Consider the following 51,067-nt stretch of genomic DNA (forward strand, 5'->3'; position numbering starts at 1 on the left):
GCCGCCGTAGCCGGTCCCATGCCGAAGCTCCGCTTCTTTCCGACCGGCGGCATCCGCCAGGACATCGCGGCGGACTACCTCGGCCTCCCCAACGTGGCCTGCATCGGCGGGTCCTGGATCGCATCAAACGCGGATCTTCGCGCCGGAGCCTGGGCCTCGGTCGAAGCACGGCTCGCCGAAGCGGCACGCTTGGCCAGCCGTCATTGAACACTGCCAATCAATCAGGAGGGTAACGATGTCATTGAGGGGCTCTATTGCAGGGGCGGCTCTTCTTGTGATGGGCGCGCCAGGGGCTGCGTCAGCGCAGGAAACCTTGAACCTGTACTGCAGCGTTCAGGTCGAGTGGTGCCAGGCTGTCGCGAACACCTTCAGCCGCACGACCGGCGTCCGGGTCAACATGACCCAGAAGGGGTCCGGAGAGACGCTGGCCCAGATCCGCGCCGAGGCGCAGAACCCGCGTGGCGACGTGTGGTTCGGCGGCACCGGCGATCCCCACCTGGTGATGGCCGAGGAAGGCCTCTCGGAAGAATACAAGTCGCCCAAGCTGGAGCAGCTGAACGCATGGGCGGTCAAGCAGGCCCAGGATTCGAAGTATCGGACCGTTGGCGTCTATGCGGGCATCCTGGGCATCGGCTTTAATCCAGAGTTGCTCAAGAAGAAGAACCTGCCTGCTCCGTCCTGCTGGGCGGACCTGACCAAGCCCGAATACAAGGGCGAGGTTCAGATGGCCAACCCTGCCTCGTCCGGCACAGCCTATGTGGCGATCGCCACCCTGGTGCAGCTCATGGGCGAGGAGCAGGCCTTCGACTTCCTGAAGAAGATGCACGCCAACGTGAACGCGTATCCGCGCTCGGGCACCGGCCCGATCAAGGCGGTGGCGCGCGGCGAAACGTCCGTGTCCGTGAGCTTCATCCATGACGCGGTCACGGAGGACCTGGCTGGCCTCCCGGCCAAGGCTGTTCCGCCGTGCGAGGGCACGGGCATGGAGGTGGGCTCCATGTCCATCGTCAAAGGCGCCCGAAACATGGAATCCGCCAAGAAGTTCTACGAATGGGCGCTGACGCCCGACGCCCAGCGTCTTGGCGCCGAGGTCGGGAAGCAGTTCCACACGCCCTCCAACAAGTCCACGCCCCTTCCTGAGCGTGCTCCGCGCTTGGATCAGGTCAAGATCATCAACTACGACTTCGCGAAGTACGGATCTTCCGCTGAACGCGGCCGGCTGATCGCCAGGTGGGAAAAGGAAGTCGGCAGCCTTCCGCGCTGACTTCTCCTGATTGACTTAGAGGGCAAACTTCTATGCTCCGGTATTGTATGTTGGCGTTGCTCGGTCTTCTCGCGGGCCTCGCCCTCCTCCCCTGGCACATGCAAGAAGCCGGAGTGTTGGCCGGCGCTTGGGTTCGAGCGTCGATGACTTCGCCGAACGCGGCGCCGGCCCTTTTCCAAGCGGCGATCTTTGGCCGGTGGTGGTTCATCCCGATCATCGCGGCGGCCTTCCTGGGCCTCGCGGTCCATGTGCTCTTCAGCGGGCGGAAACTCTCGCAGGCTTCCGCCGCCCGCGCCATGACCGCCATCGGAGCCCTGGGGTTCTTCCTCATCCTGGCCCAAGGCGCCGCCATCGGCCCGGGCGGGTGGTCCTACGCCGCCCTGTCGGACGCGTTCGGGCCGCTCGGGCAGAAGCAGTTCGGGGTCGGCGCCGGCATGGCGGTGACCACCATCGGCTTCCTCACGCTCTTCACAACCGGATTGGCCGGCCAGGGCGGCTTTCGCAGCGACCCCTTCACGGCCTTCGCGGTGGGCCTGATCGCGCTCCTGATCGTATCCTTCACGGCCTGGCCGGTGGGCAGGATGCTCGTCATGGCGCTCTCTCCGACGCCGGGACAGAACGCGATCGAGGCTCTCGCGAACCGCCTGCTGGAGCCCAAGATCTGGGGTCTCGCCTGTCTTTACAGCGGCAAGAGCTGCGGGGTGGCCTGGAACACAGTCGCCCTGGCCCTGTCCACCGCGCTCGCCGCCACCATGCTTGGCCTCTGCTTCGCATTGCTTGTGACGCGCACGAGTTTCCCGGCGAAGAAGCTGATGCGGGCGTTGACGATCCTGCCGATCATCACGCCGTCCTTCGTGATCGGCCTCGGCCTGATCCTGATCTTCGGCCGGTCCGGCATCGTGAACCAGGGAATCGAGCAGCTCTTCGGCCTTGACCTGGGCCGCTGGATCTACGGCTTCCAGGGGGTCTGGCTGGCCCAGGTGTTCTGTTTCACCCCAACGGCCTTCCTTGTCCTGATCGGCGTGGTGGAAGGCGTGTCGCCGACCCTTGAGGAGGCCGCCGGCACGCTTCGCGCCGATCGATGGACGACATTCTGGCGGGTCAGCCTGCCGCTGATGCGCCCTGGCGTGGCCAACGCCTTCCTCGTGGTCTTCGTGGAATCCATCGCGGACTTCGGAAACCCGATCCTGCTGGGTGGCTCCTTAGGCCTGCTCTCCACCGAGGTCTACTTCGCCGTCGTGGGCGCACAGGCCAACTTCTCGCAGGCCGCCGCGCTCGCGCTGCTGCTGCTGCTGCTGGCCTTCGGCGCCTTCTACCTGCAGCGCAAGATTCTGGGCCGCTATTCCTACGTGTCCATGTCCGGCAAGGGCGACGCGGGCCTCGGGCAGCCCTTGCCCGACCGCGTCCGCCGATTCGTGTATGGCGTCACCCTGCCCTGGACCGTGCTGACCGTCGGGGTCTACGGCATGGCTCTCGTCGGCGGTTTCGTGAAGGTGTGGGGCCGGGACTGGTCGCCCACGCTCAGCCATTACTCCCGCGCGTTCTCGCTCGAGTGGGGTCCCAGCGGGGTGCTGTGGTCCGGGTCGGCGTGGAACTCGTTCTTCACCACCATCCAGCTCGCGGCGATCAGCGCGCCTGTCACGGCAGCCATCGGCATCCTCACCGCCTGGCTGCTGACCCGCCAGCGCTTCGCGGGCCGCACCGCGCTTGAATTCGCGCTGATGCTGTCTTTCGCGGTGCCAGGCACTGTGCTCGGCGTGTCCTACATCCTCGCCTTCAACGTGCCGCCGCTCGAGCTGACCGGAACGGCCGTCATCCTGGTGCTGTGCTTCACCTTCCGGAACATGCCCGTGGGCGTGCGGGCCGGAATGGCGGCCATGAGCCAAATCGACAAGAGCCTGGACGAAGCCGCCATGGTGCTGCGCGCCTCCGCGGCCCGCACCATGACGAATGTCCTGCTGCCGCTTCTGCGGCCCGCAATGGTGACCGCGCTGATCTATTCCTTCGTGCGCTCCATCACGACGGTCAGCGCCGTGATCTTCCTGACCTCGGCCGAACACGAGATGGCGACGGTCTTCATCATCAACCGCGTGATCAACGGCGACTACGGGGTGGCCATCGCCTACTGCTCGGTCCTCATCGTCATGATGATGGTCGCGCTGGGCACGATCCAGCTCCTGGTCGGCCGGCGCAACCTCGGGCGACGCACGGCCGGGGCCAAGGCGCCGGCGCCCGCACACGCCTGAATTCCGGGAACGACCAACATGACCAACAGCACTCTCCAACTCGGCGCCGAGCCGATCGCGGCCCGGAAGCCGGCCGCCGAAGTCAGGCTCGAAGGCGTCGGCAAGCGCTACGGCAAGGTCACGGCCGTGAAGCCGCTCGATCTCGTGATCGAGGCGGGTTCGCTGGTCACCCTGCTGGGACCGTCCGGCTGCGGAAAGACCACGCTCCTGCGCATGATCGCAGGGCTGGAGCAGCCCACCGACGGCCGGCTGCTGATCGGCGGCCGCGACGTGACGCATCTGCCGCCCGGCGAGCGCGACGTATCCATGGTGTTCCAGTCCTATGCGCTGTTTCCGCATATGACGATCGCCCAGAACGTCGCCTTCGGGCTCATCTCCGGCGGCATGGCCAAGGACGCCGCCCTGGCGAAGGCGGACCTTGCGCTGGATCAGGTCGGCCTCCCGGGCCTGGGCGGGCGCCTCCCGTCCGAGCTCTCCGGCGGCCAGCAGCAGCGCGTCGCGGTGGCGCGCGCGCTGGTGCTCGAGCCCTCCGTGCTGCTTTTCGACGAGCCGCTCTCCAACCTCGACGCGCGCCTGCGCCGGCGCATGCGCGAGGAGATCCGGGATCTCCAGCAGCGCCTCGGGGTGACGGTGGTCTACGTCACCCACGACCAGTCGGAGGCCTTGGCCGTCGCCGACAAGATCGTGGTGATGCGCAATTCCGAGATCGCGCAGATCGGCTCGCCGCGGGAGCTGTACCAGCAGCCGGCGAACACCTTCGTGGCCTCGTTCATGGGCGAGTGCAACAACGTCAAGGCTGATCTGGCCGACGTGGCCGGGGGCCGGGGTCGCCTGACGCTCGGCTCCTCGCAGGTGCTGACGGCCGTGCCGGACGGCTTGGAGCAGGGCCAGGTGGATGTCGCGATCAGGCCCGAGGCGGTCAGGGTCCTGCCGAAGGACTCCGGGTGCCTGCAAGGGGTGGTGTCGCACGCCACCTACATGGGCAGCTGCATCGAGTACGAGATCGAAACCGACATCGGCGGGCTGTTCGTGGTGTGTGGCGACATCGCCGGCATGCGGGCGAAGGGCGACCCGGTCGGCCTCGATTTCGTGGCCTCCGGCATCGCGGTCGTCCGCCCATGAGCAGGGCGGGGCATCCGGACCTCGTCCGCAACCCGGTGCCGGCGTTCGACCTCGTCCTCTTCGGGGCGGCGGGGGACCTGGCCTGCCGCAAGCTCTTTCCCGCGCTCTACCGGCGCGACATGGAGGGCGTGCTGCCCGAGGGCAGCCGCATCCTCGCCGTTGGGCGCCGGCCCATGTCGGACGACGAGTTCCGGCAGGAACTCGCCGCCAAGCTCGGCGGCGGGGAGGAGGCGCTCCGGCGCTTTCTCGGCCGCATCCTGTACCGCTGCGCGGATTTCGAGAGTCCCGAAACCGTGGGGGCGCTGGCGCAAGACCTCACGGATCCGAGCCGGGTCAGGGCCTTCTACCTCTCGATCCCGCCCCGCTACTACGCGCCCCTGTGCCGGGCGCTGGGCGAGCAGGGCCTCGTGACGCCGCTGTCGCGGATCGTGGTCGAGAAGCCGATCGGCTCCAACCTCGCTTCGGCGCGCGCGATCATGGACGAGGTGGCGTCCGTGTTCGACGAGCGCGCGACGTACCGGATCGACCACTACCTCGGCAAGGAGACGGTGCAGAACCTGCTCGTCCTGCGGCAGGCGAACACCATCTTCGAGCGGCTCTGGTCCAACCGGGACGTCGACCACATCCAGATCACCTGCGCCGAGGAGGTGGGGCTGGAGGAGCGGGCGGGCTACTACGACTCGTCTGGCGCGCTGCGCGACATGGTGCAGAACCATGTGCTGCAGCTGCTGTGCCTCGTCGCCATGGAGCCGCCGAACAGCCTGAGCGCCGACGCGGTGCGGGACGAGAAGCTGCGCATCCTGAAGGCGCTCCAGCCCATCGAGGGGGCCGACGTCCTGGCCCGGACGGTGCGTGGCCAGTACGAGGCGGGGCTCATCCGCGGCGCGCCCGTTCTGGGCTACCAGAGCGAGTTCGGCCGCGCCAGCGAGACGGAAACCTTCGTGGCCATCCGGACCGAGCTGCGGACTTGGCGCTGGGCGGGCGTGCCAATCTTCCTTCGCACCGGCAAGCGCATGGCGGGTCGCTACTCCGAGATCGTCGTCACCTTCAAGCCGGTGCCGCACTCCATCTTCGACGGACTGGGCCCCGACGGCCGCATCGAGCCCAACAGGCTGATCATCCGGCTGCAGCCGGACGAGGGCATGCAGCTCTTCACCATGTCGAAGATCCCGGGCAGCGGCCGGCTGCGTCTGCGGCGGACCGCGCTCGACCTGCGCTTCGGCGAAGCCTTCCACGAGCCGGCGCCCGACGCCTACGAACGCCTGATCACCGACGTGCTGCGCGGCGACCAGACCCTGTTCATGCGCCGGGACGAGGTGGAGGCCGCCTGGTCTTTCGTGGACCCCATCGCGGCCGGCTGGCAGGCCCACTACCGCCTGGCCCACCGCTACCCCGCCGGCGCCAACGGCCCACCCCAGGCCTTCGGCCTCATCGCCCGGGAGGGGCGAAACTGGCACGATCTGTAGCGGCGGTCGAGAGGCGTCACAGGGTCTGCGACGCGAGCCGGGAACGGGGCGGCGCCCACCCGGTTCATGGCTTCATGAACTTGCTCATCGCCATCTTCGGATCCAAGGACGACATCTCGATCCTGCAGGAATGCGCGCGAGCCGCCCTCATCTTCGCCTACGGGCTGGCGCTCGTGCGGGTCATGGGCCGGCGCGTATTCGGGAAATGGGCGGCGCTGGACATCGTCGTCTCAATCATCGCCGGCTCCAATCTGAGCAGGGCGTTCACCGGCGGCGCGCCGCTGTTCGGGACCCTGGCGGCCACGACCGTGCTCATGCTGCTGCACTGGCTTCTCGCCCACGCGTCGGCGAGGTTCGCTTCCGTGTCGCACGTCGTCGAAGGCCGGCCGGAAACCCTTGCGGAAAACGGACGGCTTCACCCAGACAGGGCGAAAAGGCACGCCGTCTCGAAGGCGGACCTCGAGGAGGCCTTGCGGCAGTCCGGGGTCGAGCGCATCGACCAGACCCAATTGGTCACCCTGGAGCCGAGCGGCAAAATCGGTATTCTGAAGAAGCATTAACCATCCGAGCCGCTATGAAGGTTTACTTGCGCTCACGCGCCTGAATTGGGGAACGCCAACCTCTCGTTCCTGTTGTTTGGTCACTTCGAACAATGGGAGAGAACATGCGTAAGCTGCTACTGACATCCGCCGCCGCGGTCGCGCTGGCCCTGGCGGCAGGCGCCAGCCAGGCCCAGACGGGCGGCGCTGGCTCGCCCCTCCAGCCCGGCGCTTCGGGCGGCTCCTCTTCCGGCGGTTCCGCAGGGGCCCGCTCCGGCTCCGACATGGGCGGCAAGGGCGAAGCCCAGCGCGCCACCGAGTCCTCGTCGGGGGCCGCCCGCAGCAGCGAGGTCGCTCCGGCGCGCTCTGGGGCGGACGCCTCCGGCAAGGCCGCCGCGGACGAGTCGACCTCCACCCACGGCAAGGGCGCCCGTTCGGCCGAGAGCCCGTCCGCCAAGTCGGGCGCCGAGGCGCCCCGCGGGACCGCCCAGGGCGAACAGCCGCACGGCAAGGCCACCGCCGAAAGCGCGCAGGGCGGCAAGGGCGAGGCGCAGCGCCCAGCTCGAGCCGAGACCCAGCAGGCCCCGTCGAAGTCGGGCACGGCTGCGGCCGAGCCGTCGTCGAAGTCCGGCACGGCGGCGACGGAGCAGCAGGGTTCGCGCTCGCAGTCTTCCGCGTCGCAGGAGCGGCCGGGCGCCACGATTCAGTCGCGCTCCAGCGAGGCTTCGGGCAAGGCGGGCAACCTCTCCACGGGGTCGATCAACGCCGCCGCCAAGCTCTCTGGCGAGCAGCGCACCAAGGTGACCTCCACCTTTTTTGAGCACGCCAAGCCGGCCGAGCGCGTCAGCTTCAACGTGTCGGTGGGCACGACCGTCACGGACGAGGTCCACCTCTATCCGGTGCCGGAGACGATCGTCAGCATCGTTCCGCAGTATCGCGGCTATGACTACTTCGTGGTCCGCGACGAGGTGGTCATCGTTGAGCCGCGCACGAAGAAGATCGTGGAGGTGATCCACAAGTCCGGAGGCAAGGGCGCCTCGATCAATATCCGGCAGGACAAGGTCGGACTGATCAAGCGCGAGTTGAAGCCGCGCCAGACCATCCGCAAGGAGGTCACCATCGAGGAGGGCGCGGTGGTCCCGGAGGACATCGAGCTGGAGATCGTGCCGGAGACGGTGATCTCGGAAGTGCCCGAGGTGCGCACCTACCGCTACTTCCGCCAGGGTGACGAGGTGGTCCTGGTCGACCCGTCCAGCCGTCGCATCGTCGATGTGATCGAGTAAGGCGGAGAGAAGCTCGCAGCCGAGAAGGCCGCCCCTCGGGGCGGCCTTCTTTCGTCAGGATTTCGCTGACCGCTCGCGGCCCCAGGGCGGCCCGATCAGGTTCTCACCCGGGTCGCCCACCCGCGCGCCAGAGGTGCTGAAGGCCCGCCATGCCGGCGTCTGCATGTTGGTCAGCACCAGCCCGGCCGCCACGCCGATCAGGGCCGCCAGAACGATGCCCCCAACGATCGTGCGCATGAGCGTCTCCTTTCACGCAAGGCTAGGGACTGCTCGGCGCCGGCTGGCCGCCAGGCTGCTGGCTGGGCTGCTGGTCAGGTAGCTTGAGCGCGGCGAGGGCCAGGAGCGGCGCAGGCATGACGACGCCCGCACGCCGCATGCGCTGTGCGACGCTTCGGCATCCGCCGAGATCATTGTTCTGGGCCAGCGCCTTCACGTCATCGAGAGAGGCCTTCTCCTCCTTGGCCGGGGCTTGTCCGGAGGGCGCCGAGATGGGGGCGCTCATGCCGGAGGCCTGTGGGGCGTTCTGGCCCGAGGCTTCCTGGCCGGGCTCCTTCGATTTCGGCGCTTCCACGGCGACGTTGGACTGCCCGGTCGCCTGGCTCGCGGAGCCTCCCTGCGGAGGCGCCTTTGCGGCCGCCGGCTGCTTGTTCTGCTCGGAGGTCATGAAGGCGACGAGCTCGCCGCAAAGGTTCGCGGGTCCGCCGCCCGGGGCGGGTCCCGCAGGCGGCGGGCTCTGGGCGGCTGCGGCTCCGGCGAGCACCAGCGCAGGCAGGGCGACGACGAAAACACGAGACAGGGCCATCATGCGATCCTTCGCTACTCGGCGGGGGCCGGCGTGCCGGGCCGGCCGGCGCGAGGGGCGCGCTCCTCCGCCAGCACCTTCTCCGCCCAGACGCTGTGGTGCGTCCTGGCCCAATTCAGGTCGACGGAGCCGCTCTCCATGGCCTGGAACGCGCCTTCCATGCCGAGCGTGCCGATGTAGATGTGGCCGAGGATGACGGCGATCAGAAGCACGGCCGCGGTCGCGTGCACGTACTGGGCGAACTGCATGCCGTTGATGTCCAGCAGGGCGAAGGGAAACAGCATCAGCACGCCTGACACGGAAATCGCCAGGCCGAAGATCACGATTCCCCAGAACATCAGCTTCTGGCCGGCGTTGAAGCGCTCCGCCGGGGGATGCGATCCGTCCAGGAAGCCGCCGCCGGCGCGCAGCCAGGCGATGTCGACCCGGTCGGGGATGTTGTCGCGGACCCAGGCCACGATCATCACCAGCAGCCCGAGCATGAACGCCCAGGCGACGAAGTTGTGGGCGTATTTCGCCCAGTGGGACCAAGTCGCGAAGGCGTCGGCCCCAATCAGGGGCATGAGCAGCCGCTTGCCGAAGAAGTAGTTCAGGCCGGTGATGGCGAGCACCACGAAAGCGGTCGCCGTGAGCCAGTGGCCTAGCCGCTCCACGGCCGAGAAGCGCAGGACCGTGCGGCCGCCGGGGTCGCGTGGTGGCGCGGGGATGCGTCCCTTGATCAGGTAGAACGCGGCGAGACCCGCGAGCACGGCCAGGATGATGATCCCGGCCAGCCATGGCAGCACCCTTTCATGGAAGCTGCGATATTCGCGTCCTTGCGGCTGCTCCAGCGTCGCCGCCTTGCCGTCCGGGATCGTGATGCGGCCCTGGAGCTTGCCGAGAGCGTTCAGCAGGTCGCGCTCGTTCACCGACTGCGCCGTCGGGTTCGCGCCCGTCATGGGATCGGCGGCGCGTGCGGCCGGGACGAGCGCGACAGCGAGCATCGCCAGGACGGCGAGGGCCGGAAGCAACCTGCAGACGCAACGCATCGGATCACCTTTCGTGCGGTCAGACCTCGATCGTCTCGTGGTAGGCCGTGCTCCAGCCCCAGGCGCCCGACCCGTAGCCGCGCTTCTCGACGCGGGCCTTGTAGATGGCGGCGATGATGTCGCCGTCACCGGCCAGCAGGGACTTGGTGGAGCACATCTCGGCGCAGAGCGGCAGCTTGCCTTCCGCCAGACGGTTCGCGCCGTATTTCACGTACTCGGCCTCGCTTCCGTCCGGCTCGGGGCCGCCCGAGCAGAAGGTGCACTTGTCCATCTTGCCCCGAGACCCGAAATTGCCGACCCGCGGATACTGGGGCGCGCCGAAGGGGCATGCGTAAAAGCAGTATCCGCAGCCGATGCACAGGTCCTTCGAGTGAAGCACCACGTGGTCCGGCGTGGTGTAGAAGCAGTCCACCGGGCATACGGCCTGACACGGCGCGTCCGTGCAGTGCATGCAGGCCATGGAGATCGAGCGCTCGCCCGGCCGGCCGTCGTTGATGGTCACGACGCGGCGCCGGTTGATGCCCCACGGGACCTCGTGTTCGTTCTTGCAGGCCGTAACGCAGGCGTTGCATTCGATGCACCGGTCTGCGTCGCAGAGAAATTTCATACGGGCCATGCGTTTCTCCCTCAGGCCGGCCGGATCTGGCAGAGCGTCACCTTGGTCTCCTGCATGCCCGTCACAGGGTCGAAGCCGTAGGTCGTGAGCGTGTTGACGCTTTCGCCGAGCACCACCGGATCGGTCCCCGAGGGGTAGCGCGAGCGCAGGTCCTCGCCCTCCCACCAGCCGGAGAAATGGAACGGCATCCAGGCGACGCCCCGACCCACGCGGTCGGTGACGAGGGCCTTCACGCGCGTCTTGGAGGCGTTCTCGGCTCCGAACACCCAGACCCACTGGCCGTCCTTGACGCCGCGATCGGCGGCGTCGCGGGTGTTGATCTCGACGAACATGTCCTGCTGGAGTTCGGCCAGCCACGGATTGGACCGGGTTTCCTCTCCGCCGCCTTCGTATTCCACGATGCGGCCCGAGGTGAGGATCAGCGGGAAGTCCTTGGCCACGCCCCGGTCGACGGCGGACTTCTGGACCGTGAAGCCGGCGTTCACCATCCGGAACTGCCGCTCGTCCGGACGGGTCGGGTACTTGGAGACCAGTTCCGGCCGGGGCGAGTAGATCGGCTCGCGGTGGACGGGCACCGGGTCGGGCAGGTTCCACGCGATCGCGCGCGCCTTGCCGTTGCCGTAGTGCATGACGCCGTGGTCCAGGCAGACCCGCTGGATTCCCCCAGAGAGGTCCGTGGCCCAGCTGACCGTGTCGACATTGTCGCCGCCCACCCGCTGGATCACGGCGAGTTCGTCGGCCGTGAGGTCGCGGTCCCAGCCGAGCTTCTTCAGGACCGCCATCGTGACCTCGGGATAGCCGTCCGTCAGCTCCGAGCCGAGCGAGAAGGAGTCCTCGGCCAGCAAGGTCTGTCCGTTGCGCTCCGTCCCGAAGCGGGCCCGGAACGTGCTTCCTCCGTCCTTCACATGGAGGCTGGTGTTGTAGAGGATGGCGGTTCCCGGGTGCCTGATCTCGGGCTTGCCCCAACAGGGCCAGGGCAGGCCGTAGTAGTCGCCGCCGACCTCAGGGGCGTCCTTGGGCGCGCGCAGCGTCACCAGGTCGAATTTCGACTGGTTGCGCATGTGGGCCTGGAGGCGCTCAGGGGACTGGCCGCAATAGCCGGTCGACCATCCGCCCCGATTGATCTCGCGCAGCAGATCCTCCGGCGATGGGCGGTTGTTCTCGACCTTGATGTGCTTGAACATCTCGTCCGCGAAGCCGAGCTTCTTCGCCAGCAGGTACATCACCTCGTAGTCGTCCTTGGACTCGAAGGCCGGCTTGACGATCTGCTGGCCCCACTGCAGCGACCTGTTGGAGGCCGTGCGGGAGCCGTCCGTCTCCAGGGAAGTCGCGATCGGCAGGAGGTAGGTGTTCTCCTTCCGGTTCCCTATGGCCGCGAAAGTGGTCGGATGGGGGTCCATGACCACCATGAGGTCGAGCTTCTCGAGCCCCTTCAGCATCTCGGGCATGCGGGTGACAGTGTTGCCGCCATGGCCCATCACGATCATCGCCCGCAGGTTGCTGCGCTGGTCGACGTCCTGCTCGGGCTGGATGACCGCGTCGAACCATCGGGTCGAGGTGATCCCGGGCGTCTCCATGTTCTCCTTGCGGCTGCGCGCGGGGCGCCCGGCCTTGGCCGGGACCTCGTCGAAGCGGTCGCGGAGCGACTCGTAGCTCACGTCCCAGACGCGGGCCCAATGCTTCCAGGCGCCTTCCGTAAGGCCGTAGTAGAGCGGCAGGGTCGTGATATCGAGGCCGAGGTCGGTGGCGCCCTGGACGTTCGTGTGGCCGCGGAAGATGTTGGCCCCGGTCCCGGGCTTGCCGACGTTTCCCGTCGCCAGGCAGGCGATGCAGAAGGCCCGAACGTTGGCGGTGCCGACCGTGTGCTGGGTCGCGCCCATGCACCAGATGATGGTCGCGGGCTTTTCCGTCGCGAACTTCCGGGCGACCTCCTTCAACTGCTCCGGCGGGACGCCGGTGACGCGCTCGACCTCGTCCGGCGTCCACTTGTCGACTTCCTTGCGGACCTCCTCCATGCCGTAGACGCGGGTGCGGATGAATTCCTTGTCCTCCCAGCCGTTCTGGAAGACGTGCCACAGCAGACCCCAGACGAGGGGGATGTCCGTGCCCGCGCGGAAGCGGACGTAGTCCGTCGCGTGCGCCGCCGTCCGGGTGAAGCGCGGATCCATGACGATCATGTTGCCGCGATTGATCTCCTTGGAGGCGAGGAGATGCTGCATGGCCACGGGGTGCGCCTCGGCCGCGTTGCTGCCGATGAACACCATGGTCTTGGCGTTCCGGATGTCGTTGTACGAGTTGGTCTGGGCGCCGTAGCCCCAGGTGTTGGCCACGCCCGCCACGGTCGTGCTGTGGCAGATGCGGGCCTGATGGTCGACCGAGTTGGTGCCCCAGAAGGCCGCGAACTTGCGCAGCAGGTAGGACGCCTCGTTGGTGAACTTGGCCGAGCCCAGCCAATAGACCGCGTCCGCGCCAGCCTGCTGGCGGATGGAGAGGATCTTGTCGCCGATCTCGTTGATGGCGTCCTCCCAGGAGATGCGGCGCCACTCGCCCCCGGTCAGCTTCATCGGGTATTTCAGCCGCCGGTCGCTGTGCACGATCTCGCGGATCGCGGCGCCCTTGGCGCAATGGGAGCCCCGGTTGATGGGGCTGTCCCACGAGGGCTCCTGGCCAATCCACACGCCGTTCTGGACCTCCGCGGTCACGGTGCAGCCGACCGAGCAGTGCGTGCAGATGTTCTTGCGGATCTCGACGGGAGCGCCTGCGCTCGGGGGCGGACCCGCTTTCGCCTCACGGATGGTTCCGAGCGGCAGCTCGCCGAGGGAGGCCAATCCCCCGAGCACCAGAGAGCGCTGGAGGAAGCCACGCCGGTCAAGTCCGGCCGCGCCGGGTTCCTGGCTGGGCGAAGAGGCTGAACGCCGGACGCTGGACACTCGCCTGGTCAACACGGGGCGGCCTCACTTCTTGAGCGTTTCGTAGCCGTTGACGCGGTAGTAGGCCTTCACGTGGTCGGTCTCCCGATACCGGCCGCGCATCTCCGTCGGGCCGGGGTCGTAGGCCTCGGCCGGCTCGGGCGCCACCGCTGCGGCGGCCGCGCCCAGAGCGAGCGTGCCGCTGCTCAACCCTTTCAGCAGGCCCCGGCGGCTCATGCCCCGTTGCGCTTTCGCCATGGCTCAGACCTCCCCAACTGCCGGGTCCGGCGTCGCGAACCGAAATGCGGCGGCCTCGACCTGCAGGAAAACGCGACCGACGTCGGCGACGCTGCGGTAGAACCGCGCCTGTTCCGCCCGCCCGAGGTCGTCGAAGAATTGGGGCGCCCACGTCGCGATGTGGCGCTCGAACATCGTGCGCTGGACGGCGTCGCCCAGCGGGGAGCGCCGGACGAGCCGGCTCATCGCCTCGCAGAGCACGCCGATGTGGTCCTCGGGTTCGGCGCACCCGGCCTCGCGCTCCAGTCCCGCAGCCGCCAGATCCTGCCTCAGGCGGGCAAGAGGCCGTTCCTGGAGAAATCCCGTGAGGTAATAGGAGGCGTAGGGAACGAGGGTGCCTCGTCCGACGCCGACAAAGAGTTCGAAGTGCTCGCGCTCGACCTCCGTGGGCGCGCGCGACGCGGCCGCGGCGGCGAGCGCCTCGTGGGCGCGCCCGAGTTCGCTGGCGCCGCCGCCCAGGCGGGAGAGGCGCTCGAGCAGGTCGGCGTCGGGAGGGGTCAGGAGCAGGGTCGAGAGCAGCGCATACTCGCCCGCCCGCGCCGCGCCGATGGCGGCGGCTGGGTCGGTAGAGGCAACAAGACCATCCTGCGAGTTCTCTCGCATGCCAGTCTCCCCGCCCCCGAGTTCCGGCTTAACGCCGCTGCTCAACTGTTAGGCTACGCCATTAGATCGATCTTGCAAGCTCGGCGGCCGCGAACATGGTCAGGGAGGAAACCGGGGCTTAGCGCCGCCGTGGCGCGGGCGCGGCGGGGCAGGATCCGACGATTGGGCCTCCTGCTCCTCGACCGGGGCTGCGGGACCGGTTTTCGTTTCGGTTTCCGCCGGCTCGTCCGAGTTAGCGGGCGCGATCGCCGGCTGACCCCCGCCGATGGCGGACGTCTGGTCCGAGCCAAGGCCCGCAGGCGCGCAATTGGGGGCACTGTCCCCCGCCGCGCTCGCCTGCGGGATGGCGGACGCCAACCGCTCCGAGGCCTGCGCCGGGCCGAAGCCGTGCATCGAGCCAGGCTGGTTGAAATCCCAGGCGTATTCGGCCGGGCCGACATAATCGCGGATGACCGGGTCCAGGCTCCAGAGCCGCCGCAGCGCCGCCGTCTTCAGGGCCGCCGAGACCGCCGGATGCAGGAAGGCCGAGAAATCGCTCTCCGCGGTCAGGGTTTCGATGGGCGGAAGCTGCGGCGCGTCTTGCGCCTGCTCCCCAAGATCGGGTTCCGAAGGCGGCGCCGGGCTTGGAGAGGCGTACTCCTCCGGCGCATCGTCCTTGGCCGTCGCCTCGCCCCGTTTGCGCCGGGACCAGCGGGACAGGAAGGGCTCCGGACCGCGAGGAGGCCTTTCGTCGCCGGCGGTCATGCCCCCCTCCCCCGCCCCGGCTCGCCCCGATCGCGTTGGCGCTTGATGAAGGGACGCTCCACATGGTGCTGCGCGACGAAGTCCCGGACCTGCTCCGCCAACCAGACGGGCATCGGGACGGTCTCGACGACATTGCTCCCGGCCTCGGTCATGGCCTCGCCCCCGGCCGGATCGGCGGTCAGCATCATGACGCGAACACCGGGCGGATCCGGGGAGTCCCGCAGCACGGCCCATAGCAGCGGCTCGCCGGTCGCGAGGTTGTCGCGATAGGATCCGGTCTCGGCGGAATGCAACTCGATCCCGATCTCGCCGGCGAAAAAGGTCGTGCTGGCTTCGCCGCTGGCCAGGGGAGTCCAGGGCGCAGCCGCGGCCCCGGCCGGCAGCACCGCGACCGGCCTCCAGGCCACACCCCCCCAGGGGCCGCTCAATTCGCGGCGTTCCACCGCCAGAGCCACGTCAAGCACCACCATGGCCATGGGCGTCCTCCGGGCTTGCGTCGGCCAGCGGCAGGCCCGCCACCAGGTTCTGGGGCTTCATGCGCAGCACCCTGGTGTCATCCATTCCGAGGATGAGCCAGATCGGCCGGCCGGCCATCCGCGGCGCCACGCGCTCCTTGTCGTGCAGATCCAGGCGGTAGAGGCCCAGCACCTTCGCCGGGTCGGGATCGCCGCCGCGCCACACGGCGTCCCCGATAGCGGAGCCGGCTGCGTTCAGGCCGACGTACCATCGCCAGTCAGGGTCCTCGATCCGCTCGACCGGGGCGATCGTCGCCTTAAGGCCCAGCAGATGGCGGAGCCAGCCTGTCATGGCGGCCGCCAGCGCTTCCTGGCCCGGGCCGCCGGGCTCAAATCGCAACGCGAAGTCGAAGGCGTCGCTGCGCGCGAGGTAGGGGCGCTCGTCCTCCTCCGTGATCACGTCCAGCTCCGCTTCCGGGTCGTCCAGCAGCATGCGGGCCAGCGGCGACGCATTCCTGGCGGCTTCCCGGATGGACACGACTTCGTCGTCGGCCAGCAGCACGCCTCCCTCATGGAAGGCGACCCGCTGGGGGCGGAACAGGATCTCCGCCGCCCGCAGCACCAGGGGCGAGCGCTCCCTGTCTAGCGCGCCGCGCAGGACGATCTGGGCCCACTGGTCGAGAAACAGCGAAGCGGCGGGGCGGCTCTGCCGAACAGCGGCCAAATAGGCCCCCTCCACCGTGCCCGCGGTCAGGAGCAGGCTTCGGTGCGCCAGCAATATCGACCAGTTCTCGCGGGCGTCCGCGTCCTGGATGGCCTCGATCTCCTCGGGAGCGACCGGCCGTTTCGGGTCGCCGGTCAGGAGTGATCCATGGAGGGCGCGTTCGGCCAGGCAGGCCTCGGCGGGCGGCACGAGTTCGGGCCGGGCGAGATAAAGCTTCAGGAACTCGTCGGTCACCACCGCCCAGCCGGCCTCGTCAACGTCGAGCAGCTGGCGCCCACTCGAGATCCAGAAGTCAGAGCCCGCGCACGAGCAGTGGGCATGTCCCTCCGTCAGAGCCATCCGGCGAGGTCCCCTTCCAGCCATGACGGCTTTTCGAGCGCATCGGCCAATCGGCCCTCGGTCCAGCGGCCTTGAGCCGGCCCGCCGATCGCGGCCGCTGAGGCCTGACCGCCAAGCCGGGGGACATAGCGGCGCAGGGCGGCTTCCGGTCCGAGTTCGGTCCATTCGTGCAGGGCGAGCAGAAAGAAACGCGCGAAGCGGGCGACGAACGCGCCGTGGTCGCCCAACTCGACTCCGACTTCCTCAAGGGAGGCGAGCGTAGGCCTCCAACCGGGCTCCTCGGGGCCCATGCTGACGCGGCGAAGGGTCGCGCCGAACACCAGCCAGTCGGGCGGGACGTCCTCCGCGCTGGACGGTGGGCATCCCAGGCGCCCCCCGCCGACCAGAGCCCCGTCGAGCATGACGCGATCCGGCCAGGAGAATGACACCGGGGCTTCCGGTGGCGCATAGGCGGCGATGGCGTCCGCCAGCGCGTTCATGCCCGCATAGAAGCAGGTCCGCGCATGGCGCAGGGGCGCCTCGGGCTCGAGCACGACGGCCAGGTCGACGCGATCGAAGCGCCCGACCCAGAACAGGGCCCCCGCCCCGACCTCGGCCGCCGCGCCGCACGCCCGCGCGAAAGCGTCCTGGACCTCGCGCAGGACCACGGGGCGGAACACCGGGGGAAAGTCCAAGATCTCCATGCATTCCCTGCTTGGACATCCGCTGGACCACATCTTGTGATTGTGGTTCGCTTTCGTAAAGGACTTGGCGAGGCCGATCATGTCGCAGGAAGGCCGCCGCACCACCCTGGTCTGCTCCTGCGAGAAGACCATGCCGGACTACGGGCCCGCGGCTGCGAAGGCCCAACCCGAGGACCGGGTGATCACGGGCGACTGCTTCTGCGCCACGGAGCAGAATCGCGTCCGAGGCGCGTTCACGTCCGGCGCGCCGGTGGTCACCATCGGCTGCACCCAGTACGAGGGCCTGTTTCGCGATCTCGCGGCCCAGCTGGGCTATGAGGGCGAGCTGCGGTTCGCGAACATCCGCGAGACGGCCGGCTGGTCGGACCAGGCGGCGATGGCCGGCCCCAAGGCCGCGGCGTTGTTGGGGTCGGCGGGACCGTTTGAAGAGCAGCCGCAGATGGGCGTGCTCGATCCCGTCGAGTTCGCGAGCGAAGGCGTTCTCTTGATCTATGGCCGGGACGAGCGCGCGATCGAGGCGGCCGAGGCCTTGTCCGACCGGCTCGACGTGACAGTGCTGCTCACCGGCGAGCAGGACGTGACCCCGCCGCGCGCCTGGGACGTCCCCGTCGTGCGCGGGACCGTCAGGAATGCATCGGGCCACCTGGGCGCCTTCGAGCTGGTCGTCGACGGCTTCGCCGAGCCGCGGCCGTCATCGCGCGCCTCCCTTGCGTTCGGGCCGGGACGGGACGGCGCGAAATCCCGGTGCGACATCATCCTAGACCTGTCGGGGAGACAGGCGCTGTTCCCGGCGCCGGACCTTCGCGACGGCTACCTTCGCGCCGATCCCGGCGATCCGGCGCTCGTGCGCCAAGCGATTTCGGCCGCTGCGAACCTCACGGGCGAGTTCCTCAAGCCGCGCTACGTCGCGCTGACAGAAACCCTTTGCGCCCACTCGCGGTCCAGGATCACGGGCTGCTCCCGGTGCCTCGACCTTTGTCCCACAGGAGCGATCCGGCCCGCGGGCGACCACGTCGCGATCGATCCCCACGTATGCGGCGGCTGCGGCGACTGCGCGGCCGCCTGCCCCACCGGCGCGGTCGCCTACGCAGCGCCGCCGACCGACGAGGCGCTCCGGCGCGTCCGCCAGCTCATCGAGGGATTCCGGCGCGCCGGCGGGCGGGACCCGATCATCCTCTACCATCCGGACAAGGAGGGGGCCGACATCATCGACGCGCTCGCGCGCTTCGGGCGCGGCCTGCCTGCGCGCGTGCTGCCCGTTGCTGTGAGTTCGGTTCACCGCCTCGGCCTGGAGTTCTGGTGCTCTCCCCTGCTGTGGGGCGCGACCGCAGTGCGGGCCTGGTCCCGCGAGAGGCCAGCCCACGCGTTGGACGGCCTGCACGCGACCCTACGACTTGCAGAAACCTTGACCGCGGCCCTGGGCTTCGAGGAGGCGTGCGGGCTGATCGCGACCGACGACCCCGACGCCTTGCGGGAGGCCTTGGACGCGGCTCCCCAGGCGGGTGCGACGCGCATATCGGCCTTCGAGCCGGCGGCGGAAAAGCGCAGGCTGTTTGCGGCCATGCTCTATGAACTGCGCGCCGTGGCCCCCTCCCCGGTCGATGTCGTCCCACTCCCGGCGGGAGCGCCGTTCGGCGCCGTCCAGCTGGATCGGGAGGCCTGCACCCTGTGCCTGTCTTGCGTCTCGGCATGCCCCACGGCCGCCCTGGGCGACTCGGCCGAACGGCCGGCGCTGTTCTTCGCCGAGGACGCCTGCGTCCAGTGCGGGCTGTGCGCGGCGACATGCCCGGAGCGGGCGATCACCCTCGTGCCGCGCGTGAACTTCGGCGCCCAGGGGGCTCCGCGCGTTTTGCTGAAAGACGAGGAGCCGTTCTGCTGCGCCGCCTGTGGCAAGCCATTCGGCGCCCGGAGTTCGATCGAGCGCGTCGTCGCCAAGCTCGGCGACCACTGGATGTTCAGCGGCCCGAACAAGGCGCGGCTCGACGTCCTGCGGATGTGCGAGGACTGCCGGGTGCAGGCCATCGTGAGCGACGGCCTGGACCCTCACGCACCCGGCGCCCGGCCCGCCCCGCGAACAGCTGACGACTACCGCGCCGGCCCCTCGCCTCGGGATGGTGCGGAGACGCCCAGCGCAACGCCTTCCCCTCCCGCCGGAACCGGATGACGGCCGCCGGCCTGAGGACCTGCATGCAGAACGAGAACTCGTCAGGATCCGGCCGCATGCTGGCCCAGATCCCCCGCGGCGTCTGGGCGCTGGGGTTCGTGAGCATGTTCATGGACATCTCCTCGGAGATGATCCACGCGCTGCTGCCCGTCTACCTCGTGTCGGTGCTGGGGGCCACGACAGTCACGGTGGGCCTCATCGAGGGCGTCGCCGAAGCGACCGCCAGCATCACGAAGATTTTCTCGGGCGTGCTCTCGGACTGGCTCGGGCGGCGCAAGCTGCTGGCCGCGATCGGCTATGGGCTGGCGGCCTTCACGAAACCGGTCTTTCCGCTGGCGCCGACCGTCGGCTGGCTCGTGGCGGCGCGCTTCGTGGACCGGGTGGGCAAGGGAATCCGGGGCGCCCCGCGGGATGCGCTCGTGGCCGATCTCACGCCCGGCCACCTCCGCGGAGCAAGCTTCGGCCTAAGGCAGTCCCTCGACACGGTGGGGGCCTTCCTGGGCCCTCTCGCCGCCATCGGGCTCATGCTGCTGTCGGGGGATCATTACCGGCTGGTGTTCTGGATCGCCGTGGTCCCCGCCTTCATCGCGTTCGGGCTGCTGCTGCTCGGCGTGGAGGAGCCCGCCCGCCACGTGCGGGAGGGCGCCAGGGCGCCGATACGACTGCTCGACACGGCCCAACTGGGCGGCGCGTTCTGGGCCGTGACCGGCGTCGCGGCCGTGCTCACGCTTGCGCGCTTCAGCGAGGCGTTCTTGGTGCTCCGCTCGTGCGACGCGGGCCTCCCCGTCGCCTGGGTTCCCATCGTGATGGTGGCGATGAACATCGTCTACGCCCTGTCCTCCTACCCGGCAGGGGCGCTGTCGGACCGGCTCGGACGCCGCGGCGTCATGGTCGTGGGCGTCGCCTTTCTGATCGGGGCCGACCTGCTCCTGGCCATCAACGGCTCCTTCGCCGTCCTGCTGGCGGGCGTAGCGCTGTGGGGGCTGCACATGGGCTTCACGCAGGGGCTCCTCGCAACGCTGGTGGCCGACACGGCCCCTGCGCGGCTGCGCGGGACCGCCTTCGGCGTCTTCAACCTGGCTGCAGGCGTCGCCATGCTGGCGGCCAGCCTGATCGCCGGGGCGCTCTGGGATGCGTATGGCGCGCCGGCCACATTCCTTTCCGGCGCGGCCTTCACAACCTTGGCGCTGGCCGGATTGCTGGCCCTGCAGCAGCCAAAGGCTTCGACGGGAACGCCGTCGCAAACGGGTCTATGATGCATTTCTGATGGAAGACATCGCCGAGGGCGTGGCCATGCAGATGCCAAGCAACGCGGTCCTGCTGAGGATCTTTACGGGAGAGAACGACCGCTGCGGGAGCCAGCCTCTCTATGAGGCCATCGTCCTGAAGGCGCGGGAGATGCACCTGGGGGGCGCTACGGTGCTGCGCGGCCCCATGGGTTTCGGCCACTCCAGCCGACTGCACACGGCCAAGATCCTGCGATTGTCCGAAGACCTGCCGCTCGTGATCGAAATCGTCGACAGCGAGGAGAAAATCAACGCCTTTCTCCCCATCCTGGACGGGATGATGGACAGCGGCCTGGTCACGCTGGAGAAGGTGCAGGTCCTGCAATACGGAAAGCAGCGTCTTGGGCAATCCACTCCCGCCTGAACACGCCCGGTCGCCCGTCGTGAGGTCAGTCGCGTCGTCCCCTTGATCGACGTCCGCAGAGCGGCGTAACCCTTGGCTGGGCTAGGGGAGTTGGAAGAATCGCAGGCGCGTGGCGTTCCCGCCGCAGTCTGTTTCCCCCTCCCCGCCTCACGCCCACTCGCCATCGAGGATCTCATGCAGGCCTATCTCTGGATCACGCTCGGCAGCGCCTTGGGCGGACTGGCGCGCTACTGGTCGTCTGGCGTGATCGCAAACGCGTTCGGCGGGTCATTCCCGTTCGGAACCCTGTTCGTCAACATCCTCGGCTCCTTCATCATCGGCTTCACCAACACGCTGACCGGGCCAGATGGACGGTTGCTCGTGGCGTCCGAATACCGGCAATTCGTCATGGTGGGCCTGTGCGGCGGGTTCACCACCTTCTCCAGCTTCAGCCTCCAGACCCTCACGCTCGCGCAGGACGGCGAGTTGGCGCAGGCGGGAGCCAACGTCGTGGTGTCGGTGGTGACATGCCTGGCGGCCGTCTGGCTGGGGCATGTGACGGCGGCTGCGCTGAACACCTGAACGCGCGCGCCCGCGTCCCTCTTCGGAACTCTCGCTGACCAGCAAGGTTGAGGCGCGGGGGGCTCAGGAGGAAATCGGATGCGCAAACTGATCCTTGCAGCCACGTTTTCGCTGTTCGCCGCGGCGCCTTTCGCCGCCCAAGCAATGCCCATCCAGACGAATCCCGCGCCTGACAGCGGCGTCACGCTTGTCGCCGGAGGGTGTGGCCCCGGGTTCCATCGCGGACCCTGGGGAGGCTGCAGGCCGAATCGCCGGGTCTGGGGACCTGGCCCTGGCTTTCATCGCTGCGTGGTCCGGGTCCACCGGACTCCGTGGGGCGTACGCCGCGTACGCACCTGCCGCTGATCGAGGGGCCCGGCGCAAGCCGGGCTTTTCATTTGGGGGCGCCTATAGCCCTCCGGGCGGGCGCCAGTCTCCAGAGCCGTCGCCCCCCGCGACTCAAGCTCCATCATGCCCTTTCGAGGTACGCCGTTTGGCTTGCTTCTACGCCAACGGGTCCATTGCGCATCAAGCCGTTTGGCCACAAAGTCATGAGCCAAAAAACTACCGGTGGTCTGCGGGTGCCACACCGGCTTTCCAAGCGGACCATCTCGATTCCACGATGGACATACATCGTCGCGCGGATGTTCGGGGGGGCATAATCATCGCAACAAGGGCCCCAGCGAACATGAGTACTCCGCTGCTGGACCGAATTGCAGACCATGACCTGGCCGCCGGCGAACACGCCGCAGCGCCATCGCCGGCTGAAGGCAACGGACACCATCAGGCCGAAGCCACGGCCGACAAGGGCTATCCCGTCGACAGGAGCCGAGCGGAAATCGGCCTTCTCCTGGTCGGTTCGTTCCGGCTCGAGCGTGAATGCCTGGCGCAGGCCATCCAGAAGCGCTGCCCCCAGTTCAAGATCTTCGACCTGGATTTCGACCCGCTGCAGCTGGAGCAGCTCGGGGAGTGGGCGGACGTCGTGGTGTTGAGCCGGAACGGCCTGGGCAGGGCGCACGAGGACATCAGGGTCGCGCTGGACGCCTTGCGGGCCTCGACCCCGGCGCCGGCGACGATGATCATCTCGGACCTCAGCAACGAGCAGGACGCGCTTTGGGCCCTGAAATCCGGGGCTGCTGGCGTGTTCTCGATGGACGAAGGCGTGCAACTGCTCATCGCCGCCATCCAGGTGCTGCTGGCTGGCGGACGTTACGTCCCGGCGAAAGTCCTGACGCACTGGTGCGAACAGGGCGGCGCCGTTCCTCAGAGACCATAAGGCCACAGGCCTGCGAAGGGGCTTCCGACATCGCGACAGGGGGCGGACAAGGTGGAGCGACATGAAGCTATCCGAGCCGAACACTCCCGAAGGCGCCCGCGCCTACTGGTTCGCGCCGCCGTCCCGGCATGGGCCGACGCGAACCGCCCCGGTGGCCCTGGTCGTCGACGCGCGGGAGCTTGCGCGCCAGACCATGATCGAGGCCCTCAGGGACTTGCTGCCGCATGTTCAATTTCTCGAGGCCGCTTCCCTGGCTGCTCCGATGACCGGCGCCCATGCATGCGACGTGGTGATCGTCGCGGCTGAGCACGTCGCCGACCTCGACAGTCGCGATCTCCAGGAGAGCCTGGAGGCCTTCGCCAGGGCTCATCCCAGGGCCGCCCTGGTCGTGCTTCTCGAGGACGCCGTCTCGCCCCTTTCCGAGCAGCTGAGCGGCGACGTCGCGGGCTTGATGCTGGCCGACGGGTCCATCGAGATATTGGCGGCGGGGCTGCAGATCGTGCTGGCAGGCGGCTCTTTCGGGCCGGTCAGTCCGCCGCGAGCCGGTTCGGCCTCCGGGCAAGCGGCCGCGAGGGACCAAGTTCCGGACGTCGCCGGCGCCTCGACGGCCGACGCCGAACTGGTCGACGACGGATTCACCAAACGCGAAGCCGAAATCGTGCAGTTGCTGCTGCAAGGCCTCCAGAACAAGCTGATCGCCTTTGAGCTGCAGGTTTCCGAAAGCACCGTGAAGGTGCATCTGCGGAACATCATGAAGAAGCTGCACGCTTCCAATCGGACGCAGGTCGCCATGCGGGTGAACGGAGCGCGGCTCCTCGACGGGCGTCCCACGATGCGATTGCCGGAGCAGTGAGAGAAAGTTCAAGGCCGCCTCAGGACCGGCCTGATCGCCACCCCGCCGGCAGCAGCAGGTCGAGATCCTTCCAGGCCCCCACCGCGTAGTCGCGCGTGGCGAGGGCGAGGCAGGCGCCGTAGGACACCGCTCCGACCGCGCAGAGCAGCGCGAAGCGCAGCAGCACTGGCGTGTCCGCCATGAACGTTCGCAGGGGCGTCAGGACCAGGACCATGGCCAGGCCCGCCAGGACGGGAGGTCCCACCACGCGCCAGATGTTTCGCTCGGAGCACCCGAGTCCGGCGGCGAGCACGCGCACGGAAAGATAGAGCGCGGCGTGGGCGCCCATCACCTGCGCGACAACCGCTGCGGTCAGGCCGAAGAACGCTCCGGCCAGCACTGCAAGCGAGATCAGGGCCACCGCGAACGTGGACATCTTGGACAAAAGCCGCGTCTTGCCCGAAGCGAGCACGAGCGACGCGAGCAGAGCCAGGACAACGGTCGGAGCGGCCGCGAAGGCCAGCACGGTCATGACCTCGGCGCTCGGCGCCCATCGTGGACCGAACAGGAGCTGCACGAATTCAGGCGCGACCTGGCCTGCCCCGTAGTAGGCCGGCACGGCGACGACGAGGACGAGACGAAGCATCCGCAGGAACTGGGTCTCGCGCTCACGCGCCTCGAAGCGGGCCAGGGCCGAGAGCGCCACACCGGCAGCCGGCTGGAGCACGAGTTGGGAAACAGCCTCCAGCGCCCGGGAGCCGACCCTGTAGAAGGCGAGCGCCTCGAGGCCCGTGACGAAGCCGACCACGGCTTCCGGCGCGCGCTCCCCAACCTGACTCAGGACGCGGCTGGCGCTGGCGCCGCTCCAGTAGCGGCCCAGGTCCCAGGCGTGATCAGGCGAAAACTGCATTCCGGGCGACCAGCCCAACGCTCGCCAGCTGAGCAGCAGCTGCAGGGCGGAGAAGGCGACCCGCTGGGCCACCAGGGCCCAAGGCCCCCAGCCCGCCAGGGCGAGGGGCACGGCGAGCAGCCCGCTGCCGAGGGTGGCCAGGGACAGCCGCCATGCGATCGCCTGGTAGCGGAAGGAGCGCTTGAACAAGCCTTCCTGAACGCAGCGCGGCGCCTCCAGCAGCAGAATGATCGAGAGAGCCGCCAGGATGACCCCGGCCTGATGACCATAGATGCGCTCCACCACCGGCGAAGCCAGCGCCGCACACGCCAGGAAGGCGGCGAAGCCGGCTGCAAGGGCGACCCAGAACGCCGTGTTGACGTAAGCCTCATCCATGTCGCTCCGGCTGATCACCGCGTCCGTCACGGCCGCGAAGAGGGCCATGCGGACGAGTTCCATGCAGAGCGCCTCGAAGGAGACGAGCCCCAGTTCGGCCGGCTCGATCGAACGGGCGATCACGGCGAAGATACCGAAATTCGCGACCGCGATCGCCACTCCCGCGCCGGAAAGCCACAGGGCTCCCTTGAGGGTCTGTCTTCCGATCCCGGCGGCGCTCATGCGAGCGGCCGCGAGGTCGTGTGGCGGGGAAGGCGTGAGCCGGCCCCGAGGGCTCCGACGGATCGCCGCTGCGACCTCAGGCGAAGCTCCCCGAGGGGAGCTGCGCGGATGACCCGGGCCGGACGCGCTACCTCCGCGCCGAGCCAGGTCTGCGCGAGCAGGAAGGCATAAAGAATGTCTCCCTCCAGGGTCCAGAAGGGCATGGTCCCGATGTTCAGCACCAGGAACAGGGCATGGAAGGACAGCAACAGCCACCGCTGCTCGCCACGGGCGGAGGCGGCCTGGGCGGCGAAGGCGGCCACCAGCGTCATGATGCCGAGAAGTCCGAACAGCCCGAGTTCATAGAGCGTCGAAACAAAGGTGTTGTGGGCGTAGAGTTCGAACCTTTCCGCCCAGGATTCCGGGCCGAAGCCGAACAGGATCTGCACGTCGGAGCCGTGCATGTAGCTGTCGATGTATTGGCTCCAGAGGTACGGGCGCCCCGAGAACATCCGCTGCTCGTTGAAGGTGAAGAACTCGGGCCCCTGGATGAGGGCTGCACCCTTGGCGAGCGCGACACCGATGTCCGAGAAGCGCTGCTGGGCCATGACGGCCAGGAACACAGCCACGGCGATCAGGCAGGCGGCCAGCCCGCAGAGGACGACGGGCCGCTGGCGACCGGGCGTCTTCTGCAGCACGCGAGTCACAAGGTAGACGCTCCAGGGCGCGGCGGCCGCCAGCATCGCGGTGCGATAGTTCGCAAGTCCCAGACCGGCGGCGATCACCAGCAACATCAGAAGGGTGAAGCGCAGGCTCGACCAGTTCGCGTAGCTCGCGACGAAAAGAAAGGTGAGGATCAGAATCGCGAACGCCTGCTGGTGCTGGTATCCGCCCACGAAGCTGCTCACGCCTTCGTAGTTGGGCGCCTTCAGATCGAACAGGACCGAGAGCCACTGCAGCAGGATGGGGCCGGCGAAGACGAGCGCCAGGGAGCGGTAAAGCCGCGCGGCCCCCAGTTCCACCGCCGCCTTGTAGGCGGCCAGCGCAAACACCGTGACGAACAGCCATTTCAGGCCAACGTTGACGCCCCCGAACGCCCCCTGGTTGAGGATGGCGCTGACGGCGGCCAGCCAGATCATCAGGTGGATCGGCCAGAGCCGCCGGTCCAGCAGCGCGGACGCGCCGACGGTCCAGACGCCGGCGATCACGATCAGGAATGACGACATCGCGATGGGCGTCAGGCCCAACGGCGTGGGCAGGAAGGTGTATTCGTGCAGGGTCGAGATGCTGTAGCGGAGCCAGCACGCCAGGAGGAGGAAGGCGGCGTGCCGGTTCCGCAGCCGGACGGCCTCCCTCAGGGCGACCACGAACAGCGCCCCCCAGATCGGCAGGGAGATGTAGAGCGGGAACGAGGGGGAGACGAGGTTACCCAATGCGCCACCCTGGCGAGGGACGCGGGCGCCCCGGGTATGCCGCTGACCTACTCAAATCCTGACCGCCTGGATCATCCCGCTGCTCGTGACCAAGTCCTCGTCGCTCATGTGCGCGAAGCGCGGGGCGAGCCGGTCGCGGCTGATCTCGGACGGCCGGGTTTGCCGCACGGCCTGGACCACCTCAAAGCCAGCGCCCTCGGCGAGCGCGAGATGCCTTGAAAACGGCTCCCTGTTCATCCGGTTGGTGCGATGGCGCTGCAGCAGGTCCCAGACCGCGTCCGAGCATGTCCAGTGCCCGTTCCACTCGCGCGTGCGCCCCAGGCTCTTGAAGTCCAATTCGTGGGAGATCAGGCCGCCCGGCTTCGTCCAACGCGCCATGTCGGCGTAAAGGCCCGGGAGGTCCTCGACCAAATGAAACACGGTCTGCGTGAGGGTGAGATCGACGCTGGCGTCGGGAATCTCGCCGGGTCGCCACGGAGCGATGGAGCGGAAGATCGCATCCTGATCGTCCGGCGGTGCTTCCTGGCGGACGGCGCGGCGGATCTGGGCCAGGCGGGCCTCGGAGAGGTCGGGCTCCAGATCGGCCGGATAGCGGTAGCTCGCGAGCCGCGGAAACATGCCCGGGAATTCGTGGTGATCGGGGATGGACGCGCCGCGGCGGAAGAGCTCGACCAGCTCCTCCAGGATGTCCGCATTCCGATCGGCTGACGCGTAAGGACGGGCATCGAGCCCGATATAGCGGCGGGACCCGGATAGCAGCGCGGCAAGGCCGACGCCGTTGCTGTCGCCCGGCCCGATCTCGACCACGGTATCGAAGGGCCCCCCTCGGCCCTCCTTCGCCAGCAGGGCGAGGTGCCTCATCCAGACCGCATAGCAGTACCTGGCCGACGACGTGCCGCCCGTGCGGCGACCGTCGATGCCCCGCAGGCCCGGCAGACAACTCGCGACGCCAATGGCGATCGATCGGAACGTGACGGACATGGCGTCCCCACCTTTCGAACCAGTTCGACCGTGCCACGCGGTCCGCCCTGTTCAATTCACCCGAAAGACTTAGACGCAGTCGCGGGCGCGCAGGGCCGCCGCGCTGACCGAAGTGCCAGGATTTTTGGCAGGTTACGAAACAGTAAATTCGCGCATCGGAGACACATCGATGCGCATAGGCGTGCTTGGCTTGCGTGGCTTGCCGGGCGTCTCAGGGGGCATCGAGACGCACTGCGAGCATCTGATCGGTCATCTGGCGAGGCAACGCGCGGGTGACGAAATCACGGTCTTCGGCCGACGCCGATATCTGGCGGCCGAACCCGGCGCGCACCACGGCGCGCGGGTGGTCCCGCTCTGGCACGCGAAAAGCGCCAAGCTGGAGACCCTGTCCTCCTCCCTGGCGGCGCTGATCCATGCGCGCTTCGCCTTGCAGGCGGATGTCGTCCACATCCACGGCATCTGCTCGGCGCTGCTCAGCCCGCTGGCACGCCTCCTCGGAATGAGGGTCGTGGTCACGCACCATGGCTGCGACTACAAGCGCCAGAAGTGGAACCGGTTGGAGCGCAGCCTGCTTCAGGCGGGCGAATGGTGCGGGGCGACCTGGGCCGACCGCATCATCACGGTGTCGCCGACCATCGCCCGGGACCTGTCCGAACGGTATCCCCACGCTCAGGTCCGGGCCATCCCGAACGGGGCCGACCATCTGGCCGCCATCCGGGTCGAGCCGGGGTTGGCCGACGCGGTGATCCGCAAGCATGGTCTCGAGGATGGACCGTTCGCCATCTCGGTCGGGAGGCTCGATCCCGACAAGGGCTTCGACGACCTGATCGCCGCGCATGCGGAGAGCGGGTGGACCGGCAAGCTGGTGATCGTCGGGGACGACCCACGGCAGTCTCCCTACGCGTGCGGCCTGCTGGCCAAGGCCTCGCCGCGACTCGTGTTCACCGGCTTCCTGCCCGCGACGGACATCGCAGCCCTGCTCAGCCGCGCATCGCTGTTCGTGATGCCCTCGCACCAGGAGGGCTTCCCGATCGCGGCGCTCGAGGCGGCGATGGCCGGGACGCCTCTGCTGCTCAGCGACCTCCCCGCGACCCGGGACCTGGGCCTGCCGGAGCGGCACTACTTTCCGGTCGGCGACATCCAGGCGCTGGCGCGCAAATTGGGCCAGCCGCATCGCTCCTTCGCGCTGGCGGACAGAACAGGCCTGGAGAAATACAACTGGGCCGCCGTCGCGGCTGCGACCTCGGCCGTCTACGACGAAGTGATCGCCAAGACCCGGCGCCCGGCCCGGCTCCACGGCTGGCCCGCTCCAGGCCACCGCGCGCATGTCAAGACCGGCCGAGGCTAGCCGGCATCTCGCGTCCAACGGGCGCGGGCCCGATCGCCCCATGACCGTGGGGTGATCGCCCGATCGCGATCGAGGGCTGCGAGCGGCATGCCCGTGAGCGCCGCCGCAATGGCCTTGTCGGCGACTTCCGGCGCCTCCAGGCAGGCATACTGGACCTGCTGGCGCGTTGTGCGGCCCCATCGGACCACCGGGACGAAGCAGTCGACCAGGGGAGCCGCGGCCCTCGCTTCGGGAGAGGCGAGCAGCGGCGGCAAGTCGACCACCACATACCGATAGGTGTCCTTCGCGGCCCTGAGGATGGCGGCGAGTTCATCGGCCAGCGTCATGTCACGCGCGGCCTCCCGGCCGGCGATCGGGGCGAAGACGAGGTCGCCGAGCTGGTAGCAGCGCAGCCCGCGCGCGCCGCCGGATCCTGCGTCCTGCGGATCGGCTCCTGGGATGTCGAGAGAGCGGCGCAAGCCGGAATTCTCGATATTGGCGTCGATCAGCAGCGTGGAGGCGTAGCGGCTGAACGCAAAACCCAGGTTGGCCGCGACCGTGGACGCCCCGTCGCCGGGCGTCGTCGCGACGACTCCGAGGACGGCGCAATTGCCCGAGTCGAACTCCAGATCGATGGCGACCTGTATGGCTCGCGCCGCCAACGCGAAGCTCGAACCGGGGACCCGCGTCGAGAGGTCCAGGAGCCCGCTTGCCTCCGGCTCAGGCTCTGGCGGGTCCCGGTTCTCCTCCCGATGAACGTCGTCCTTGCGCGCCTCGTGCTTGCTCGGCGCTTCGACCAGGGGGAACACCGCGACCGTGCGGACGCCGAGCAGATCGGTCACCACGGCGGGGCGCTTGAGAGTCGTCTCCAGCTGTTCGCGCGCGAAGCCCAGGAACAGACCGGACCCGAGCCCGAAGATGAGCCCTCCCGCCAGGATGATGATCGCGCCAGGCCCCTGCTGGGTGGCCGGCGGGAGGGCGCGGCTCACCAGCTGGGCGTCGAGGGTGATGTAGGAGAAAAGCTGGGCGCTGTCGGCGAGGCGTTTCAGGTAGCTCTCGTAGGCGTTGCGGACCGCCTGGGCGGCGCTTTCGAGATCGATGCGCACCGCCCGGGCCTGGTCCGGGCGCGAGCGGTAGTCTTCGGCGGCCTTTTCCGCATCCCGCAACTCCATCTTGAGCTGGTTCGTGCGGTCCTGGAGCCACTCGCGGACTTTCTGCACCTGTTCCTGCTTCACTGCGAACTGGTTGCGCAGATAGGCCTCGACCAGGCGGTTGCTGAGATCCGCCGCTCGCACCGGGTCCGGGGCGGTCGCGTCGACCACGAGCAGGTTGGTCACACCCACCCGGCGCACGAGAAGCACCTTCTTGAGCCTGTCGATGATCTTCTTGCGGGTGGTGGCCGGCTCAGGTCGGCCGGAGCGGATGAGGCCAGCCGTCCAGTCGCCGATCCACTCGGCCCATCCAGGCTTGTTGAAAGCGGGGTCCTTCGCCAGATCCAGCTCGTCCACAACCGAGCCGGCCACCTGGTCGGATTTCAGGATTTCGAGCTGGCTGTCGACATTGGCGGGATCGGGAGTCGTCCCGTTGCCCTGCGGAGCGAGCAGATCGGTGTTCTTGGTGTCGATCAGTACGCTGGCGGTCGCGACGTATTTGGGCGGGCGCAGGATCGCGAATGCGGCCGCCGCGACCAGCGCCGCAAGGGTGACGTTCCGGATCAGCCTCGACTGGCGACGCACGATCCCGCGCAGATCGACCAGGTCCGGAAGCCCGGGAGCGGCGCGACGCAACTCCAGGCGCGCCTCGGGCTGTTCGGGAAGAGCACGTTGCAGCATCGGATCGATCTCCCAGCTTCTCAGCGCTCCGAACAAGCTCGGCCACCAGGCCTAGAAGGCGCCCTTCCGAACATGCGCGAATTTGACTTCGACCACGTCCCCGGGACGCAGTTCCTCACCTTCGTCGGTGACCTGCCGGCCGTCGCCGGGCTCGCCCTTGCGGTAGAGCGAGACCTCCCGGTCCCCCGCTGTCGGGTCGGTGTCGGCGATCGGGATCCGGTCGGCGATGCTGCGAAGCTTGGCGCGCGTCGTCGACAGGGCGACGATGGTTTCGCGGAGGTCATTCAGCATGGCCACCCGCCGCCTGTCCTCGAGGGCCTGGTAGCTCTTGGTCAGGTCTTCGAGCTCCTTGCGCACCGCTTCCGCCTGCACCCCGATCTGCAGGGCCCGGGTGGCCGAGACCAGGCTGAGCCGCCGAGTGTCGGTCACGCGCGAGATCGGAACCACGTTGCGACGGTAGAGATCGTTCACCCGATCCACCTCGCCCGCGTCCAGTTGCGCCGCTTCTTCCTCCGTCTTGCGCTGGCTCGCGAAGACCGTGATGCGCCGCTCGGCGTCCTTCATGGCCCGTTCGAAATGGGCGCGCTCGCGATCGTACCTGGCGTTCTGGGCCGCGGCCTCTTCCGTATCGGCGTTGACGATCTCGGCGACGAGATCCTTCGGGAGAGGCGCGCCGGAGATCCCGGGGCCCTCGGCGGGTTTGCCCAGTTCGCGGCGTAGCCGGTCCTGACGCGCCGTCAGCTTCACGTACTGAATCCACTGGGCGCTCATTTCGCCGCGCAAGGCCGCGACATCTGTCTGCGGCAACCGGGCGAGGTCGTGGAAGCGGTCGTAGCCGCCAGCGACGGCCACGGCCTGGCGGATGGTCATGCCCGGCCTGAACACCACCTGGCCCGGCTTGGCCACATCGCCCAGCACATAGACCGGGCGGTAGTCGGCCACCTCGATGACGACCTCGTCCGGGGAGATGTTGACGAGGATCTCCCGGCCGTCGCTCGCCCGATAGACGATGGGCTTGGTCTGGATCACCCGGCGCACCGCATCCCGCAACTGCCCGACGGTGAGCCCCTGCGCCTTGATCTCACCGATCGGCGGAACGACGATCTGCCCATCCGCCCCGACCGTGATGCGACGCTGCAGCGTGGGAACGCTGGCGACCGAAAACTCCAGCACGTCCCCTGGCTCGAGAAAGGTGTCCGAGGCTGCAAAGGCCGGGCCGCCTGCCACGGACAGGATAAGCCCGACGAGCATCGGAATGCATTCACTCGTCCATCTGTTCATGGCGCCATCACCATCGACCAGCGTTGAAGGATTTTGTGATAAAGATAAAAGGCGAAACTCTGGCGGTAGGAGACGATCTTATGCCCCTGTTCGCAAATGAACGAGGCCAAGGTAGCCCATCCCGTCCGCGTTTGGCTTTCATCATCAATTCGCTTACTGCCGGCGGCGCAGAGCGCGCGTTGGTAACACTTTTGGCTAGCCTTTCCAGCCGGCTTACTCCATTCGAGGTACATCTTGTCTTGCTGGATGAGGAGCCGCAGCTGCACCGCGTCCCGGGCTTCGTGACGGTTCACGTCCTGGATTGCCGCGGTTCGATTGCGACGAGCGTCATTCGGCTCCGGCGTCTCTTGCGTTCGCTCGACCCCGAACTCGCGCTCAGCTTCATCAACCGTTCCAACTACGCCAATGTCGTCGCCGCGATCGGGACGGACCGCGGTTGCGTGATCAGCCAGCGAAACCACACGTCTCGCTACTTCCCCCGGAACGCCGAGGGCATGGTCCACCGGGCGCTGGTCCGTTGGCTCTACCCCCGCGCGGACGCGGTGATCGCCGTGTCCGACGGCGTCGCGGAGGACCTCGTCGCCTGCTTCGGGGCGCCACGCGAGAGGATGTCGGTCATCCACAACGTGACCGGGCGGGAGGATATCGAGCGCGCGGCCGAGGAACCGCCCGGCGTCGACCTGCCGGCCCGCTATCTCGTCGCGATCGGCGCGCTCGTGCCCGGCAAGGGCTTCGACCTGCTGGTCCGGGCTCTGCCGCTGCTGCCAACGGCGCACGACCTCGTCATCCTCGGCGAAGGCCCCGAGCGCGAGAACCTGGCCGCCCTTGTCGCCGAGCTCGGCTTTTCGGGCAGGGTGCGGATGCCGGGGCATCTCCGCAATCCCTATCCCGTCCTGAAAGGCGCCGAGGCGCTCGTGGCCGCGTCCTACTCGGAGGGCTACCCGAACGTGCTCGTCGAGGCGCTTGCGCTGGGAAGGCCCGTTGTGTCGACCGATTGCCCGGCGGGTCCGGCCGAGATCCTGGAGGGCCACGCGAGCGAGGGCGCCCCGGCCCTGGGTCGCTACGGCGTTCTTTCCCCGATGGGCGACTTTCGCGCCCTGGCGGAAGCGATCGGCCTGGCTCTCGCCGAGCCCAACCGCGCCCGTTTTTCCGCCTTGGGGCCGGGGCGAGCGACCGAGCTCGGAGATCGGGCGACCGAGGAATATTGGCGGGTGATCGAGGCCCATTTGCGCATGAAACGGCGGAGCGCGGAACCGGCTCATGCGCTCAGCAGCGCCGAAGCGCCTGGCGGGCCAGCAGGGACCTGAGCCCGTGAGGCTTCCGCCCGGGGCAGGCGCGTGATCAGCCATTTCGTAGAGACCGGCCAGGATCAGACGGCTCAATAGGCCGCCTCGTCCCTGAGGACGAGGGTCACGGTCATGAAGAGGATCTTCAGATCCAGCACGAGGCTGAAATTGCGGATGTACCAGCAGTCGAGTTCGATCCGCCGCCGCATCTGGTCGAGGTTTCGGGTCTCGCCGCGGAAGCCGTGAACCTGCGCCCAGCCGGTGATCCCGGGCTTCACGTGCTGGCGCCAGACGTAGTCGCGGATGATCGCGCCGTACTCGTGGTCATGGGCGCAGGCGTGGGGCCTTGGGCCGACGAGAGACATCTCGCCCTTGAGCACGTTCAGGAGTTGGGGAAGTTCGTCCAGGGACGTCCTGCGCAGGATGCGGCCGATTGCGGTCACGCGGGGATCGTCAGGCGTCGCCTGGAGCACCACGGGGCCGTCTTCCTGGACGCTCATGGTGCGGAACTTCCAGATCCGGAACGGCTTGCGGCCGATGCCGTGCCTGGTCTGGCGGAAAAAGACCGGGCCTCTCGAATCCATTTTGATGAGGACGGCGATCAGCAGGAAGACCGGCGCGAACAGCAGGAGCCCGAGGGTCGCCCCGAGGATATCGATCCCGCGCTTGAGAAACCGATCCACCGGCGCGCATGGGGCGGGGCGCGCCTCGAACGCGGCGAACTCGCCGAAGCGGGTGCTGCGCCCTTCCAGCAGCGACAAACCCGATGTCGGGATGAAGCTGATCGGAGCCGGCAGGTTGGAGAGCCCGTCGATGAGGCGTGCGACGGCGGGCGCCTGGCTCAGCGGCGCCGTCACGTAGACCGCTTGGGCCTGCCAGGCGAGGCAGGCGTGCCCGAGCTTTGACGCCAGTTCCTCCCGGCGGCTTGGGTCCAGCATCTCGTCATCGACGGTCAGCGCGTGAACGGAGATCCCAAGTTGCGCCATCCGGCGCTCCACCCGTCGCGAGAGCCGCTCGTGGTGGATCACGACCACCGTCGGCTGCGAAAGACCCGCGATGCGGCCGCTTCCCGCGATGTAGAAGACGAGCAGCCGCACCATCGACAGCGCCGTCAGCCCCTGCAGGAAAAAGAGGGCCAGCATGCCCCTGGACACCGAGTCCGAAGCCTTCAGGAAGGTCACGCCGCTGCTGATGACGAGGAACGACAACGCCCAGCGGGCGGCCAGGCCGCTGAACCGCGTGGGGGATCGGTGCACGATGGCCGAGTACTGGCCGTTCAGGTTCTCGATGAGGACGTGGACCAGCGCCACCGCGAACCCGATCCAGGCGTAGGCCTCCAGGGCCCCGAGGCCGCCATAGGCGTAGTAGTCGTAGGCGGAGCCCGAAATGATCGCGGTCAGGACGATGCAAAACAGGTCGATCGCGACAAGCAAGGCCGGGTTGAATTGACGGATCAAGGCGGCCCCGCGCGAGAGCAGCGGACCCACTTCGGACGCATTCGCGCGCACCGTTGCTGTCGACATGAGCGAAGCCTCGAACTTGCCGCGCACAGCGCAGCGCATGGTCAGCGCAGGCCTTGCGTCGGCCCGTCAAGACTTGTTCCCGCCCGCGCGACGGTCAATTTGGCCGGAAAGGCGCCGCGGGCACAGACGCTGAACAACTGCACAGGCCGAGGCGTTCAGCCTTTCGGCCAGATTATGCGCCCGCGGACCCGGATCCTAATCTCGGGCATGGCGCGGCGGCGACCCACCACTCTCATCGATAGGCGTAGCCTGCTGCTTGGCCCAGGGCTGATGCTCGCGTCGCGGGTCGCCGCTGCCCCCGCCCCCGCCCGCTTCGTCGCGCCCGACGGACGCGGCGACGGCGCGTCCTGGGCCAAGGCGGCCCCGATCGGGCGGCTGAATGACCTCGTGAAGGAAGTCGGGCCGGGCGGGACCGTCTACCTGGCCGCCCACCGCGGTCCGTACACGATCGGCGAGACCTTGTGCGTGCTGTCGGCGGGAGGCGCCGCCGGCGCGCCCGTGCTCGTCATGGGGGTGGATGCGGCTATGGCGCCCAAGCCGGCGACCGTGACGGGGGCCCGCACGCGATGGCGGCTGCCCGCCGATCCCGAGCAGGTGACCCGTGTCGACCGCTGGACGGCGGGACAAAGCGCGGTGCGCCTTCTCGAGGGCGCCAACCACCTCACCTTCTCGCATCTGAGCTTCCAGCACTGCGGGCAGAGCTTCCACCTGCGCGCCAAACGCCATGATGGCATCGAGGTGCGGGACTGCGACGGCTACAACGTCCAGCGCTTCTTCGAGCACGACCCGGGAACGTCCCATGTCGGCACCCGGCTCCTGCGCATCCGCGTAACAGGCTTCTCGAAGACGGCGATCCGCATCCGCGGCGACAGCGCCAACGTCCTCCTGGAGGACATGGTGTTGAACTCAGGCCGCCAGGATGGGGACAATTTCGCCACCGGCGTCGAGTGCAACGACACGGCCCACGCCATCGTGATGCGCGATGTCACCTGCCAGAACTGCCACGACACGGGCCCGGGCGGAAAGGACGCCTTCTGGAACGCCGACGGCTTCGCCAGCGAGTACGGCAACTACGACATCCTGCGCGAGCGCTGCGTCAGCTCCGGGAACACCGACGCGGGATTCGACGACAAGGCGTCCAACCTCCGCAATGTCGAGTGCTCCGGCTTCGACAACAAGGTCAACTTCAAGCTCTGGGGCCGCGGCGTGGTGATCGAGGCCTGCCGGGCCGCCAATCCCCGCTCGCGGGGCGGCCCCGGACCCCAGATGCAGGTTTACGCGGTCGGGGCCGACCACGCGGCGAAGCTCGGCGCAGACATCCTCATGCGACGCGGCGCGATCTCGTCGAGCGATCCGGAGACGCTGACCTTCGTGGCGGAAGCCCACAACAGCGTGATCCGGATCGCGGGCCCCACGGTGGCGAAGCACGCGAAGGCTCCGCTGCAGCAGGAGATCGACGGCTCCGGCAACGCGTTCCTGTTCAGCGCCGGAGCCGCCGAGCCGCCTCGGATCCTCACTGCGCCCGAACTCGGGTGCGGCCCGGGACCGGCTGCGGTGTTGCTGAAGGCGGACCAACCCGTGACGTGGTCGCTCGCGCCGGGATCGACGGAGCAAGGCGTCCAGGTCTCGCCCGACCGCGGCGATGGCGTGCTGGTGATTTCGCCCGCCCCTGGCGCGACGCGTCGGCGCGCCGTCGTGCGGGCCACGGACGCGGAGGGGCGCGAGGCGGAGCTTGGCGTGAGCCTCGACGCGGGGCGCCCCGGGGCGCCGTTCGTCTCCATCGGCGCGCCCGATGGCTCAGGGAACGCGATCTCCCCTCCCCCGGATCTCTTCCGCCAGCGCTTCGCCGTTCAGCACGCGCCAGAGGGGGCCGCCACGCTCGCGTCGCCGCCCTGCGGGTTCGCCGACCACTACATCGAAGTGGGCGTGGCGCGCCTGCAGCCCAGGATGTCCGGCATGCTCCTGTGTCGCGTGTCGGCTGGCCTGCCCTTCCTTGGGCTCAAGGTCGCCTCCGGCGAGCTCAGGCTGTTCCTTATCCGGGAGGGTCGACTGCAGACACTGGGGCGGGCGAACGCGCGGCAGCCTGGGGGACGCCTCCGGCTGGAGGTCGTCGGCGCCAGCGCGCTGGTGACTCTTTCAGGAAAGGTGGTTTTGCGCGCTGATGCGCCTGCCGCCTCGGGCGAGGACGCGTTCCGCTCAGGCTTCCTGGTGATGCCCGGCGAGCCCCTGCCCGACTGGATCGGCGGGATCGCGTTCGGCCCCGTCTAGACGGCTTCCTGCGCCAGAGGGGCCCTCGTCCGCGCCCCGTCCATCCGCGCCGACGCGAGCCTCTGGAGCCGGCGCTGCGCCGGTCCTTCAACATAGCGGAACACCGCGTAGGCGCCCGCGATCAGACCCACGACCGTGACTCCATATGCGGTCCAAAGAGGCACGGCTGGCGCCAGGGAATTGAGCGCCATGTAGCCGATCTGCTGGTGCAGCAGATACAGGGGATAGGTGCACCCGCCCATCGCCGCCAGCATCGCCCGGGTCCGGGCGGAGCTCTTGAGCATCAGAGAAATCCACACTCCTGCGACGGCGGCCACCGAGAGCCCGCCGACAAGAAATGGATCCAGTGTGTCGCTGTAGAGCGCCCCGACCTCCCGGGCGCCCATGACGGACTGAGCCACGGCCACGGCGGTCGCCGCCCCAAGCAGGGGGAGTGAGGCGGCGATGCGCCCCGTCCTGGTCATCTCGAAGATCATGAGACCGGCGGCGAAAAAGCCGCTCTGGTCCGTGAGGAACAGCTTGCGAACAATCGGCGAGCCGAAATGCCAGTTCGCGACCGTGATCACGAGCCAGGCCGCCACAAGGATGGCGATTCGCCGGGGAAAGACCTGCGCCGCCAGGGCGAGCCCGATCCAGCCATAGAAGATCAGTTCGTAGACCAGCGACCAGTAGGCGCCGTCCACATGCGGCTGGCCCAGAATGGGCGACGCGACCGCAAGGTTCGCGGCCCATTGCGGGAGGCTGACCGAAAACCGTGGCGACCCAAGCGCGACGGTCGCCAGGGCGGTCAAGGTCATGCAGAACAGGAACGCCGGGTAGATGCGGATCAGCCGCGCCAGCCCGAAACCCACCGGCGACCGCGCGGCCGCCGATCGGGCGATGATGAAGCCGCTGATCACGAAAAACAGTTGGACGCCCAGATAGCCGTATTTCGCGACGGGCCAGACCGCTGGCCCGAGCGGGGCCTGCAGGATGTCGTGATGGGCGCCGCGGTATCCGAAGTGGAAGAGGATGACGGCCGCGACCGCAACCGCGCGCATGGCGTCCAGGCCCTCGAGCCTGCTCTGGGTCTGCATGGGGCGCCTGCTCCGTGATGGCGCAGCGTCGGCCGATGCCGCGCAAGCTGAACCGGCGGTCGCCGGCGCGCACCCTGTCCCTTTGAGGTAGGTCGTGCGCAGGAGCCCGGCCTCGGCGACCCCAAGGCGTGTTGCTAAGATCCGTGGCGAGAGGCTGGGTGGATGGCGTGACCTCCGTCAGGCATCAGGTGTTTCGGGCGGCCTTCGCGGCGCTGTCCGCCATTGGCGCGCCCCGCTGGGCTGGCCCTGCGATGCGCGGGCTGGGCGCCATCCTCATGCTCCACCATGTCCGGCCATGGGTGGAGCGCGCTTTCGCCCCTCCCCAGAACAGGCTGCTCGAGGTTACGCCCGAATGCCTGGACCAGGCTCTCACCTTGGCTGCGCAAGCCGGCTACAGGTTCGTCGGCCTCGACGAGATCCCGTCTGTTCTGGAAGCGGGGCGAACGGAGCAGCCCGTTCTGGCTCTCACGTTCGATGACGGCTATCGCGACAACCTCGAGTTCGCCCTCCCTGTGCTGCGGCGGCATCGGGCCTCGGCCACCGTATTCATCACCACCGGCTTCGCCGATCGGAGCGCCTGCCTCTGGTGGATCGATCTGGAAAACGCCGTCCGGAACGCGTCGTCCATCCGGGCGCAGGTTGGCGCAGAGACCATCACGGCGCCGGCGGCGACGCCCGTCGAAAAGGTCGCCGCCTTCGAACTGCTGTACTGGAAGCTCCGAGCGCGCCCCGAGGCGGAGCTCCGGGCTGTCATCGCCAACTTGCGCCAAGAGCATGGGGTGGACAGCCGCGGCGCCGTCGAGCGGCTGTGCCTGGATTGGGACGGCGTGCGCCAACTCGCGGAGGACCCGCTGGTCACCATCGGCGCTCATACGCTCACCCACCCGATGCTGCGCCAGCACGACACGGACTTCGCCCGGCGCGAGATGGCGGCCGCCAGAGACGCCATCCAGCGGGAGATCGGGCGGCCTGTGCGGCACATGGCCTATCCGGTCGGGGACAAACCCTCAGCAGGGCCGCGGGAATTCCGGCTTGCGCGCGAGCTGGGTTTCCGCACCGCCGTCACGACCCGGCCCGGAATGCTGTTCCCCCAGCACGGCGCCCACCTGACGGCCCTGCCCCGCGTTTCGCTCAACGGACTTTTCCAGGAGCGCGCCCAACTGGAAGCGCTGCTGTCCGGGATTCCGTTCTGGCTCTGGAATCGCGGCCGCCTGCTCAACGTGGACTAGCGGGGCGCACAGACCCCAAACCGTCCGGCGTCACGGGCGCGGCGCCCGGTCGCAGGCGCCCGGGAAAATTTGCTGCGCTGCGCTCTTGCTTTTGTGCGTCGCAGCATTATATTGACATTCGTGACGTCGACGAGACGTCGCATGCCCTCCTTGGGCGTTTCCTCCCTAGACTTGAGGCCGCCGCGTTCTCGCGAGCGGCCTTCTTTATGTCCTGACGCTNAGGCCGCCGCGTTCTCGCGAGCGGCCTTCTTTATGTCCTGACGCTGGGCTGCACCCGGCCCATCCGGTTGAGGACTTCGTGGGGAATGCCGTACGCCTTCACGACGGCCTCCCAGTGACGCAACCCGCTCAATTCACGCTGGATCATCAGCGCCCAGGCCTTGTCCGCGGCCTCGTCCAGCAGGGCCGTGCGCCGGTCGGGCTCGTCCGCGCCCTCTTCATCGAACGCGCGCAGGCGGGCGAGGGCCTGCTCGACCTGCTGGCCCATGCTCCCCAGGATTTCGGCCTTCTGCTGGGCGATCTCGTAATCCAGCACGCTGGCGCCCGTCTCGGGCCCGTGCCCGCCAAATGGGCTTTGCGGCATTCGAAGCGACATGTCCCGCCCTTGTCTCCAATGCGATCAGGGCCGGATTGAACGCCCAATCTGTCCGGAGAATGGCCCTGGCCAGACGCCAGATAAAGGGCGGCTGGCGCCACGAGGCACAGGCCCGTCGCGGGGGCGACGTCGTTTACGGTCTGTTGACGGGCGGGGGCGAAGGTCCGCTCCTCTGGTCACCAAGGAGCAACCATGTCGGACATCGGCCTTCCCGGCGCGCGCATCCGCTCGTTCATCGAGCGCGTGGAGCATCTCGATACGGAGATCCAGGAACTCAACGAGCAGAAGAAGGAGGTCTTCGCCGAAGCCAAGGGCGAGGGCTTCGACGTGAAGATCCTCAAGGAGATCCTCAAGCTGCGCAAAGAGGACCAGGACAAGCGCGATGAGCGCGACTCCCTCCTGGACGCCTACATGCGGGCGCTGGACAGCGCGCCCCCGGCCGAGATCGGCAAGGCCGCGTGAGCGATCCGGAGCTCCGGGGCGATCGCACCCGGAGCTCCCGGTCCGCGCGCAGGCATGTGTTTTGTTTGCGCCGCCTCAAGGCGGATGGGGCGCCTGGCGGGGCAGGATCCGGACCAACGAAACAGGATCCAGCCCATGCGTGTCCCCCTTCTCATTTCCACCCTGGCCCTCTGCGCGCTGAGCGGAGCGCCGGCCGTCGCTGACCCCGGCCACCATCACGGGGGAGCGTCACCTCACGCCTCGGCCGCAGGCCAGCCAGGCGACCCGCGCCAACCCTCGCGCACCGTGGAGATCGCCATGAGGGATGGCGGAGCCAGCATGGCGTTCGCGCCTTCCGCGCTGCACATCCGTCGCGGCGAGCAGGTCCGCTTCGTGGTTCGGAACGAGGGCGAAGCCGACCACGAACTCGTTCTGGGAACGCTCAAGGACAATCTCGCCCACGGGGCGGCCATGGCCATGCATCCGGACATGGCGCATCACGATGGGAACGCCTTGAGCCTCGAGCCGGGGAATTCAGGCGAACTCGTGTGGAAGTTCACCCGGCCGGGCGTCTTCGACTACTCGTGCCTGATCCCCGGCCACCGCGAGGCCGGCATGACGGGCGTCATCACCGTGGAATGATGCGAGCGGCCGGCAGGGCCGCCGCCTCAGCCCGTGAGCCGCGCGATCGCCTGCTCGAGATCGGCGATCCCGTAGGGCTTCATGAGGAGGAGCGTCCTGTCGTCCAGAACGAGTTCTTCGGAGGGTTCGAGGCCCGTGGCGACGATGATCGGCAGCTTCGGATGCAGCGTTCGCAGGGCTTCCAGGAAGGTTTCGGCCCGCACGTGATCGGCCAGCCCAAGATCGGATATCACCAGGTCCACCTTGTCGCCCCGGATCACTTCGAGCGCCTCGGGGATGGTGTCGGCCTCCAATGTCCGATGTCCAAGGTCCTGCAGGCTGTCCGAAATGCTGACCGCAATAGTCGGGTCGTCTTCGATCACCAGGATACGCATCGCAACGCACTCCCAAGCAGGACGCTCGAAGCCTAGCACGCCAAGGGGCCGAAGACATGCGTAGGCTCAGCCTTGGGCGGCCGGGAGCGAAGCCGCTGGAACCGGGCCCAACCATGGGCGTTTTTACGACGGCTGACTCGAGCGTGCCTCGTCGGCTGGCCTGATCACCCACGCCGACAGTCGACCAAAAGCGGGACGAGCCCGCCCGCCAGTCGCCCAGAAGCCCGGGACGCGCCAAGCGCCCGGGCTCTTCCGTTTGCGCGGCACGCATCCCACCCCGGCAGACCTTGCCCGTAGCGCGGGCGCACGCCCGCGATAAGCTGCGCCTCATGATCCACGTCGCGGCGCGACGCGGCTACGCGGGGGAAGACGTGATCGAGGCGGACTATGTGATCGTCGGAGCCGGCTCGGCCGGCTGCGTGCTGGCGAACCGGATCACGGAATCCGGCCGATACAGCGTCATCCTGCTGGAGGCAGGGCCGGCGGACAGGCACCCGTGGATCCACGTCCCCCTCGGCTACGGCAAGCTCTTCGTGGACCCGCGCTACAATTGGATGTTCTCAAGCGAGCCCGAGCCCGAGCTGAACGGGCGGCGCATCGCTCAGCCGCGCGGGCGGGTGCTGGGCGGATCATCCTCCATCAACGGGCTGCTCTATGTGCGCGGGCAGAAAGAGGACTTCGACCGCTGGCGGCAGGCTGGCCTGCGCGAATGGGGCTGGGACAAGGTGCTCCCCGCCTTCCGCAAGGCTGAGGACCAGGAGCGCGACGCCGACGCCTGGCATGGGGCCGGCGGACCGCTGGCTGTCTCGGACCAGCGCACGATGACGCCGCTGTGCGACGCCTTCATCGAAGCGTGCAAGCAGGCGGGCCTGCCCCGAAACGATGACTTCAACGGCGAGACCCAGGAGGGCGCAGGCTATTACCAGGTCACAGCGCGGCGCGGTTGGCGGTGGAGCACGGCGCGGGGCTACCTCCGGCCGGCGCGACGGCGCCCCAACCTGCGGGTGGTGACCGGGGCGGCGGCGACCCGGATCCTGTTTGACGGCCAGGCCGCGACCGGAGTCCGCTTTCGCAAGGACGGCGCCGAGATGGTGGCCAAGGCCGGGCGCGAGGTTCTGCTCTGCGCGGGCGCGTTCGCGTCCCCTCAGTTGCTGCAGGTGTCGGGCGTGGGCCCGGCGGAGTGGCTGCGCGACCGGCTGGGCGTTCCCCTTGTGGCGGACCTCCCGGCCGTGGGCCGGCGCCTGCAGGACCATCTCCAGGTCCGGCTTGTGCAGCGCGCGACCCGCAAGGTCACGGTCAACGACGTGGTCGGCAGTCCCGCACGCTCCGTCGCGGCCGCCCTGCAATGGGCGCTGCTGGGGCGCGGTCCCCTGACCTACAGCGCCGGGGTGGCGGGAGGCTTCTTCCGGACGGGCGTCAGCCCGGGCGAGACCCCGGACGTCCAGAGCCTGTTCATCCCGTTCAGCACGGACAAGATGGGGACCGGGCTTCACCCGTTCTCGGGCTTCACATCGAGCGTGTGCCAGCTGCGCCCGGCAAGCGCGGGGACGGTGTTGGCCCAATCGGAAGACATGGCGACCCCGCCGCTCATCCAGCCCAACTATCTCAGCGCCGAGGAGGACCGGCGCTGCATCGTGGCGGGCGTCAAGCAGTTGCGGCGGATCCTGCGCCAGCCCGCGCTGAAGCCCTGGATCGCCTCTGAACTCGAACCACCGCCGGAGATGGCCAGCGACGACGAATTCCTGGACTACATCCGAGCCACCGCCGGATCGATCTACCATCCGACGTCGACGGTGCGCATGGGGGCGCCGGACGAGCCGGACGCGGCCCTCGACGAACGACTGCGCGTCCGGGGCTGCGGCCGGCTGAGGGTGATCGACGCATCGGCGATGCCGTGGGTCCCCAGCGGCAACACTAACGCGTCGGTGATCATGCTGGCCGAGCGCGGCGCGGATTTCGTGCTGGAGGAGGCGGCGCGCTAGCCGCCGGCTATTGCTTCGGCTGGGCGTTGGGCTGCGCGCCTGATTCCGAGTTCACCTGCCCATGCAGGCTCGTCGAGCCGCCGGCGCCGCCGTTGGCGGCGGCGGGAACGTTGGACGACGCGTTCTTGCCGTCGCTGACGGCGCCTGTCTCCTGGCCGTGCATCTTCTGCTCAAGCTGCTTCGACTGGGCGGAGGCGTCGCTGCGGGCGTTGGTCCCCTGGGTCTGGCCAGCGCCCATGTTCAGGTTGCCGCTGGACTGGGCGGGCGAGGAGCCGGGGGCGGTCCCGCCTGACCATCCCGTGGACGGCTGCCCCGTGCTGGACGTGCCCATCTGCCCCTGGGCCAGGGCTGCTCCAGACGCCAGGAGCAGGGCGGAGGCGAACAGGAAGGGGATTTTCATCGCAATGTCCTCTTGGGGCTGATCCTGCGGCTAGCGCTTCGCCGACCCAACGCCACGCGACTCCTGTTGTTCCGCTCCGCCAAGCCGCCGCGCCAGGCGCCGGGGGCGGGTTTGCCGCCGGACCGAACCCAGTGGTCCCGGCCGGAACACCCCCTGCTCGCCACCCGTTTGGGAGGCGCGAGGGCATCCGCCGCCGCGGATGTTGCGCCGGCTCAGACCATGGAGAGTCGGAACGCGGGACAAGAAGGACAGGAGAAACGACCAGCCGCCCGCCGCCAATCCCGGCGGCAAGGACGCCGCCCCGGGCGGGTCGGGCCTGGCAAGCAAGGTCCAGCCCGGCGTCACGGCCCCGGGCAGGGCCTCGCCGGGCCGCACGGAAGGAAGCCTCGGCACGCGCGGCGCCTCGTCGAGCCCGAAGCGCTGACGCCACCACGGAGGGAGGAGCACGATGGCCGATTCAACGGACGGCGTTCGCCTGCAAGTCGCCAACTCGCGGCCGGAGGACGCCGGGGGCGGCGTCGCCCGCATCGGCGCCCAGGCGCTGGCCCAGCTCGGACTGCGTCACGGAGACGCCATCGAGATCGTGGGCCGGCGCCAGGGCGAGTCCGAGCAGCGGCTGCGCGACGCGTTCCAGCAGGCGCAGCAGAACGCGCCCTCCGTGATCTTCATCGACGAGATCGACTCCATCGCTCCCAAGCGCGAGGAGGTCACGGGAGAAGTGGAGCGGCGCATCGTGGCGCAACTGCTCACCTTCATGGATGGCCTCGAGCCGCGCCAGAACATGCAGGAGCAGCCCGCGCGCCGGCCGATCGGCTTCATCCCATTTCCCGCTTCGGACTAGGCGGCCGTCCCGGCGGGCCCTCACCGAAGTCTCCGTGCCATCCGCGGGGCGCGCACGACCTCGTGAATGGCTGCTGCCCCTGTTCATTTCGCCCGATCGAGCGGACGGAGGCGCGGCCGTCCCTTAACGCGCAGTTCTAGTCCGGCCTACACCGCCGGATCGCGTGCACGTCGCTTTTCATTGGTATAGCGTTCATACGTTGACTGCCGAATCTCGTGTGCTCCAGATCACATACAAACCTCCCCAAGTAGAGTAGGTTGCTGAATTGCAATCTTGGCGCCAGACCACATCGCCTCTACGCATTCTCTTCTTTTGACGAGCATCTCCTGACTACGGTTGGATGGAGGTCTCCCTATGTCGACGGTCCTGAAAACGCAGGAACATATTTCTACGCACGCACGGCTCACTCGCGAGCTGGGATACGCCGCAGCGGCCGTCGCCGTCGCGGCGGCCCTGTTCTGGGTCACCATGCTGACGTCGCCTCCCACGACCAGCGCCGCCACAGGAACGATGACGGCGGAGGACGCGCCCTGGCCCTGCCAGACCGTCGCGAACTGCCCATGAAAGCCCGCGGGGGCGCAACGCCATTGCCGGGCGTCGCTCTGGCCGTGGCGTTCTGGATGCTGACCGCGCCAGCCGCGGCCTGCGACCTCAATGGGATGGCTGGGGCCCTGGCGGACGCGGACGAGCACCAGTTCTGGGTCGAATTCTGGGAAGACAGCGACCCGGCGGAGTCCGCGCGCGAGATCGGCTACAGCATCGCCTCCCTGCGCAAGACGCTGCGCATGAGCGAGGTCGACGACTGCGACAATCGACGCCGGGCCGCGGCGCTCGGCGACAGCGCATTTCGAAGCCTGCAAAGACTCAACCGCGTGCAAACCACCCTGCAGGCCAGCCTAGGAGGTTCGCCATGATCGCACTCCCGCGCGTCGATCGGTCCAACGCGGCCGTGGCCGCCTCAGTCGCGGCGCTCGCCGGCTTCATCCTTCTCGCCTACGGGGTGGGACGCGAGACGCTGGCCAATGCGCAGACGACCTACCAGCTCGAAAAGGCGAGCAGCATCGACGAGGCCTGCTCGCAGTTGCAGCGAGCCAAGGACCCGGACTGCCAGCAGACGCTCGGAGCGCTGTTGAGCGCGCACGAGTTGGAGCTCGCAAAGCGGGACGCGGCGGACCTCCCGTGAGGGTGTGAAACCGCTCCCCGGACGCTCCGGGCGCATAACCTGCCTTTCCCTCGCGCTCGCACCGCCGCTGTCCCGGTCGGATTCCGCGGTGCGGGGCTGTGCGGGCGAAAGAAGATTGAGCGTTTTCAATGATGAGGGCCGAAACGGGCGAAGACGCGGCAGCGTTCAGAGCCTGGAGGCTCCATGAGACAGCTTGCGCTTTTGCTGGCCGCCCTGATCGCCGCGTCCTCGACAAGCTCCGGCGCAGTCTCTGGCGCGGTGCGGTTCGATCACGCCTGGGATCGCGAGGGCTCGTCGCGCTATCACGACGAGATCGAGACCGCTCGCGTATCGAGACGATGCTTCAGCGTGGCCGTCCGCGGGCACGACGAATCAGGAAAGACGGAGACCCGCAGGGGCCGAGACTGCGTCTGACCTCAAGATCGGAGGCCGCAGTCATCGATCTCCGTCCAGACGCATGAAATTAATCATTGTGGCACGAGCACTCCATCGTCGAATCCTAACAATGCGCTTCGTTTTTCTCTTTTTTACGCAGAATTATTGTCTCGATATGCATGCTTGAGCTTAGGCTTCTCGCAACCGCCCGGCATCATTCTGTGGCGGTTCTCACCGATGAGGCCCAAGACACATGCGATTCACTCTGAAGACCGTCGCCCTCGCCTTCCCGCTCGCCCTCGCCGCGCTGCCTGCCGGCGCCCAGACGGCGCCCACCTCAGGAAGCACCGACAGTTCTTCGACGCAGGCGAGCGCGGACACGAGCGCGTCCACCTCCGGCGCGACCTCGACTGCGTCGACCGGCACGTCGAACTCGACCGCCGGGACGACTGCGGCAACGGGCACGAGCTCGACGGATGCGCCGACCGGCCGCACGAAGGGTCTCGCCAACGCTCAGACCCGCAACACGGGCACGCACGGCAACAAGGTCGTGTCGGCCGTTGCGGCGGGCAAGCCCGGCCCGGGATTCGGGGCCATGGTGTCGGCGGTGGCGCGCTCCAAGGGATCCGACTCGACCGTGGCGAGCGCCAGCACGACGGGCGGGACGAGCGGAGCGACGAGCCGCGGCAATGGCAACGGCGCCGGCAAGGGCGGCGGCAATGGCGGGGGTAATGGGGGCGGCGGAAACGGCGGCGGCAATGGCGGCGGCGGCAATGGCGGCGGCAATGGCGGCGGCCACGGCGGCGGCGGCGGTCACCGCTAAGCGCCCGGGTTCACCAGCAACCCTGCATGCGACCGGGAGGTCGGCCCAGGCCGGCCTCCCTTTTCATTGCAAGCCTCCGCGCGAAGCGCCAAGGGCAGGCGCCCTGATCAGTCGCCCTGCTGGCCGTGCACGAAGGGCATGGATAACGTCCTTCTAGTTGGTCGGCTTGGTCTTCAGCACGCCGACCTTGGCGAGGTGCTCGGCCTGCAGCATCACGCCGTGCGGCGCTGGCGAGAACAGCGTCCCGGGCTGGCGCATGATCTCGACCAGTTCGTCAGGGGTCATCTTCTCGCTGGTGGCCTGGATGTAGAGCTCGGCCGCCCTGCGCGGATCCTGCTTGATCAGGTCGTCCGCCTCCTGCAGGGCCGCCACGATCGCCTCGGTGAGCTTCGGGTTCTGTTGGCAGGAGACTACCGCCCATGTAGCGCCGGCCGCGATCGCGGCATTGGACGACGCCAGCAAGGCGGTCGAGCGTGCGGGCGAAACGCTCGAGAAGAGCCTTTGGACGGCTGACAACCCGGCTCATCGGTTCTGGATGGTGGCGGCGGGAGCCCTGCCGCATTGAGCAGCGCGCCCAGTGTCCCGGCCGCGTTTCTGCCGATCCGACGCTTCTCCCGCCCGGGTTGACCAGCAAACGCGTGGGCCTGAGCGTCGGGAGCCAGAGTCGAAGTCCATGGCGCCCGACGCGAGAACTTACCTCTGCGCCGCGCACAGGAGTCAAACTGACCGGGCCTCCTCAAGATGGCCAGATTTGCCAAATTCAAGAGCCGCTCTACACTTTGCAGCGATCGCCAGACGAGTGGCGTTGCGTTCTATGGAGCACTCATGAGCGACGAAGACGATCCCAACACCGAAACCCCTCCGCAGCACACGGACGAAGCCGCAGCGGGGCGAGGCGGGATGCAGGACACGGCCATCATCGACGAGTTGAGCCGGGTGCTGCTGACCGACACCAAGCCGCCGAGCATGCCGTCTCGCCCGATCGGCGGTGAAAGCAAGCGGCTTCTCGCGGTGACGCGCGTCGTCAACGCGTACCACCATTACCTCTCCGCGGTGGCGAACCGCCCGGCGGGCGAGATGACGGCGGCGGACGTGGCGCGCCTCGGCATGATCCTGAAGATCCTTGAGGACGTCGAGCCGCGGGATCCCTTCGGGCGGCTCTGATCCACGAGACTTTCCCATCATGGCCGGGCCAGTCCCGGCCATGGCGGCGGGGGCTGGACATGCGCCGTCACCGCATCCAGGCGGGAGGCGGCGTCCGCGCCAGCGCCACCGCGACCAGCAGGGCCATGACGCCCAGGCCGGCGACCATGCCGGCCACCCCCGGCCAGCCGGCGGCGGACCAGAAGGCGCCGCCCACAGCGCCGGCGACGCTGGATCCCATGTAGTAGGCCAGCAGGTAGAGGGACGAGGCCTGCGCCCTCGCGGCTTCGGCGCGCAGCCCCACCCAGCTGCTCGCCACGGAGTGAGCGGCGAAGAAGCCGAAAGTGAACACCGCGATCCCGAGCACGAGGACCGGCAGGTTGTCCGGCCAGGTCAGCGCCAGCCCGGCCAGCATCAGCCCGATGGAGGCCCAGAGCGCCTGGCGGCGGCCGTAGCGATCCGCGAGGCGGCCCATGAGGGCCGAACTGATCGTGCCGAACACGTAGACCAGGAAGACGAAGCCCACCACCGTCTGGCTGAGGCCGAAGGGCGGCGCGACAAGCCTGAAGCCCACATAGTTGTAGAGCGTCACGAAGCCGCCCATCAGGAGGAAGCCCTCCGTGAAGAGGAGGAGCATGCCGGGATCGGCCAGGTGGCGGCCGAAGGCGTGCAGCAGCCCGCGCAGGGAGGGCGTCACCCGGGTGAAGTGACGGGATGGCGGCAACGCCCGCCAGAACACGAGGGCGCACACGAGGCAGAGGGCGCCCGTCACGCCGATGGCCACGCGCCAGGACCAGAGATCGGCGAGGGCCGACACCAGGAGCCGCCCGCCCATTCCGCCGATCGAGTTGCCCGCGATGGTGAGGCCGACGGCGGCGCCCATGGCGCTGCGGTCCATCTCGTCGGCCAGGTAGGCGATGGAGACCGCCGGCAAGCCGCTCAGCGCGAAGCCGGTGAGCGCCCTCAGCACAAGCACCTGCGACCAGTCCCCTGCCCCGGCCAGCGCCACCGTGAGCACGCCCGAGACGGCGAGCGCCGCCACCATGGTGGCCTTTCGGCCGAAGATGTCGGACACGAAGCTCGCGCCCAGCATGGCGACCGCCAGGATGCCCGTGCTCACCGACAGGGACAGGCTGCTGGACGCCGGCGACAGCCCGAACTCCTGCGCGAAGACGGGGAGCAGCGGCTGCACGCAGTAGAGCGCCGCGAAGGTGGCGAAGCCCGCGGCGAACATGGCGCCGGTGGCGCGCCTGAACGCAGGCGTGCCGGCCCTGATCTTCGAGCCTGGGGTGGGCGAGGTCGCTGCGTCCATGCCTGCGTCATATACCCCTCCCGAGGGCCCGGACGAGATCCGCTGGCGCACGGGGAGCCAGACCGAGCCGCATACGTCGGAGCGGGCGCGCCGGCGCGCCGTTCCGGAACAAGGGCGCGAGCCGGGCGTTGGCGCCCCGTGGAGCGCCCGCGCGAAACAGCGGGACGCCGTTCAGACAGGTGACCGCATGAGCGACGACGACATCACGGTGGGCAGCGCCCACGTGGACCTCGGATCGGCCTTCCGCGAGATGGCGCAGGACGAGATCCGCAAGGCCGCCAGGAAGTATCTCGGGGACCTGACGATGGCGTCCGTGCATGTGGCGCGCGAGGGCCACGCCTTCCGCTGCTCGGTCAACATGCAGCTGGGCGGCAACCCCGTCATGAGCGGCGAGGCCGAGGGGACGGAGGCCCCCATCGCCTTCCGGACGGCGCTCGCCAAGGTGGAGAAGCAGTTGCGGCGAACCAAGCGGGAGCTTCGGGAGGATCGACAGAACCGCCCGACGCGCATCTTCACCGCGTGAAAAGGAAGCGGAACAAAAACTCAGGCTTGGCGCCGGTTGACCTGAAGCTTGGCAATTGCCGGTCTTACGGCGCCTCGCTTGTCCCTGTGGATCTTGGCCACCTTAGTCGTTCGAGCAACCACGGAGAGTCAATCGCAGACCTGACACTCGAAAGCTCATCCACATTTCTGTCTGGTTGTTCGGACGACCGGAGGAATGGACCCCTCGAATGGAGTACGAAAGGGCGCCCAAGGGCGCGATTTGACTCACTCTACTTGTCAAGTTTGAATGGCTGTATTCTGCATTGGGTCCACAGAGTTTCATGTGGACCGCGTAGCCAGGAGCAGTCGATGAGCGAAGCAGCTACCCTGAAGGCCGATGCGCCTCTTCATCCCGTCAATGGCGCGGCCTCGGCGCGGCCTTCGCCCCAGGACTCGGCCATCATCGATGGGCTGAGCCGGGTGCTGCTGGCGGACAGCAAGCAGGCCCCCGACATGCCGCGCCTGCTGCAGCACGAAAACAAGCGGCTGCTGGCGGTCACGCGCGTCGTGAACGCCTTCCACAACTACCTCGCGACGGTCGCCAACCGTCAGATGGACGAGATCTCCGCCAGCGACGTGGCGCGGCTCGGCATGATCCTCAAGATTCTCGAGGACATCGAGCCGAGCGACCGGCTGCGCCGCGTCTGAGCTGACCTGAAAATCCCGGCCTATTGAGCGGAGCCGGCGCGAGTTCCACCTCGCGCCGGCTCCTGGCGTTTCAGGACCAGCACGCGGCGACCGCGAACATAGCCGTTGGAGACGCTGGCCTCGCGGTCCTCCGCAAGGGTGGCGAGATCGGCGAGCAGCGCGCGGATCGCCGCACGAGCATCTCCACCGAATTCGGCAAGCACCGCATCGACCTCCTCCTCCCCGTCGACATGGCCCTGGATGGGGTCTCGCTTGTCCTGGTCGTCGCACGTCATGATGGGACTCGATGAAGGACTCGGGCTGAGGTTCACCAGAACAAATACGGAACAGGCCCGGACGTCAACCACGCCGGGCCTGTTCTTGTTTTTCAACCCTTAGCTGCGTCCGCCGCCCTTGCCGCCGGAGCCCCCACCAGAGCCGCCGCCACCGCCTGCGCCAGAACCGCCGCCCGAGCCGCCGCC

Annotated in this window: 53 protein-coding genes and 1 pseudogene (1 of these 54 running past the window's edge); 30 read left to right on the forward strand and 24 right to left on the reverse strand. The window is 68.4% G+C overall.

What is annotated here, in order from left to right:
* From SLNSH_RS14725 to SLNSH_RS14755, 7 genes are all read left to right on the forward strand, one after another.
* Window positions 1-207, forward strand: the final stretch of a protein-coding gene (locus SLNSH_RS14725) for a bifunctional 4-hydroxy-2-oxoglutarate aldolase/2-dehydro-3-deoxy-phosphogluconate aldolase (RefSeq protein WP_106337770.1). The gene continues 432 nt to the left of window position 1, outside the view; 207 of the gene's 639 nt are visible here — the last part of the coding sequence; its start codon lies beyond the left edge, outside the window; it ends in the stop codon at window positions 205-207.
* A gap of 34 nt (window positions 208-241) precedes the next feature.
* Window positions 242-1,264 carry an ABC transporter substrate-binding protein gene (locus tag SLNSH_RS14730; protein ID WP_425353001.1) on the forward strand — a complete coding sequence of 341 codons (1,023 nt, stop codon included), beginning with the start codon at window positions 242-244 and terminating at the stop codon, window positions 1,262-1,264.
* Window positions 1,265-1,407: 143 nt separating this feature from the next.
* Complete coding sequence (locus SLNSH_RS14735; protein ID WP_245422357.1) at window positions 1,408-3,510, forward strand: ABC transporter permease; 2,103 nt, start codon at window positions 1,408-1,410, stop codon at window positions 3,508-3,510.
* Between the two features lie 54 nt (window positions 3,511-3,564).
* A complete protein-coding gene (locus tag SLNSH_RS14740; protein WP_425353002.1) occupies window positions 3,565-4,632 on the forward strand; it encodes an ABC transporter ATP-binding protein in 1,068 nt (355 codons plus the stop codon).
* Window positions 4,629-6,098 (forward strand): glucose-6-phosphate dehydrogenase, encoded by a 1,470-nt coding sequence (gene zwf / locus SLNSH_RS14745; protein WP_106337774.1) that lies wholly within the window; start codon window positions 4,629-4,631, stop codon window positions 6,096-6,098. Before SLNSH_RS14740 ends, zwf begins: the two co-directional genes overlap by 4 nt.
* Window positions 6,099-6,172: 74 nt before the next feature.
* A complete protein-coding gene (locus SLNSH_RS14750; protein WP_106337775.1) occupies window positions 6,173-6,658 on the forward strand; it encodes a DUF421 domain-containing protein in 486 nt (161 codons plus the stop codon).
* Window positions 6,659-6,762: 104 nt separating this feature from the next.
* Window positions 6,763-7,920, forward strand: coding sequence for a DUF1236 domain-containing protein (locus tag SLNSH_RS14755; protein WP_106337776.1), 1,158 nt, complete (start codon window positions 6,763-6,765; stop codon window positions 7,918-7,920).
* A gap of 54 nt (window positions 7,921-7,974) precedes the next feature.
* On the opposite strand, the gene SLNSH_RS14760 is transcribed toward SLNSH_RS14755, so the two are convergent.
* The 11 genes from SLNSH_RS14760 to SLNSH_RS14810 all read right to left on the reverse strand — a co-directional run bounded on the left by SLNSH_RS14760 (window position 7,975) and on the right by SLNSH_RS14810 (window position 17,120).
* The gene (locus SLNSH_RS14760; RefSeq protein WP_106337777.1) at window positions 7,975-8,157 is read right to left on the reverse strand and encodes a hypothetical protein; all 183 of its coding nucleotides are present in this window, start codon (window positions 8,155-8,157) and stop codon (window positions 7,975-7,977) included.
* A 22-nt stretch (window positions 8,158-8,179) separates the two neighbouring features.
* Window positions 8,180-8,722 carry a hypothetical protein gene (locus SLNSH_RS14765; protein WP_196240265.1) on the reverse strand — a complete coding sequence of 181 codons (543 nt, stop codon included), beginning with the start codon at window positions 8,720-8,722 and terminating at the stop codon, window positions 8,180-8,182.
* A gap of 14 nt (window positions 8,723-8,736) precedes the next feature.
* Entirely contained in the window at window positions 8,737-9,750 is a 1,014-nt protein-coding gene (locus SLNSH_RS14770) for a formate dehydrogenase subunit gamma (protein ID WP_106337778.1), read from the reverse strand.
* A 19-nt stretch (window positions 9,751-9,769) separates the two neighbouring features.
* Entirely contained in the window at window positions 9,770-10,366 is a 597-nt protein-coding gene (gene fdh3B / locus SLNSH_RS14775; protein ID WP_106337779.1) for a formate dehydrogenase FDH3 subunit beta, read from the reverse strand.
* Window positions 10,367-10,377: 11 nt separating this feature from the next.
* On the reverse strand, window positions 10,378-13,296 hold the full coding sequence (locus SLNSH_RS14780) for a formate dehydrogenase subunit alpha (RefSeq protein WP_245422359.1): 2,919 nt from the start codon (window positions 13,294-13,296) through the stop codon (window positions 10,378-10,380).
* Window positions 13,297-13,320: 24 nt separating this feature from the next.
* A complete protein-coding gene (locus SLNSH_RS14785) occupies window positions 13,321-13,533 on the reverse strand; it encodes a twin-arginine translocation signal domain-containing protein (protein WP_106337781.1) in 213 nt (70 codons plus the stop codon).
* A gap of 3 nt (window positions 13,534-13,536) precedes the next feature.
* On the reverse strand, window positions 13,537-14,175 hold the full coding sequence (locus SLNSH_RS14790) for a TorD/DmsD family molecular chaperone (protein WP_106337782.1): 639 nt from the start codon (window positions 14,173-14,175) through the stop codon (window positions 13,537-13,539).
* A gap of 99 nt (window positions 14,176-14,274) precedes the next feature.
* Entirely contained in the window at window positions 14,275-14,919 is a 645-nt protein-coding gene (locus tag SLNSH_RS14795) for a DUF3306 domain-containing protein (protein WP_106337783.1), read from the reverse strand.
* A complete protein-coding gene (locus tag SLNSH_RS14800; RefSeq protein ID WP_106337784.1) occupies window positions 14,916-15,395 on the reverse strand; it encodes a DUF3305 domain-containing protein in 480 nt (159 codons plus the stop codon). Before SLNSH_RS14800 ends, SLNSH_RS14795 begins: the two co-directional genes overlap by 4 nt.
* Window positions 15,376-16,437: a DUF6352 family protein gene (locus tag SLNSH_RS14805; protein ID WP_106337785.1), complete on the reverse strand. Its 1,062-nt coding sequence runs from the start codon at window positions 16,435-16,437 to the stop codon at window positions 15,376-15,378. The genes SLNSH_RS14800 and SLNSH_RS14805 overlap by 20 nt, the downstream gene beginning before the upstream one ends.
* Window positions 16,428-17,120 carry a biotin/lipoate--protein ligase family protein gene (locus SLNSH_RS14810; protein WP_158266766.1) on the reverse strand — a complete coding sequence of 231 codons (693 nt, stop codon included), beginning with the start codon at window positions 17,118-17,120 and terminating at the stop codon, window positions 16,428-16,430. Before SLNSH_RS14810 ends, SLNSH_RS14805 begins: the two co-directional genes overlap by 10 nt.
* Window positions 17,121-17,199: 79 nt before the next feature.
* On the opposite strand from SLNSH_RS14810, the gene SLNSH_RS14815 reads away from it, so the two are divergent.
* From SLNSH_RS14815 to SLNSH_RS14845, 7 genes are all read left to right on the forward strand, one after another.
* The gene (locus SLNSH_RS14815; protein WP_106337786.1) at window positions 17,200-19,284 is read left to right on the forward strand and encodes a 4Fe-4S binding protein; all 2,085 of its coding nucleotides are present in this window, start codon (window positions 17,200-17,202) and stop codon (window positions 19,282-19,284) included.
* A 23-nt stretch (window positions 19,285-19,307) separates the two neighbouring features.
* Complete coding sequence (locus tag SLNSH_RS14820) at window positions 19,308-20,540, forward strand: MFS transporter (protein ID WP_106337820.1); 1,233 nt, start codon at window positions 19,308-19,310, stop codon at window positions 20,538-20,540.
* A gap of 37 nt (window positions 20,541-20,577) precedes the next feature.
* Window positions 20,578-20,934: a DUF190 domain-containing protein gene (locus tag SLNSH_RS14825; protein WP_106337821.1), complete on the forward strand. Its 357-nt coding sequence runs from the start codon at window positions 20,578-20,580 to the stop codon at window positions 20,932-20,934.
* 174 nt (window positions 20,935-21,108) lie between these two features.
* On the forward strand, window positions 21,109-21,495 hold the full coding sequence (gene crcB / locus SLNSH_RS14830; RefSeq protein ID WP_106337787.1) for a fluoride efflux transporter CrcB: 387 nt from the start codon (window positions 21,109-21,111) through the stop codon (window positions 21,493-21,495).
* 78 nt (window positions 21,496-21,573) lie between these two features.
* Window positions 21,574-21,840, forward strand: coding sequence for a GCG_CRPN prefix-to-repeats domain-containing protein (locus SLNSH_RS25715; protein ID WP_106337788.1), 267 nt, complete (start codon window positions 21,574-21,576; stop codon window positions 21,838-21,840).
* Between the two features lie 322 nt (window positions 21,841-22,162).
* Window positions 22,163-22,750: a response regulator transcription factor gene (locus SLNSH_RS14840; RefSeq protein WP_106337789.1), complete on the forward strand. Its 588-nt coding sequence runs from the start codon at window positions 22,163-22,165 to the stop codon at window positions 22,748-22,750.
* Window positions 22,751-22,811: 61 nt separating this feature from the next.
* Entirely contained in the window at window positions 22,812-23,603 is a 792-nt protein-coding gene (locus tag SLNSH_RS14845; protein ID WP_106337790.1) for a helix-turn-helix transcriptional regulator, read from the forward strand.
* A 19-nt stretch (window positions 23,604-23,622) separates the two neighbouring features.
* Here the strand turns inward: SLNSH_RS14845 and SLNSH_RS14850 are convergent, their stop codons facing one another.
* The 3 genes from SLNSH_RS14850 to SLNSH_RS14860 are packed head-to-tail and all read right to left on the reverse strand — an operon-like array spanning window position 23,623 to window position 27,482.
* On the reverse strand, window positions 23,623-25,089 hold the full coding sequence (locus SLNSH_RS14850; RefSeq protein ID WP_106337791.1) for an oligosaccharide flippase family protein: 1,467 nt from the start codon (window positions 25,087-25,089) through the stop codon (window positions 23,623-23,625).
* Complete coding sequence (locus SLNSH_RS14855) at window positions 25,086-26,501, reverse strand: O-antigen ligase family protein (protein ID WP_106337792.1); 1,416 nt, start codon at window positions 26,499-26,501, stop codon at window positions 25,086-25,088. The genes SLNSH_RS14850 and SLNSH_RS14855 overlap by 4 nt, the downstream gene beginning before the upstream one ends.
* Window positions 26,502-26,552: 51 nt before the next feature.
* A complete protein-coding gene (locus SLNSH_RS14860; RefSeq protein ID WP_106337793.1) occupies window positions 26,553-27,482 on the reverse strand; it encodes a methyltransferase domain-containing protein in 930 nt (309 codons plus the stop codon).
* A gap of 169 nt (window positions 27,483-27,651) precedes the next feature.
* Here SLNSH_RS14860 and SLNSH_RS14865 point away from each other — a divergent pair, with 169 nt between their 5' ends.
* On the forward strand, window positions 27,652-28,830 hold the full coding sequence (locus SLNSH_RS14865) for a glycosyltransferase family 4 protein (protein ID WP_106337794.1): 1,179 nt from the start codon (window positions 27,652-27,654) through the stop codon (window positions 28,828-28,830).
* Here SLNSH_RS14865 and SLNSH_RS14870 read toward each other — a convergent pair.
* Both SLNSH_RS14870 and SLNSH_RS14875 read right to left on the reverse strand, forming a co-directional pair.
* A complete protein-coding gene (locus SLNSH_RS14870) occupies window positions 28,827-30,641 on the reverse strand; it encodes a GumC family protein (RefSeq protein WP_106337795.1) in 1,815 nt (604 codons plus the stop codon). The two genes, SLNSH_RS14865 and SLNSH_RS14870, sit on opposite strands and share 4 nt — an antisense overlap.
* Window positions 30,642-30,692: 51 nt before the next feature.
* Window positions 30,693-31,892 carry a polysaccharide biosynthesis/export family protein gene (locus SLNSH_RS14875; RefSeq protein ID WP_210202516.1) on the reverse strand — a complete coding sequence of 400 codons (1,200 nt, stop codon included), beginning with the start codon at window positions 31,890-31,892 and terminating at the stop codon, window positions 30,693-30,695.
* 110 nt (window positions 31,893-32,002) lie between these two features.
* Here SLNSH_RS14875 and SLNSH_RS14880 point away from each other — a divergent pair, with 110 nt between their 5' ends.
* Entirely contained in the window at window positions 32,003-33,229 is a 1,227-nt protein-coding gene (locus SLNSH_RS14880; RefSeq protein ID WP_106337797.1) for a glycosyltransferase, read from the forward strand.
* A gap of 71 nt (window positions 33,230-33,300) precedes the next feature.
* Here the strand turns inward: SLNSH_RS14880 and SLNSH_RS14885 are convergent, their stop codons facing one another.
* Window positions 33,301-34,731 carry an undecaprenyl-phosphate glucose phosphotransferase gene (locus SLNSH_RS14885; RefSeq protein WP_158266768.1) on the reverse strand — a complete coding sequence of 477 codons (1,431 nt, stop codon included), beginning with the start codon at window positions 34,729-34,731 and terminating at the stop codon, window positions 33,301-33,303.
* A 270-nt stretch (window positions 34,732-35,001) separates the two neighbouring features.
* Between SLNSH_RS14885 and SLNSH_RS14890 the strand changes: the two genes are divergently transcribed.
* Window positions 35,002-36,999 carry a hypothetical protein gene (locus SLNSH_RS14890; RefSeq protein ID WP_106337799.1) on the forward strand — a complete coding sequence of 666 codons (1,998 nt, stop codon included), beginning with the start codon at window positions 35,002-35,004 and terminating at the stop codon, window positions 36,997-36,999.
* On the opposite strand, the gene SLNSH_RS14895 is transcribed toward SLNSH_RS14890, so the two are convergent.
* Window positions 36,996-38,075 (reverse strand): acyltransferase family protein, encoded by a 1,080-nt coding sequence (locus tag SLNSH_RS14895; protein WP_106337800.1) that lies wholly within the window; start codon window positions 38,073-38,075, stop codon window positions 36,996-36,998. The two genes, SLNSH_RS14890 and SLNSH_RS14895, sit on opposite strands and share 4 nt — an antisense overlap.
* A gap of 167 nt (window positions 38,076-38,242) precedes the next feature.
* Here SLNSH_RS14895 and SLNSH_RS14900 point away from each other — a divergent pair, with 167 nt between their 5' ends.
* A complete protein-coding gene (locus tag SLNSH_RS14900; RefSeq protein ID WP_245422358.1) occupies window positions 38,243-39,304 on the forward strand; it encodes a polysaccharide deacetylase family protein in 1,062 nt (353 codons plus the stop codon).
* A 250-nt stretch (window positions 39,305-39,554) separates the two neighbouring features.
* On the opposite strand, the gene SLNSH_RS14905 is transcribed toward SLNSH_RS14900, so the two are convergent.
* Window positions 39,555-39,899 carry a DUF6665 family protein gene (locus SLNSH_RS14905; protein ID WP_146140280.1) on the reverse strand — a complete coding sequence of 115 codons (345 nt, stop codon included), beginning with the start codon at window positions 39,897-39,899 and terminating at the stop codon, window positions 39,555-39,557.
* A gap of 192 nt (window positions 39,900-40,091) precedes the next feature.
* Between SLNSH_RS14905 and SLNSH_RS14910 the strand changes: the two genes are divergently transcribed.
* Together SLNSH_RS14910 and SLNSH_RS14915 are read left to right on the forward strand one after the other, a co-directional pair.
* Window positions 40,092-40,361: a DUF2312 domain-containing protein gene (locus SLNSH_RS14910; protein ID WP_106337802.1), complete on the forward strand. Its 270-nt coding sequence runs from the start codon at window positions 40,092-40,094 to the stop codon at window positions 40,359-40,361.
* A gap of 135 nt (window positions 40,362-40,496) precedes the next feature.
* Complete coding sequence (locus SLNSH_RS14915) at window positions 40,497-40,982, forward strand: cupredoxin domain-containing protein (RefSeq protein ID WP_106337803.1); 486 nt, start codon at window positions 40,497-40,499, stop codon at window positions 40,980-40,982.
* 26 nt (window positions 40,983-41,008) lie between these two features.
* On the opposite strand, the gene SLNSH_RS14920 is transcribed toward SLNSH_RS14915, so the two are convergent.
* A complete protein-coding gene (locus SLNSH_RS14920; RefSeq protein WP_106337804.1) occupies window positions 41,009-41,356 on the reverse strand; it encodes a response regulator in 348 nt (115 codons plus the stop codon).
* 329 nt (window positions 41,357-41,685) lie between these two features.
* Here SLNSH_RS14920 and SLNSH_RS14925 point away from each other — a divergent pair, with 329 nt between their 5' ends.
* Window positions 41,686-43,338 carry a GMC family oxidoreductase gene (locus tag SLNSH_RS14925; RefSeq protein WP_106337805.1) on the forward strand — a complete coding sequence of 551 codons (1,653 nt, stop codon included), beginning with the start codon at window positions 41,686-41,688 and terminating at the stop codon, window positions 43,336-43,338.
* 7 nt (window positions 43,339-43,345) lie between these two features.
* Here the strand turns inward: SLNSH_RS14925 and SLNSH_RS14930 are convergent, their stop codons facing one another.
* Window positions 43,346-43,738, reverse strand: a complete 393-nt coding sequence (locus SLNSH_RS14930) for a hypothetical protein (RefSeq protein ID WP_106337806.1) — start codon at window positions 43,736-43,738, stop codon at window positions 43,346-43,348.
* A gap of 577 nt (window positions 43,739-44,315) precedes the next feature.
* Between SLNSH_RS14930 and SLNSH_RS25720 the strand changes: the two are divergent.
* The 6 genes and pseudogenes from SLNSH_RS25720 to SLNSH_RS25160 form a co-directional block, all read left to right on the forward strand.
* Window positions 44,316-44,522, forward strand: a pseudogene (locus SLNSH_RS25720) (AAA family ATPase); the annotation flags it as partial.
* 411 nt (window positions 44,523-44,933) lie between these two features.
* Window positions 44,934-45,143, forward strand: a complete 210-nt coding sequence (locus SLNSH_RS14940) for a hypothetical protein (protein ID WP_106337808.1) — start codon at window positions 44,934-44,936, stop codon at window positions 45,141-45,143.
* Window positions 45,140-45,493 carry a hypothetical protein gene (locus SLNSH_RS14945; protein WP_146140281.1) on the forward strand — a complete coding sequence of 118 codons (354 nt, stop codon included), beginning with the start codon at window positions 45,140-45,142 and terminating at the stop codon, window positions 45,491-45,493. Before SLNSH_RS14940 ends, SLNSH_RS14945 begins: the two co-directional genes overlap by 4 nt.
* Entirely contained in the window at window positions 45,490-45,762 is a 273-nt protein-coding gene (locus tag SLNSH_RS14950; RefSeq protein WP_106337810.1) for a hypothetical protein, read from the forward strand. Before SLNSH_RS14945 ends, SLNSH_RS14950 begins: the two co-directional genes overlap by 4 nt.
* A gap of 183 nt (window positions 45,763-45,945) precedes the next feature.
* Window positions 45,946-46,176, forward strand: coding sequence for a hypothetical protein (locus tag SLNSH_RS14955; RefSeq protein ID WP_106337811.1), 231 nt, complete (start codon window positions 45,946-45,948; stop codon window positions 46,174-46,176).
* A 214-nt stretch (window positions 46,177-46,390) separates the two neighbouring features.
* Entirely contained in the window at window positions 46,391-46,960 is a 570-nt protein-coding gene (locus SLNSH_RS25160; RefSeq protein ID WP_196240266.1) for a hypothetical protein, read from the forward strand.
* Window positions 46,961-47,113: 153 nt separating this feature from the next.
* Here the strand turns inward: SLNSH_RS25160 and SLNSH_RS14970 are convergent, their stop codons facing one another.
* Window positions 47,114-47,476, reverse strand: coding sequence for a substrate-binding domain-containing protein (locus SLNSH_RS14970; protein WP_146140282.1), 363 nt, complete (start codon window positions 47,474-47,476; stop codon window positions 47,114-47,116).
* A 309-nt stretch (window positions 47,477-47,785) separates the two neighbouring features.
* Between SLNSH_RS14970 and SLNSH_RS14975 the strand changes: the two genes are divergently transcribed.
* Window positions 47,786-48,124 carry a hypothetical protein gene (locus SLNSH_RS14975; RefSeq protein ID WP_106337814.1) on the forward strand — a complete coding sequence of 113 codons (339 nt, stop codon included), beginning with the start codon at window positions 47,786-47,788 and terminating at the stop codon, window positions 48,122-48,124.
* A gap of 67 nt (window positions 48,125-48,191) precedes the next feature.
* Here SLNSH_RS14975 and SLNSH_RS14980 read toward each other — a convergent pair whose 3' ends face one another.
* On the reverse strand, window positions 48,192-49,415 hold the full coding sequence (locus SLNSH_RS14980) for an MFS transporter (protein ID WP_106337815.1): 1,224 nt from the start codon (window positions 49,413-49,415) through the stop codon (window positions 48,192-48,194).
* 187 nt (window positions 49,416-49,602) lie between these two features.
* Between SLNSH_RS14980 and SLNSH_RS24910 the strand changes: the two genes are divergently transcribed.
* The gene (locus SLNSH_RS24910) at window positions 49,603-49,938 is read left to right on the forward strand and encodes an HPF/RaiA family ribosome-associated protein (protein WP_158266769.1); all 336 of its coding nucleotides are present in this window, start codon (window positions 49,603-49,605) and stop codon (window positions 49,936-49,938) included.
* A 329-nt stretch (window positions 49,939-50,267) separates the two neighbouring features.
* Window positions 50,268-50,606, forward strand: coding sequence for a hypothetical protein (locus SLNSH_RS14990; RefSeq protein ID WP_106337816.1), 339 nt, complete (start codon window positions 50,268-50,270; stop codon window positions 50,604-50,606).
* Between the two features lie 20 nt (window positions 50,607-50,626).
* Here the strand turns inward: SLNSH_RS14990 and SLNSH_RS14995 are convergent, their stop codons facing one another.
* Window positions 50,627-50,881 carry a hypothetical protein gene (locus SLNSH_RS14995; RefSeq protein WP_106337817.1) on the reverse strand — a complete coding sequence of 85 codons (255 nt, stop codon included), beginning with the start codon at window positions 50,879-50,881 and terminating at the stop codon, window positions 50,627-50,629.
* Window positions 50,882-51,067 lie beyond the last annotated feature (186 nt).

Origin of the sequence: Alsobacter soli (assembly GCF_003004785.1) — a bacterium.
Classification (GTDB): domain Bacteria; phylum Pseudomonadota; class Alphaproteobacteria; order Rhizobiales; family Beijerinckiaceae; genus Alsobacter; species Alsobacter soli.

Bases quoted from the DNA above. Each gene is read 5' to 3' on its own strand.
- SLNSH_RS14735 (WP_245422357.1), top strand. From the start codon at position 1,408: ATGACTTCGCCGAACGCGGCGCCGGCCCTTTTCCAAGCGGCGATCTTT.
- zwf (WP_106337774.1), top strand. From the start codon at position 4,629: ATGAGCAGGGCGGGGCATCCGGACCTCGTCCGCAACCCGGTGCCGGCG.
- SLNSH_RS14750 (WP_106337775.1), top strand. From the start codon at position 6,173: ATGAACTTGCTCATCGCCATCTTCGGATCCAAGGACGACATCTCGATC.
- SLNSH_RS14755 (WP_106337776.1), top strand. From the start codon at position 6,763: ATGCGTAAGCTGCTACTGACATCCGCCGCCGCGGTCGCGCTGGCCCTG.
- SLNSH_RS14760 (WP_106337777.1), bottom strand. From the start codon at position 8,157: ATGCGCACGATCGTTGGGGGCATCGTTCTGGCGGCCCTGATCGGCGTG.
- SLNSH_RS14765 (WP_196240265.1), bottom strand. From the start codon at position 8,722: ATGGCCCTGTCTCGTGTTTTCGTCGTCGCCCTGCCTGCGCTGGTGCTC.
- SLNSH_RS14770 (WP_106337778.1), bottom strand. From the start codon at position 9,750: ATGCGTTGCGTCTGCAGGTTGCTTCCGGCCCTCGCCGTCCTGGCGATG.
- fdh3B (WP_106337779.1), bottom strand. From the start codon at position 10,366: ATGGCCCGTATGAAATTTCTCTGCGACGCAGACCGGTGCATCGAATGC.
- SLNSH_RS14785 (WP_106337781.1), bottom strand. From the start codon at position 13,533: ATGGCGAAAGCGCAACGGGGCATGAGCCGCCGGGGCCTGCTGAAAGGG.
- SLNSH_RS14790 (WP_106337782.1), bottom strand. From the start codon at position 14,175: ATGCGAGAGAACTCGCAGGATGGTCTTGTTGCCTCTACCGACCCAGCC.
- SLNSH_RS14795 (WP_106337783.1), bottom strand. From the start codon at position 14,919: ATGACCGCCGGCGACGAAAGGCCTCCTCGCGGTCCGGAGCCCTTCCTG.
- SLNSH_RS14800 (WP_106337784.1), bottom strand. From the start codon at position 15,395: ATGGCCATGGTGGTGCTTGACGTGGCTCTGGCGGTGGAACGCCGCGAA.
- SLNSH_RS14805 (WP_106337785.1), bottom strand. From the start codon at position 16,437: ATGGCTCTGACGGAGGGACATGCCCACTGCTCGTGCGCGGGCTCTGAC.
- SLNSH_RS14810 (WP_158266766.1), bottom strand. From the start codon at position 17,120: ATGGAGATCTTGGACTTTCCCCCGGTGTTCCGCCCCGTGGTCCTGCGC.
- SLNSH_RS14815 (WP_106337786.1), top strand. From the start codon at position 17,200: ATGTCGCAGGAAGGCCGCCGCACCACCCTGGTCTGCTCCTGCGAGAAG.
- SLNSH_RS14820 (WP_106337820.1), top strand. From the start codon at position 19,308: ATGCAGAACGAGAACTCGTCAGGATCCGGCCGCATGCTGGCCCAGATC.
- SLNSH_RS14825 (WP_106337821.1), top strand. From the start codon at position 20,578: ATGCAGATGCCAAGCAACGCGGTCCTGCTGAGGATCTTTACGGGAGAG.
- crcB (WP_106337787.1), top strand. From the start codon at position 21,109: ATGCAGGCCTATCTCTGGATCACGCTCGGCAGCGCCTTGGGCGGACTG.
- SLNSH_RS25715 (WP_106337788.1), top strand. From the start codon at position 21,574: ATGCGCAAACTGATCCTTGCAGCCACGTTTTCGCTGTTCGCCGCGGCG.
- SLNSH_RS14840 (WP_106337789.1), top strand. From the start codon at position 22,163: ATGAGTACTCCGCTGCTGGACCGAATTGCAGACCATGACCTGGCCGCC.
- SLNSH_RS14845 (WP_106337790.1), top strand. From the start codon at position 22,812: ATGAAGCTATCCGAGCCGAACACTCCCGAAGGCGCCCGCGCCTACTGG.
- SLNSH_RS14850 (WP_106337791.1), bottom strand. From the start codon at position 25,089: ATGAGCGCCGCCGGGATCGGAAGACAGACCCTCAAGGGAGCCCTGTGG.
- SLNSH_RS14860 (WP_106337793.1), bottom strand. From the start codon at position 27,482: ATGTCCGTCACGTTCCGATCGATCGCCATTGGCGTCGCGAGTTGTCTG.
- SLNSH_RS14865 (WP_106337794.1), top strand. From the start codon at position 27,652: ATGCGCATAGGCGTGCTTGGCTTGCGTGGCTTGCCGGGCGTCTCAGGG.
- SLNSH_RS14870 (WP_106337795.1), bottom strand. From the start codon at position 30,641: ATGCTGCAACGTGCTCTTCCCGAACAGCCCGAGGCGCGCCTGGAGTTG.
- SLNSH_RS14875 (WP_210202516.1), bottom strand. From the start codon at position 31,892: ATGCTCGTCGGGCTTATCCTGTCCGTGGCAGGCGGCCCGGCCTTTGCA.
- SLNSH_RS14880 (WP_106337797.1), top strand. From the start codon at position 32,003: ATGCCCCTGTTCGCAAATGAACGAGGCCAAGGTAGCCCATCCCGTCCG.
- SLNSH_RS14885 (WP_158266768.1), bottom strand. From the start codon at position 34,731: ATGTCGACAGCAACGGTGCGCGCGAATGCGTCCGAAGTGGGTCCGCTG.
- SLNSH_RS14890 (WP_106337799.1), top strand. From the start codon at position 35,002: ATGCTCGCGTCGCGGGTCGCCGCTGCCCCCGCCCCCGCCCGCTTCGTC.
- SLNSH_RS14895 (WP_106337800.1), bottom strand. From the start codon at position 38,075: ATGCAGACCCAGAGCAGGCTCGAGGGCCTGGACGCCATGCGCGCGGTT.
- SLNSH_RS14905 (WP_146140280.1), bottom strand. From the start codon at position 39,899: ATGTCGCTTCGAATGCCGCAAAGCCCATTTGGCGGGCACGGGCCCGAG.
- SLNSH_RS14910 (WP_106337802.1), top strand. From the start codon at position 40,092: ATGTCGGACATCGGCCTTCCCGGCGCGCGCATCCGCTCGTTCATCGAG.
- SLNSH_RS14915 (WP_106337803.1), top strand. From the start codon at position 40,497: ATGCGTGTCCCCCTTCTCATTTCCACCCTGGCCCTCTGCGCGCTGAGC.
- SLNSH_RS14920 (WP_106337804.1), bottom strand. From the start codon at position 41,356: ATGCGTATCCTGGTGATCGAAGACGACCCGACTATTGCGGTCAGCATT.
- SLNSH_RS14925 (WP_106337805.1), top strand. From the start codon at position 41,686: ATGATCCACGTCGCGGCGCGACGCGGCTACGCGGGGGAAGACGTGATC.
- SLNSH_RS14930 (WP_106337806.1), bottom strand. From the start codon at position 43,738: ATGAAAATCCCCTTCCTGTTCGCCTCCGCCCTGCTCCTGGCGTCTGGA.
- SLNSH_RS14940 (WP_106337808.1), top strand. From the start codon at position 44,934: ATGTCGACGGTCCTGAAAACGCAGGAACATATTTCTACGCACGCACGG.
- SLNSH_RS14945 (WP_146140281.1), top strand. From the start codon at position 45,140: ATGAAAGCCCGCGGGGGCGCAACGCCATTGCCGGGCGTCGCTCTGGCC.
- SLNSH_RS14950 (WP_106337810.1), top strand. From the start codon at position 45,490: ATGATCGCACTCCCGCGCGTCGATCGGTCCAACGCGGCCGTGGCCGCC.
- SLNSH_RS14955 (WP_106337811.1), top strand. From the start codon at position 45,946: ATGAGACAGCTTGCGCTTTTGCTGGCCGCCCTGATCGCCGCGTCCTCG.
- SLNSH_RS25160 (WP_196240266.1), top strand. From the start codon at position 46,391: ATGCGATTCACTCTGAAGACCGTCGCCCTCGCCTTCCCGCTCGCCCTC.
- SLNSH_RS14975 (WP_106337814.1), top strand. From the start codon at position 47,786: ATGAGCGACGAAGACGATCCCAACACCGAAACCCCTCCGCAGCACACG.
- SLNSH_RS14980 (WP_106337815.1), bottom strand. From the start codon at position 49,415: ATGGACGCAGCGACCTCGCCCACCCCAGGCTCGAAGATCAGGGCCGGC.
- SLNSH_RS24910 (WP_158266769.1), top strand. From the start codon at position 49,603: ATGAGCGACGACGACATCACGGTGGGCAGCGCCCACGTGGACCTCGGA.
- SLNSH_RS14990 (WP_106337816.1), top strand. From the start codon at position 50,268: ATGAGCGAAGCAGCTACCCTGAAGGCCGATGCGCCTCTTCATCCCGTC.
- SLNSH_RS14995 (WP_106337817.1), bottom strand. From the start codon at position 50,881: ATGACGTGCGACGACCAGGACAAGCGAGACCCCATCCAGGGCCATGTC.